Raw genomic sequence first — 56,056 nt, 5'->3', positions numbered from 1 at the left:
CATGAACCTTTGCCTCTGCCAAAGCAATTTTTTCAAAAATTTTGACCGACATTTCTTTTACGTCCTCTGGCAAAGAGCTTTCTATAAGCATCTTTTTTATATCTTTAAAAGTTCTGTGATGGTGAATACTATTGCCGTTATGTTCATGGTCATGGTCATGTGAATGAGTATTTACTATAAACCTTTTTGCTTTAATACCATTTACAAATTTCTCCTCGACCGAAAGATTAACGTTAAGCTTTAAAATTGAGATATTTGACTTTATATATTCAAAATCAACTCCGCAGTCAATCAGCGATGCAACAAGCATATCACCTGCAAGGCCTGAGATTGCATCAAAATAGAGAATCATAAAAAATTTCCTCCTCTTTTTCTTCCTTCTTTACAAGTTCTGATTTGCAAGCGAATTTATCATATGGGCAACAACGGCTGCACCAAATCCATTGTCAATGTTGACAACACAAACACCGTTTGCACAGGAGTTTAGCATGGTAAGTAGAGCTGAGAGGCCTTTAAAATTTGCACCATATCCAATAGATGTTGGAACAGCAATAACAGGTTTTGAAACAAGCCCAGCAACAACTGATGCAAGTGCACCTTCCATACCAGCAACTGCAACCACTGCATTGGCGGACTGAATTTCATCAAGATGCGCAAACAATCTGTGGATTCCTGCAACACCAACATCGTACATTCTCTTTACATTGTTTCCTAAAATCTCTAAAACTATAGCTGCTTCTTCCGCCACTTTCAAATCAGCAGTTCCAGCAGACACAACTGCAACGTGTCCTTTTGGATTTTTGATAATCTCAACCCTTTTTGCACAGATAATCCTACCTGTATCATAATATATCACATCATCTTTAAGATGTTCTCTTAAGTACTCATACTGTTCTCTGCTTGCCCTTGTGCCAATAATGTTTACTTCTCCTCTTTCAATCATCCTCTCAAAAATCTTTAAAACTTGATCCTTTGTTTTCCCCTCGCAAAAGATTACCTCAGACATGCCCTGTCTGAGCTTGCGGTGATGGTCAATCTTTGCAAAGTCAATGTCTTCAAACGGCATTTTTGCAAAAATCTTCATCGCTTCGTCAACCGAAATTTTGCCCTCTCTAACATCTTCAAGTATTTTTCTTACATCCATTTTCTACCTTCTTCCTTTCGTGTCAAATCAGTTCATGCTTCCTGTTCTGTAGCCGGAAAGGTCAAGCGTTACATACTTAAATCCCAAGGCTTTCAAAGCGTTTGAAACTTCATCATGCAGTTTAAGGTCGAAAAATTTTGGTAGATCCTCTTTTGCAACCTCAATTCGCGCAATAGCTCCGTGATGTCTTACTCTCACCTGTGAAAATCCTTTTTGAACCAAAAAATCCTCTGCCTTTTCTATCATTTGAAGTTTTTCCAATGTAATTTCGTCACCATATGGAATTCTTGTAACCAAACAGGCAGAAGAATGTTTTTGATACGTGGAAAGCTCAAATTCTTTCGACAAATACCTTATCTCCTCTTTAGCAAGTCCTACTTCAACCAGAGGACTTTTTATACCTTCTTCCTCAAGAGCTTTTCTGCCGGGTCTATAATCCTGAAGGTCGTCCATGTTTGAACCTTCAATTATTTCCTTCAGATTCAGCTCCTCTTTCAATACTTTTAACCTTTTTATCAAATCTTTTTTGCAATAATAGCATCTAAGTTTATCATTTTTCATAAAATCCTCATTAGAAAAAACGTCTCTTTCTATAACAATCAGCCTTGCCCCAATGTCTTTTGCAAGCTTTGCTGCATCTTCCTTTTCACTTTGCGGGCTCAAAACTGAACTTGAAAACACGGCGATGGCTTTTTCCCCCAGCACATCAAACGAAACCTTTAACAAAAATGTAGAGTCAACTCCACCTGAAAATGCTACAAGCACGCTCTTATAATCTTTTATAATTTCCCTTAGCCTTTCGAGTTTTTCATACGCCATTTTTTTATCTACCAATGTTTTATCCCTGCCTCTTTTAGTTTACTTGCATGAAAGTTTTATTGCAAACCAACCTTCAAAGATTGCTCCTGGCTCTAAGTAATAAAACTTATTATTTATATACCCTTCATGTTCGCCCATCCATGGCTCAACACATACAAAGTCAAAATCTTTTAAAGACCAAACCACTATGTTCTTGAAATTTTCATCTTTCAAAAGCACTATTTTTTTATCCCTGTCAAGAGTAATTTCAACCTCTCTACTTCCTACATCCAAAAAGTCAAGGTTAATCTCCGGTTTTGAAAAATCAATCTCTTTGAAATCCTGAAGATCAATAAACCTTTTCTCAACATCATCAAAACACTTTTCGCATTCAAGCTTGATAGTAAATTCATCTTTGTTGCATAGAAAATAAGGATGAAATCCTGCATAAAAAGGCATTATGCCACTATCCTCATTTTTTACAATCATCTTCACTTCAAACACTTCATCATTTAGTAGATACTCAAGCAAAAGTTCAAAATCGTATGGATATAATCTTTTTGTAAATTCGCTACTTGATAGCCTCAAAATTACACCATTTTTATCTGGCATATCAATGTACCCTGCTATGTTGAAACTGCTGTCTCTTGCAAATCCATGATTTTTCATTTCAAACTCTTGACCTTTGAAAAAAATCTTTCCATCCACAACTCTGCCACATATGGGGAACAAAACTGGTATTCCGCCTCTTATGTTTTTTGTTCTGTCAAAAAGCGTGGTCTTATTTAAGTAAAGAATATCTTTTCCTGAAAGATTAAGTAAAATAACAATTGCACCCCGTTCGGGTGCAACTGTAAAATATGAATTTTTTGTTTTTGAATATATCTTAACAAGCTCCAAACCATTTTCAAGATATTTTTCTACAAATTCCAAAACAACTTTCCTCCCCTATTCAAAACTTCTGACTACTCAACATGAACCGAATAGTTTGGTGCTTCTTTTGTGATGTAGATGTCATGCGGATGGCTTTCTCTGACACCAGCCTGGGTAACCTTGACAAACTTTGCCTTTTGTTGAAGCTCTTTTATGGTCCTTGCCCCACAATAACCCATACCAGACTTCAAACCACCAATAAGTTGGAAAACAGTGTCTTCAAGCGGACCTTTATAAGGAACTCTACCCTCAACCCCTTCAGGAACAAGCTTTGAAGCATCTTCTTGGAAATATCTATCCTTGCTTCCTGCTTTCATTGCAGAAAGCGAACCCATGCCTCTGTAAACCTTAAACCTTCGTCCCTGGTAAATCTCACACTCGCCAGGGCTCTCTTCACATCCTGCAAAAAGACTTCCTATCATGACAACATCAGCACCAGCTGCCAGTGCTTTTGTTATATCCCCAGAATATCTGATTCCACCATCGGCAATGACTGGAATGCCATATTCTTTCGCAACCTCAGCAACATCCATTATAGCAGTTATCTGAGGTACACCAATACCTGCAACAACTCTTGTTGTACAAATAGACCCAGGTCCAATTCCAACCTTTACACAGTCTGCTCCAGCCTCAATCAAATCACGGGCAGCCTCAGCAGTTGCAATATTGCCCGCAATAACCTGAATGTGTGGATACCTTGACTTTATCCTCTTTACCGTTTCAATTACACCTTTTGAATGTCCGTGAGCTGTGTCAACAACAATAACATCAACCTGGGCTTTAACAAGTGCGTCAACACGATCATCTGTGTCTTTTGATACACCTACAGCAGCAGCACACAGAAGCCTTCCTTTGCTGTCCTTTGCTGCATTTGGGTACTTTACTGCCTTTTCAATATCCTTTATGGTGATAAGACCTTTTAGATTTCCTTCATCATCAACAATGGGAAGTTTTTCTATTTTATGTTTTTTCATAATCTCCTTGGCTTCTTCTAAGGTGATGCCTTCTTTCGCAGTGATAAGATTACTTGAAGTCATGACCTCTTTTATTGGTTTTGAATAGTCTGTCTCAAATCGAATATCCCTGTTTGTTATGATACCAACAAGCTTGCCATTTACTGTTATTGGAACACCTGAAATTCGATACTTTGCCATAAGTTCCATCGCTTCATATATCTTGTTGTCAGGGGATAAATAAAATGGGTCAACTATAACACCATGCTCAGACCTTTTTACTTTGTCTACCTCGCTTGCCTGCTCTTCCACTGTCATATTTTTGTGAATAACACCAATTCCACCCTCACGGGCAATAGCAATTGCCATACGCGACTCTGTTACAGTATCCATCCCAGCTGACATAAGAGGAATGTTGAGTTTTATTGTCTTTGTAAGATAAGTCGAAACATCTACATCTTTTGGCAAAACCTCGCTGTATTGAGGTACAAGCAAAACATCATCAAATGTCAGTGCTTCTTTGATTATTTTGTCTTCAAATGCCATCTTAATCTCAAACTCCTTTAGAAAGATTTTTTATCTATAAATTTGATAAGATTTTTTCTGGAAAAACTTGTTTATTGCCTGAACTATCTCTTCGTTAGGCTCAAACAAGATTCTTGTTTTTTTACCTTCTACATTGGCAACAATTGCATATACATTCTCTTCGCCACTGTTTGACGTGCAGTCAAATGACTGGACAATACTTTTGTCATTCTTCTGAGCGTTAAACATACTTGAGTCTTTTGAAGAAATAAAATAATCAATTTTCCGGATATCTAAAGAAACAATCCTACTTCGTTTTCTTTGGGCAACTATCTTGTCTATATCAAGATAGTGGTTTGTTACTGCATATTCATATTCAATGTTGTAGTTTCTCGAAAGATAAATTGCACCCCATATAGCTAAGACTAACAGAACAGGCCCCAACGTGTTTATTATTGGTATAAAGAATGTAATAAATCCAACTAATACCCCGCCGATAATAATGAGTACTTGTTTTGCTTTTTCACTCGATGTCTTTCTTCTTACGATTAACTGTTCATGGAAAACATCATTCATAACTTAATATCAACCCTCCGAACAATTTTAATTTTTTAAACAACAAATTTATCAAAAAATAAACTTTTGTCACTATCCGAACTTTTTGTTTTTCATTATTTTACTATTCCTGCGCGGCTAAACGGATATACCCTGAAAACAACTTTACCCAAAATATCATCTCTTGGAACATATTTATGCTCCCAGAACCGGCTGTCGTGAGAATCGTTCCTGTTATCACCCATCATGAAATAGTGTCCTGGCGGAACTTTGTATGGCCCAAAACTTCCTATCATAGGTTCTTTTAAATAGTTTTCTTTATAGACTTTACCGTTGATGTACAAAACACCATCTTTTATCTCGATTGTGTCGCCAGGAAGACCTATAACCCTTTTGACATATAAAGTTTTTCTATCGTCTGGATACTTGAAAACCACAATGTCTCCTCTTTTGACATCTTCTATATGAAGGACATAACCAAGCTTATATACAAAGAGCCTATCGTTTAGCTGAATTGTGTTGAGCATTGAGCCGGTCGGGACAATTACAAGTGAAAAGACATAAGTGCGCAGGATAAGAGCAATAAGCACTGCACCGCCAATCCACAAAATCCACTCAACTGCTTCTTTCACTACTTTGTTTTGAAGTTTCAGTGTTTGATGCTGTTCCATCATAAGTTCGTCTCCTTTTTTTAAGTTAAAAAATAGAAGCTTAAATATAAGTTTAATTGAATTTATCTACCAAGTCAATATCAATAAATCATTAGTCTTTCAACTCAACCACTGTAACACCCTGTTCGCCCTCCCCATATGTTCCATCTCTGAATGATTTTACATGAGGGTGACGTCTCAAAAAATTCCTTATAGCTTGACGCAAAGCCCCCGTACCTTTTCCATGGATTATTGTTACTTGTTTTAGACCAGCTGTGTATGCATCATCTAAGTATTTGTCAACCTCTAAAATTGCATCATCGCTTGTTTTGCCCCTTACATCAATGAACATGTCAATGTTCTTTTCTTTGATTATTGCATTTTTAGATGCTATTTGAGATATTTTTCTATCTTGTCCGTCCACTTCTTCAATATCAGAAAGGTTGACATTTATCTTCATAATACCTATCTGGACAGTAAGATTTCCCTTTGAGTCTGGCAGGCTTTCGACAAACCCCTCAGCATCAAAGCTTCTGACATACACTTTTTGACCTAAGCGAAGATTCTGTATTTCTTTTTTGGTTTTGGCCTCAGCTTCTTGTTTTTCCTGCTGCGATATGCTTTTAATCAGCATTTCATATTCTCTTTTTTTCTCTTCTAACTCCTTTAAAATTTCTTTTTCCTTTAAGTTTTCAGCAAGTTTTCGAAGGTCTTTAAAAAGATTTTCTATTTCATACTGTGATCTTTCTACAATCTCCTTTGCCTCATTTATGGCCTTTTTGCGAATTCTCTCTCTTTCAGTCTCAAACCTTTTCTTCTCTTCTTCATACGCCGCCTTTAAAGCTTGTGCTTCATGCCTCAATTTTTGAGCAAGTTCAAGGTTTTCTTCAGCTTCTTTTCTCTTTTGTTCCATTTCGTTTATTATTCTGTCAAGATCAATTGTCTTTTGAGACAGATACCCTCTTGCCATCTTAACAATACCTTTGTCAAGCCCAAGATTGGATGAAATTACAAGCGCATTGCTCCTTCCTGGAATTCCTATCAAAAGCCTGTACGTAGGCTTTAGGGTTTTTACATCAAACTCACAAGAAGCGTTTTCAAATCGATCTTCTTGCTGAGCAAATATTTTTAGCTCACCATAGTGTGTTGTAGCTATTACCTTGCTGCCCTTCTCAGAAAGATATTTCAAGATTGCCTTCGCCAAAGCTGCACCTTCTTCAGGGTCTGTACCTGCTCCAATCTCATCTAATAGCACAAGAGTTTTATCATCTGCATTTTTTGTTATTTCAATGATGTTTTTCATATGTGCTGAAAATGTGGAAAGACTCTGAACTATACTTTGATCATCTCCAATATCAGCAAAAATCTTTTGAAATATGCAAAGCTCAGAACCCTCATCTGCTGGGATGAATATTCCGCTCTGGCAAAGAAGACAAAAAAGTCCAACCGTCTTTAGCGTTACAGTCTTTCCACCTGTGTTTGGGCCTGTTATTATAAGAACGTCGAAGTCTTTGCCTAAATGAATATCAATAGGAACAACCTTGTCTTTTTGTATTAATGGATGCCGAGCTTTTTTGAGATTTATAATGCCATCTGTAGTTATTATTGGTTTGCTTGCGTTCATTTCTTTTGCCCAAATAGCTTTCGTAAATACTATGTCAAGCTCAACAAGTGCATAAAAAGACGTTTCAATTTCCTCACAATAGCTTGCTATCAAAGAGGATATCTCTTGCAAAATTCTTTCTATTTCCTCTTTTTCTTGATTTTTCAAAATTCTGATTTGATTTGATATCTCAACACAAACAAAAGGCTCAACAAATAAAGTTGCACCTGTTGCTGACTGGTCATGGACAATTCCTTTTACTTCATTTCTAAACTCCGCTTTAACAGGAAGTAAGAGCTTTTCACCTCTGATTGTTATAATTGGTTCTTGCAAAAACCTTTGGATTTTTGGGTCGCGAATCATGCTATTTAACTCGTCTCTTATTTTATTTTCAAGTTTTCTAATTTTATCTCTTATCTCCTTGAGCTTTGACGATGCTGTATCTAAGATTTCATCTGGTGTTAAAAATGTCTGGTCAATTCTTGAGATTACCTCTTTTAAATTTACAAGTCTTTTTTTCTTACTTTCAAGAAAACTAAAGTCTTGTGTGTAAGAAAGATAAGTTCGCATCTCATAAGAAAGTTTCAACACTTTTCCAATTTGCAAAATCTCTTGTGGATTTAAAGTTGCCCCAAGCTTTGATTTCTTAAGGCTTGGCAGTATATTTTCAAACTCCAAAGTTGGTGGATTTCCATACTTTAGAACGTACCTGTAGCCTTCATCGACTTTATTAAGTTCATTTTCTATATCTGCAACATTGGTTGATGGAATAAGGTTTTCAAAATATTCCTTTGCTGGAGTTGACTTTGCCATGTTTTTTAAAATCTCAACTATCTTGTCATACTCCAACGCTTTGAGTGTCTTTTGGTTCAACTTTCAAAACCCCTTCTTATATGAAATTTAAGTTCTCAAGTTTTAATTATACCACAAAACAAAAGCGGGCTGTCTTCATATTTCATGAAAACAGCCCATTATTGAATATACTCATCCATACAATACAATCCCTTCGTTCTCTATATTTTTATAGTAAGGTAAGATTTCTTTATATTGCATATATCTCTGATAACTGATGTCTACTATAGAAATTAATTTAAAGCTTCTATATCCAATTTCACTTATTATTTCATCCAACTTATTTTCATAGTCTTTTAACACTTGCTCGTCCTCATCAACTAATACCGCTATATCAATATCAGAATTCTTCATTTTGAGTTCCTTTAGCATATGAACCATAGAGGACTATTTTCCTTAGTTTATCACCATATAATTCTTTTAACTCTTCAACCACTTTATTAATAACATCTTGGTAATTTTCCAGTTTGATATCACTCACAACAAATCAACTCCAATTTCTTCTATTCTCTTATCTGCCCGCTTCCATAGATAATGTATTTTATAGTTGTGAGCTCCTTTAATCCCATAGGACCTCTTGCGTGAAGTTTTTGAGTTGAGATCCCAATCTCTGCACCAAACCCAAATTCAAATCCGTCTGTGAACCTTGTTGAGGCGTTTACATAGCAAGCTGCTGCATCAACCAAGTCCAAAAACTTTTGTGCATTGAAATAATCTCTTGTAACAATTGCCTCTGAGTGTTTCGAACCGTACTTATTTATGTGTTCTATTGCCGCATCAACACCATCAACAACCTTCACACCTATTATCAAATCCAAATACTCTGTGTACCAGTCATCTTCAGTTGCCTCTTTTACTTCTATACCATTTTGCTTGCAGATTTCAACTGTCTTACTGCAACCTCTTATTTCAACACCTTTTGCCATCAGTTCTTTTACAATCATTGGCAAAAAGCTCTCTGCTATATTTTTGTGAACTAAAAGCTTTTCAGCAGCGTTGCAAACACCTGGTCTTTGAGTCTTTGCATTTATCACTATTTCTTTTGCCATCTCAAAATCAGCACTTTCATCAACAAAAACGTGACAGTTTCCAACACCAGTTTCTATCACAGGAACTGTTGCGTTCTGCACAACAGTTTTTATAAGGTTTGCACCACCACGTGGAATTAAAAGATCCAAATACTCATTTAATTTCATCATGGCAACAGCAGTCTCTCGTGATGTGTCCTCCACAATCTCTATGCTACCTTCCTCAATTCCAGCCTCAAGCAAACCCTCTTTCATTACCTTTACAAGAGCAACATTTGAGTTTATCGCTTCAGACCCGCCTCGCAAAAGGACACTGTTCCCTGCTTTTAAACACAAAACGGCTGCATCAACAGTAACATTTGGTCTTGCCTCATAGATTATTCCAATTGCGCCAATAGGCACTCTCTTTTGACCAATCACAAGCCCGTTGGGACGCTTCCACATAGAAATAACTTCACCAACCGGGTCAGGAAGTTTTATAACATCCTCAATCCCCTTGCAGATTTGCTTTATTCTATCCTCTGTTAGCTTTAACCTGTCTAAAAGTGCTCCTTTGATGCCTTTAGAGATAGCATTTTCCATATCTTTTTGGTTTTCCTGCAAAATAAAATCCATCTTCTCTAATATCTTTTGAGATATGCATAAAAGTGCCCTGTTCTTTTCATTTTCAGAAAGGTTCATGAGCTTTTTTGACGCTTCTTTCACCTTTTTCGCTTTTTCAATCAAATCGCTCATCTTTATTCTGCCCCCTTGCATTTATCTTGAAACAGTGTTTTTACTAACAAACAAAGTTCCTATCTCCTTACCCTCTAAAATCTCTTTTACAACTGACGGATTTTCACCGTTTGCAATTACCATAGGAATCCCATGTTGCATTGCAATCTTAGCAGCTTCGATTTTGGTCTGCATTCCACCCGTTGAGTTGACAGTACCTGCACCACCTGCAATACTTTCTACATATGAGTCAATCTCAAAAACTTCTTTTATGAGCTTTACATCCTTGCAAAGACGTGGATCACCTGAATATAGCCCATCTATGTCAGAAAGAATTATAAGCAAATCTGCATCAATTATTGTCGCAACATAAGCAGACAAAGTATCGTTGTCGCCAAACTCAAGCTCTTCAATTGCAACAACGTCGTTTTCGTTCACAATTGGAATTGCACCATATTTGAACAGGTACTCAAATGTGTTCTTAACATTTAGCATCTTCTTCTCTTCATCCACAACATCCTTTGTAAGAAGCACCTGAGCAACTACAACTCCGTATTCACCAAAAAGCTTTTCGTAAATCTGCATTAAAATTCCTTGGCCGATTGCCGCGAGCGCTTGTTTTTCCTGGGTTGTTTTGTGATTTTTGGTAAGCCCAAGCCGCCCCAAGCCTGAGGCAACAGCACCAGATGTTACAAGCACAACGTCTCTTCCCTCATTTTTTATGTCAGAAAGAACTCTTGCAAGTTTTTCTAAGCGCGAAAGATTTAGCTTACCGGTTGGATACGTCACAGTGCTTGTTCCAACCTTTACAACAACCTTTTTTACATTTCCAAAGTCTCGCATTCTCCACTTTCTACTCCTTTTCTATGGTAAAATCATTCAAGCTATTGTTAAAAATGATTTTATACTTTGAATTCTCTTCAACCACATAAAGCTGGGTTTGACTTACAATATCAATATTTATTCTTTTTAGAAGTTCTTCTTGTATAATGGAAGCAATATTAAGTATAAATCTTTTTGGGTCGTTTTCATCAAGGCTTTTGATGTATATTGGAAGTTTGCCTTGTTGGGGTTTATAAATTTCAACGTTTATAACACCTGGTGATACAGGAATGTCTGTTGGATATAAAAGTTTTACGTTATAAAGTACTTCCATAATGCACTTCCCCCTGATAAAATTTAAGATATGAGCTGCTTATATTTATTCTATCAAATTAATGTGTACCCTTCAAAGATTTTTCTAAAAATTACGTTATTGAAAGGAATGAAGATAGAATGCGAACATTCATTGGTATTGACTTCCCAAAAAGCTTAAAAGAGCAGATTGTTGAAGTGCAGAGCTTTTTAAAATCGATCAGCAAAAAAGGTAGATGGAAGTACATTGACAACTTTCATTTAACCCTCAAATTCTTGGGTGAGATTGAATATGAAAAGGTAGAAAAAATCAGACAAGCGCTTGAAAAAAATCTAAAAGATTTTTCCCGTTTTTCATTGAAAATCTCATCCTGTGGATATTTTAAAGGGCATGGAAACTTGAGAGTTGTGTATCTAAAGCCAGATGGCAATCTTGAAAAACTCAATAACCTTTTTTCTCTTGTTGAGGACGCAATGGCGGAGGTTGGCTTTGAAAGAGAAAAAAGAGAGTACACACCCCATATAACAATTGCCCAGGATGTTGTGTTAAATGAGCCTTTTGAGAATTTTCAAAAGTATGTTGAAAGCTTTTCTTTTGATGAAATTCCTGTTGAAAAGGTCATTCTTTTTTTGAGTGAGGAGATAGATAGGAAAAGAGTCTATACACCCCTATTTGAGATACAGCTACACTGATTGCAAAATTTATTTTAGAATTTTGCAAAAGAAAGGACTGAATAACTGTGTCAAAACATTTTGCCAAACAAAGTTTAAGCGCTGTTTTCTCAAGTATTATACTATTTATATTTGCCAACGCTTTTATGGGGATAGGCGGTGGGATAAATGATACAATATTTAACAACTACATCGCTGCAAACTACAATATCTCTCCAATGGCAAGAGGAATTTTAGAGTTTCCTCGTGAAACTCCTGGTTTTTTGATTATATTCTTAATAGGCTTTCTATATTTCCTCGGTGATTTGAGAGTAAGTATAATTGCAACCATTTTATGTTCATTTTCCCTAATTGGTCTTGGATTTTTTGCTCCAACTTTTCTGCTATTGATTTTATGGACGGCTATTTACAATACAGGAACACATCTAAACATGGTCTTGAGCTCAAGTATTGGAATGGAACTTGCTAAAGAAGAGGAATACGGAAAAACTTTAGGTCTTATTGGTTCTGTAGCAACAGCTGCATCTATAATAGGTTATTTTATAGTTATGGTAGGATTTAAATTTCTGAATTTTTCTTTCAAGACAGCATACGTTGTTGCTGCTCTGATGTATCTATTTGCAGCATTATTTTTACTGCCTGTTAAACTCCCAAGAAAACCTGAACACAAAGGGTTCAAGTTTGTCATCAAAAAAGATTACTGGCTTTATTACGTGCTTTCAATCTTCTTTGGAGCAAGAAAACAAATATTTATCACCTTTGCACCCTGGGTTTTGATTAAGATTTTCAAACAACCTGTTGCAAATTTTGCGCTTGTTGGAATCATTTGTTCATTTTTAGGAATTGGTTTTAGAAATATAATCGGTAGGCTCATTGACAGACTTGGCGAAAAGAAGATACTCACATTCGATGCGGTAGTAATCTTTCTTATATGTCTTGGATATGCAGCAACTGAGAACATAAAAATAAAATGGCTCGCACTTGCCATTGCATATGGGTGTTACATCGTTGACAACTTGATGTTTGCAACATCAATGGCAAGGTCAACATACATAAAGAAAATTATAAAGCATCCTGACGACCTAACTCCTACTCTTTCAACAGGCACAAGCATGGACCATGCAGTTTCAATGAGCCTTCCTATGCTATCTGGCTTTCTGTGGAATAAGTTCGGGTATGAATATGTGTTCTTACTTGCAGCTTTCTTTGCGCTTGGGAATTTGTATTTTGTAAGGAAGATAAAAGTTGAAAGTTAGTTACCCTTAAAATTTTAAGATATGATTTGCGAAATTTAGAGTATAATTTTATTAAGAACAAACCTATTGTGCAAACTGAAGTGAAAACAAAAATGCCAGAAATTTGTATTTTCTACGGCTGATGAGATTAATCCTTTAGTTTGAAATTTTTGAGGTGATTAATATATGATGGAATACTATCCTGAGGTTGTACAGGTTATTCCTACTGAGGATTACAAGGTGTATATATACTTTGATGATGGTAGCATAAAACTATTTGATGCCTCTACTCTGCTTGAAAAGGGTGAGTTTCAAAGACTCAAAGATAAAAAATTCTTTATGGAAAGATGCACTGTTTTAAATGGAACACTTGCATGGGATGTAAGTGGAAATTACGATGAAACAACCTGCCTTGACTTAGACCCACTTGTTCTGTATGAAACTTGCCCTGAGGTACAAGAGCCTACTTGGCTTTTTGAAAAGATTGAAAATGAATTCAGGCAAAAGAGTGACAAAGAAGGGGCTTTTTAAGCCCCCTATTCTTTCCTGTCAAAGCCGGATGGAAACTGGGTTTGTTTGTACTGGGAATAGTCTTTCAAAGCCTCTTTTTTGTACCTCATGCTTTTTATAGTCTTTTTTATCTCATCAAATTTTGCTCGAATTAAAATATTATTCTTTTCGTCTATATCCTTTATCACTTGAAGTTTTTGCAAAATAGATGATGTAAGGCTTTTGAGCAAAATGCCTGTTTCTTTGTCAATATCTGTTATCTCATCAAAACTTTTTATTCCCTTTTGAGTTTTAATGCTTTCAAACTCCTCTAAAAACTCACTGTCTATTCTATTTATTTTCTCAATCAAATCCCCTTTTTCATCAACAATCTTAGAAAGCTCATCAAAATGGTCATTTAAAATATACTCCTGCTGCAAACTTGTGAGAGTCAAAAACCTATCCACAAGCTTTTCCTTTTCCTCAAGAAGACTTACAAGCTTATTATACATAAACCCCAGCCCTTTTTATTTATTCTTTTGCTGTCTTGCAATCTTTATTGCCTCTGCCCAGGTGTTTCGCAAATCCTGCACAATTTCAACTGCCTCTTCAAGATATTTTTTGTCTTTTTTTAAATTTGCCTGAATAAGCCATCTATAGATAAAATCATATAGGCTCATCAAATTTTTTGATATCTCATATTGCATATCAAGGGTTGACATGAGTTCTGTTATGATATTCTCTGCCTTGATAATATTCTCATTTGCTTTGTCAAGCTTTTTTTCATCAATTGCCTGCATTGCAAGCTTGATAAATCTTATGCATCCATCATAAAGCATCAAAGTAAGTTCTTCAGGCGGCTTTGTCATTATAACTTCTTCTTGATATCTTGCTGCTGCGTCCATAAATTTTGCCTCCTCATTGTTTATTTCTTATAAATATCTATAAGTAGTATGCTTACCTGCCACTAAACTGTTGAGATAACCACGAGCTTTGAGTATTCATTTGGGCAATTAACTGCTCAAGCTGAGTAAACTGCCTGTAATATCTATCTTCCACCTTTTGCAGTCTCTCTTGCTCAGCATTCATTTGATCAATAATACCTCTTAGCTGCTTTCCTATAGAACTATTGGGGTCATATGTGTTTGTAAAATATGGTTTGCCAGCTTTGTCATATATCTTCTTTAGGGTATCATTTGCAAGGCTGTAAAATCGCTGGAGAATCCCATCATCATCAATAGATTTTGTGTCGTCACCACTGCTTGTAAACAGCTTAACAAATGCATCAAAATTATTTGCTATTGCATCTCTGAGCTTAGCTTCATCTTTGATATAAATTTTTCCTTCTTTGCTTTCAAAATAGCTGTATGTTTCTATTCCTGCTTCAGATATGGTATCTAAGTTAGAAGGAACACCTGGAACTTGTTTGTATAAGTAGTTTCGCATATTGTCCAAAAAACTTGAAAGTATAGAATCACCATATAAAAGTCCTTTTTTAGCAGCTTCTTCCCATTTTTGAATGTCAGTATCTTTCATTTGAGATTTCTGTTCTTCTGTCAGTGGCAAATAGTCTCTGTTTCGCTTCTCTGTAATTTTGTTGTATATCTTGCTAACAAGTTCATTATATTTGTTAATAAAGTCCTTGATATTGTTTACAATCGTATCAACATCTTTTGAAATAGAAAAAGATTTATACTGCGCACTGCCTTGAACATCCAATGTTGCTTTATTCAATGTGATGCTCATTCCATAGACATTTATGGTATTTGTGGTTGAGGTAATAAGTGATTCATTGTTGAAACTATCCTTTATATAAATCCTTGCATCTGTTCCTGTTCCACTTGCTATTTGAGCATAATTGTTGTTTACATCCTTCACAGTAAAACTTACATTGCTACCTGTCTTTTGAGAAGCTATTATTAATTTATTTAATGTTGAGTCGTAATAAGCCTTCAATCCACCATCACTACTAAATGCATCATTTATCGATTTTGCCAAATTAGCACCAAAAGTTGAAGTAGAATCTCCTGGATTCCATGTAAGCTCTATTGTTTTTGTGACAGTTGAACTGCCAATTGTCAGTTCAACTTTAAGTTTTACATTGTTCTGATCATCTTTTGTAATTACCGTAAGATCATTCACTACAGCATTCGCCTGGGTTGCAAGTTGTTCAATTTTTATTTGATAATTTCCCTCAAGAGCATTAGCTGTACCTGTAACAGAAACATAACCAGAGTCAACAGCCTCCCCACTTGTCTTATACTTTACAAAGTTACTTGAAAGCTTGAGATTAAAAACATAATCTTTAAAGCTTGATATGGCACTTGCCATATCCATATAATCCTGTCTTTGCCACTCTAAAAGCTGTTTTTGCTGATACAGCTTATTGTACTTTGTCTTTTCAACACTCATCAAACCCTGGATGATTGAGTCTGTATCAAGCCCGCTTGCAAGCCCACCTATTCTTGTGTAGTATTTATACATGTCATAAGGATTTGTATAGTTTGTCGAATTAGTAGAATTTACATTCATTTTTCATCACCACCTTATTTTCTCTCATCCACAAAAATGCCTGCAAGTTCCCAAAGCTTTGCAATGATATCTAAAATCTTTTCTGGTGGTATTTCTCTTATAAGTTCATTTGTTTCTTTGTCATATACTTTTACAACAATTTCATGTGTCTCTTTGTGAATAGAAAACTCAAGCCGTGTGTATTTTGCTTCAAATGCTTTGTTTGCCTGGTTTATCATCTTTAGGAGTGTATCTTCATCAATTTCCTTTCTGTCATTTTTGTCTATAAATTTGTCGTTAACCCCCTCTTTATTTATACCTTTTTCGTTCTGCAAACTAACTTCAATATTTTCAGGCTTTGTCCTGCTGTCTTGAATTCTTGATACTGCATTCGATATATCAATGGTTTTGACTCCAATGCCATCAACAACCATTATCGCTTCCCTCTCTTTATGGTGTTTCTTTTTATATTATCGGTTGTGGAAAGGGAAAAGTTTAATAAAAACTGTTACTGAGCAGGTAAAAGAGTTTTTATTATTAATTTTCTAACTGATGATTAATCATCTTCCCGTTCAACATTTGGTAGCAAGTTAATAAACCGAGCCAAGCAAATAATCGTCATAATTAAGCCAGTCATATTTTCCAAAAATACAAAGTTAGATAAAACTGAAGTAAATTCACCTGTTATATTTTGAATATCATCACTATTAAAAGTTGCAACATTCAAAACATTGGCTCGAATATAATCCCACCAACTTTTCTGTTTAGTAAAATTTCCATTTAGCAAAAGAATAGAAATCATTAATGCTGAATACCACATCATCACTTCAAAATAATTATGTAAAAGTAATATGACCATTCGTGTAGCAGACTTAATTTTATATGGCTCACCTTTCTTCTTGTTTCTATAATTATCAAAAAATAAAACATTAAACTGATAAACTATTATCTCAAACACTCTTAATATTGCATATGTGATTACTATCCAAATTATTACTCTGCATTTTGCACCAATATAATAAGTAATAAGAGTAGAAACAAATGCTAACACCAAATGTCCTAAAACCCACATATCAACAAGGAAATAAGATTTATTTTTTGTTATTTTTTTAATCCAATAGAATAAAGAAATTTTTTGAAAAAATAGAAATATCTTTTCCCAAAAATCAAGAATAAAGCTATCACCTTTTTTCAATTTTGAATAACCTCCTGCTAGCTTTTAAGATTTTATCTCTTAAGCTTATTAAATAGATATTTTTTCATGATAGTATAGACTTGTCCATACAGAATGTGAGAAAAATTTTAAGGTTAGAAGGCATGAGATACTATTGTCTCTTTAAAGCTTTCTGTTTCATGTAATATTTTTGCTGCTGTTTATTCTTGTTAGTATTAGAAATATTAAGTTTTAATTTGCCTTTCTTTTCTCATACTAATGCATTCTATATCATTTTTGGGTCCTTTTACTATCAATCGCCACTTACTTTGCAAACATCTATAAGTGCTTTTACTCTTATTTTACTAAATATTACCTCACCGAGGATGGCTTTTTATATATATATATATATCTATTTATTGTCTTTTCTGTTAATCTATTTTATTCAACAAGCTAATTATAATACTTGTTAAAATTCTTTCAACTTTTTTCTCAATATGAGCTAGAGATTAATTTTTTTACTTTCCCAAATTTTATATTGAATTAGATTAGAATTAAAAAAATTTCTATCAGAATACTTTTCACTGTATTTCTTTATCCTCTTAGTAATAAAGCTATCAATATTACTAAGCAAAATGTTTTCAAATTTCTCTCCTGTATGCCTACTCTGTGAAATAAGTATTTTAACAATTGTATAATTCTTATAATAATAGCTACTGTTGTTTAACAATTTATCATAAAATTTTCTGAACTCATCACTTCCATATCTAAAAAACCCAATCTCTGTAAACATCTCCTTACTTTAGATTCAATAAATAGATCTCTATCTAAATAACCACATTCTCCACTCTTTACCTCACAAATTACTCCTATAATATTTTCTTCAAACATAGGAATTATATTCTTTAAATCTTCATGCCAGTCATCTTCTCTTCCTCCAATTTCTTCATACACATATGGAAACCGAATAGCAATAATATCAGTTTCATACGTTATATTTCCCTTTTGTTGATTTCTATCCAGCACATAATTGTCTAAAACGAAAAAACCGTTAAGTCGAAAATACCAATACGCAAGTTCTTCAGCATAATTTCGCATACATTTCTCACCATCCCAGACTTTTATGTTAATTTTCCTTATCCCCTTATCAAAATCGCCATATATGCCAATGTATTAACATTATTTTTCTCAAGTATTTGGAGCAAGTTTGTAAGGTATGCGGTATTGTGTTCAATGGTTTTTGAAAATGATTGAATGAAGTCTGCTGCTATATCTTCTGTAAAATCAGATTTTATAATAGCTGCAAAGACCAACAAAAAGAAGCTTAATTGTTGCCAAATGTGTGAAAAGAACATGTAGTTCTCAAAAGGTGTATCAAAGGCAAGCGGAAAGAGGTTTTTAAATACATCATTCACTAAATATATACTGAGGCTCATTGGAAAACGGCATAAAATATTCATTATATGCTCCTTCATAGTTTTGGAGAATCTGGGTATTATCCGCATCCTGTTTTATTCGAAGAGTTTGCAAAAACTTTGCGAAGAAGTCTAAAAGTTTTTGGTTAATAAATTCAGTCAAAAATAGTAAAATTTAGACTAAAACTTACTTTACCGCTAATTCTTTACCATTTTTAAACCGCTTAATCAAAGGTTCTTCTTTAGCGTTGTCACCAATATAAAAGCCTAAAACCCCCATATTTGTAGCAAAAATTATTTTGTTATTTTTACTACTTATGGTTTGTTTAGTATACTGTTTTAACTTATGTATATCCTTTTCAATCTCTAGAACATGCGATGAATTCACTTTTTTAACTTCAATTATAAGCAAATTAAATTAATTTACTCTTCTCTTGTGAACAATTATATCTGGATATACACTAACTTTATTGCGGCAATTGTCACAATTAAATCTTTTGCAGTTGTGTTTACTGTATTCAAAACAAATATTTTCAATATATTTTACGTCCACTTTTATGTTCTTCGTTACCATCGTATTCACAATCTACATCAAACCTGAGCAAAAAAACTACTCAATGTAAATAGCAAGGCAATATGAGATTGCTCTTTCGTGTAATCCTTTTTTCAAAAAATACAAATCCCGTTTAAGAAGTATGTCAATTGCTTTACCTAAATATATTTTTAACAATTCAGGATGATTTATAAAAAGATTGAAAGTAGCTTCCAGTACTTTGTTGCTATTTTCCATACCTATTATTCACTTCCTTGTAACCTTTTCCGTCTATACTTATAACAATTCAATAAACTTTACTAAAGAACGCGACCTTCTCCTTTTATTTTTGTAACCATTGCATTAACTATCAAAAAAGGAAACTTATTATCTTCATAAAGTTCTCAAATTTCTACTTTACAATTACAGAGTCAAGATTTTTGCAAAGCTATGATATGGTGGAGATAATAAAAGCGCTTGTTTACTTTGATAATAACGCTCAAAAAGGTTGCATGTTAAATTTGCCATTGCGAAGTCTCGGTCCTTTTAAAGCCAAAGTCACTACCCTGGTAATTAAATTCACAGAAATAATAACTATTACGATAGTCTTGTCTTTCCTCTGTTCTCTCGTAAGGCTTTGTCTTAATTTGCTGAAGTAGCTTGTGCTGCTGAAATTGATTAAGTATTAATTCTAAAAACTTGGCTAATTTCTCGTCTTTTGTGCCTGTTGTAAAAAGGTAATGCGAAATTTCAGAATCTATGGTAATATTGTATTGAATCATTCCTCATCCCTCCTGTTAGTGTTGGTTTTTGGTTCTTCTTAATTTCTATTCTAACCAGAGGGTAAGGGATGACTCAATCCCTTTTTACACAATTATATAGATTCAACTCAGTTCACGTGCCTTTTATATGTTCTAAACCCTCTCAATCTCATGTTTTCTAAATTATATTCTCCAATCAATTTTTCAAATAATCTTTCAATCTTCACTCTTTTTAATACACCATTTTGCTTTCCTCACTTTCTGAAAACCGTGCGTTTTGAATTCTTAAAATACTTCCCACATTTTTACAATACTTTGTACTCTTCTTGTTCTCTGTCGCACAAATATTATAACAAGTTCCGCAAAAGAATCAGAAATTCCCTACCTATTTGATTTGTTCCTGGAAGGCTACATCTCTATTTGTCTTTTCCATTTACGTTTTGCAACCTAACCTTTAATTTGATAATAATTACTGTTATCTCTTAAAAGCAGAAATTACCATTTTAGCGAATATGTTTACTACTTATGTTATAAAAGGATTGTTTTTTGTTATCGTATTTTTGTAAATAACTGAAATACACATTGTAGCTTGCAGACGCTAGATTTTAAAATTTCCTAAAATTGTGGTATTAAATTGCTCCATAATTGTTCATATTGAGGTTCACTAATAATTATGTATTCATTATATTGAAAAGGAACATCTATACCGTACGTGTTATAGAATAAAATCTTAAGTTTGGCATATTTACAAAGTTCAACCATCATCTCCATAGAAATTGAATTATCTATTATTTGAAGTAACTCAGGTCTATAAGTTCTTATAAATTCATTATATTCAAAAGTAGGTATTGACATATATACGTAACCACTTTCTTTTAAATGTCTTTTTAAATTACAAAAAAGCTGAGGATATTTTTCCAAAGGAATATGCTCCAACACGTCAATCATCAAAATAACATCAAATTTTTTATTTAGATTGATTTCTACAATATCACCCTCCAAAAAAATCACATCTTTTATTGTTTCACACGCATAATTGATATTTTCATGTGAAATATCAATACCTATTATTTCTTTGACTCCCATATTCTTAATATATTCACTTATTATACCAATCCCGCACCCGCAATCTAAGACAGAATAATAAGGTTTTATTAATTCTTTTAACCTATTCTTTATATATAAGTGTCGAGGGTTTTCTCTTTCTCTATCTCTTTTGAGATATGAACTAAAATTGTTATAATATTTTTTTATCTCCTCATCTGTTGTTTTAATACTATTTTGAAGTTTATTTGCGATAAATGAAGGTACGCCAACAACATTCACTTCACTAATAACTTTTATTATCTCATTCAATTGTTTGTCATAACCATAATTATTTTCAACAAATCTTCTATATTCTATAGAATTATATTTTTCTTCTATGATCATGCTAACAGCTTCGTTTATACTATTCCATAGCCATTCCTTAGAATAAATATCCCTTGCTCCTACAAAATTATGAATTACTGGCTTTATTCCTTTTGCCATTCCCTCCATTATTCCTACCGGGTGACCTTCGAAGATACTACAACTTAAAATATAATCTTTATCTTCTAACCATGTATTTATATCTTTCTGCCATCCCTCAAAAATTACATAGTCGTTTAATCCCATCTCTTTTATCAAATATTCAAAATAGGTCATATTTTCTTCATCTTGAAATTCTCCAGCAATAAATAAACGATATCTTTTGTCAATTTGTGTTAATTTACCAATTATTTGCAGTAACATGTTAGGTGATTTTCTATAATTCAAATAACCAACATAAGCTATGTTGAAGCCCTTTTTTCTGTCTCTAAAATTGTATTTTTGTAAATTAATACCATTAGGAATAATAATGCTTTTCTCCCTTATTTTACCACCTAACTTTGAATTTACAATATTTAATATATGAGACGCCACAAATATCACCTTATCTACATTTTCCCATTCCACCTGAAATATATAATTTGTAAATGCTTCATACCTATGCAATCTACATATTATCTTTTTCTCTCTTGCTAATTCATGTCTACTCCCATATATTACAAGCTCATCGCACCACTCAAACCAACAAATATCAGCCCATTGCATGCCTTCGTCGATTTGTTTAAAATCAGTGACAGTAATCTTTCTTACAAAGTATTCATCCATCAAGCCTAATATTATATCGTTTAGAAAACTGTCCAACCCCGGTTTCACAAAGAAAGCTATTTTGATTTCATCGTTCAAAGGAGTAGAAATTTTACACAAAATATTATTCAACTTTTTGCCAATATCTATTGTTTCCTTGCCAGTAGCAAACTCTAAAGCTCGAGCAAAGAATTTCGCCGCTTTTTCATATTCTTCTTTTAATTCGTATACACAGCCCAAGTTATAATAAAAGTCTGCATATGTAAAATCAACAAGCAAACCTTTTTTGAAAATCTCTTCTGCTTTTTCAATCTCATTTTTAGCGTAGTATATTATCCCTTTCATTGAAATAATCTCTATATCATTTTTAATAACATTTTCGCATTTGTCAATCACTTCTAACGCATAATCTAATTCTCCTTTTTCAACAAGTTCATTAAGAAGCTTTTTTATTCTCTCAACTTTACTCTCAATGTTTTCATTCACTTAAATTCACTCCCTCAAATGTACGTAAAAATTACTAACTATCCCCTACAGTTTTACTTAATCTAACTTCTAAACATCCACTCCTAAGAGGTCCTTAGAGAATCTTTTAAGGTGTTTAACCAATTTTGGCATTGTTGATATTGCTTCTCGTAAGTATTTTATACTCTTGTCCATTCTCTTCTCTTGTAATGAAAGGTAAATCAAGTACATTAAAGCAAAATATTTCTCCTCCTCAGATAAAAAATATCTGTATTTTTCACTAATTTCTTCATTTTTATAAAGCTTGCTCATCAATAATATACCATTTTCTGTGTAGTTTAAGAATATCTCATATAATCTTTCATCACTTTGGCGAGGAAAATTTAACAATACCAACAATGCTAAAGCTATATAATGAGCTAAAATATCTATATCTGCTTTTTCCGGCTTTATTACTTCTAAAAGGCTAATAACATCTTCAAAATCAATAAACTTTGCTGCCAATGCCTCAGCTGTTTTTGTCCTCAGAACCATTACATCAATTTTCTTTAATGTCTCAAGCAAAAATTCTTTTTTTTCTGCAACCCTAAAAAGAACTTTTGTGTAAAAGGAAGGTAGTAATCCGAAAACATTTGAGTCAAATATATTTAAAATAGCAGACTCTACCTTTTCTTTTTTTGTTATTATACAGCAATATTTGCCATAGACATCATTTGATTCCGAAAATTTCTTATATATTTCTAACCTTTCATCCTCATCAAATTTGAAGTAAGTAATATATTTTTCAATAAATTCAGAAACTTTTTCTTTGTCTTCTTGGTTACAAGAAGAATAAAAATCAAACAATTCATTAAAATTTTTTTCTTTTATATGCAAAAGAGTCCTATACTGAAGTTTTAGCTTATTGTCTTTAAATTGCTCTATATGTACCTTGGCTTCTAAAAAATTATTTATATCTAATAAGTATTGCACAACCATAGCGTTAACATTATCAAAATAACTATTACTTATATTGTAAAATACAACTCTTGCATCGTATAGGAGTTTAATCTGATCTACCTTTTTAAAAAGGTCCATGTATTTTTTGAAATATACCAATGCTTCTTGTCTTCTTCCCATTGCATAAAGAGATAGCCCAGCAATGTAATACAAATCAATATACTCATCATTAAAATTAAGTCCCTCTTCCGCAACCTCTAAGGCTTTATCGAAAAGTCCAAGTAATAAAAGATTATTTGCATACAAACCATATACCACAACTAAGCCTTTTTTTATTTCACTATTTTCCATTTTCAAAAGGTTATAGACCTTCCTAAATTCTTCTATTGCTTCCTTAATTTTCCCATACATACTATAACTAACACCAAGTTGATATCTATAATAAATATTTAATGGGTCTTTCTCAAGTTCTTTTTTAAGAAGTGAAACTGTTCTCTTATATTTATATTCCATAAGCTTAGTATCATTCATAATATAGCCATAATGGTAAATAACAATTTTACTGTTGTATATAGGAGGTCTAAAAATAGGCTGATTGTGAACTGCTCCTTCGTATTTTATAAAACCATTTCTAAAGAGTCTTGGTGAAAAACCGAAAACAAAGTTTTGTTTATTATTTTCTTCAACTAAATTTTTTACGGCTATATTAATTGCATTTGCACCTTCCTTCTCAGCCATTTCTATTTCCTTTAATATTATCTTCGCGTCTTCAAGCTCTTCGTCAGCATCTAAAATAAAAATCCATTCACCTTTTGCAAGTGAAATCGTGTAATTTCTCATCTCAGAAAAATTATAATTCCAAGGTTTATAGAAGATGTTATTAGTATATTGTTTTGCAATTTCAACAGTTCTATCTTTCGAACCTGTATCAACCACAATCAATTCAACTTCGTCGCCTTTAAGAATCGGTTTTAAACTTTCCAAACATCTTTTTAAATTTTTTTCTTCATCTTTTACCATCATACAAATACTAAGCTTTCTCCAAGTCAAACCAATGACATCTCCCTTCCAAAAAACTTTAAAAAAGCCCTGGCTTAAAACCAGGGCCCTTTTATTTAGCTTTAAACCTCTTACCTCAACAACTGTAAAACAGCTTGTGGAAGCTGATTTGCCTGAGCGAGCATTGCTGTTGCTGCCTGCATCAAAATGTTGTTTTTTGTAAATGCCATCATTTCTTTTGCCATATCAACGTCTCTGATTCTGCTTTCTGCAGCAGTGAGATTTTCAGAAGCAACACCTAAGTTATTTATTGTATGTTCAAGTCTGTTCTGATATGCACCAAATTTTGCTCTTACTTCAGAAACATATTTTATCGCATTGTCAATTGTAGAAATTGCCTTATTTGCAGACGTTTGTGCAGCAACCGATAAAGAAGTAATTTGCAATGAGCTTGTGTTAACAGCACGAATCGTTAAAGTAATATTCTGGTTGATATTAGCTCCAATGTGGAATACTAATCCAGTACTTGCTACCAACCCTCCGTTTAATAAGGTCTTTGTGTTAAATTGTGTAGTACTTGCGATCCTGTCAATCTCAGCCTTCAGCTGATCAACTTCAGCCTGCAGAGCGTTCCTGTCATCATCTGTATTGGTGTCGTTTGCTGCCTGAACAGCAAGCTCTCTCATTCTTTGCAAGATCGAATGTGTCTCATTTAAAGCACCTTCAGCTGTTTGAATTAATGAAATAGCATCTTGAGCATTTCTAATAGCTTGGTTCAAACCTCTGATCTGTCCTCTCATCTTTTCTGAAATTGCCAAACCTGCTGCATCATCGCCCGCTCTGTTGATTCTCATACCAGATGAAAGTTTTTCCAGTGATTTTGAAAGCATGTCATTGTTAATTGTCAATCTGTTGTAAGTATTAAGCGCTTGAATGTTATTATTAATACGCATCCTTAACAACACCCTCCCTGAATTTAATTTTTTAGCTTCACGTCCCTGTGAAGCTTTATTTTGTTTTCATTTAAATTATCGGTAGGATTGTCTTATGAGTTTAGAGGGTAAAGAAAAATTTTTTTACCTTCTCCCAAACAAATACATAAACACAAACGCAGGAATCTTTATTATTGGTACCTTTGTATTAAGCTCAACTCTGCCACAGTCTTCTGCTCTCTTTGTAATAAGCACTGCTGAGATTATATCTTTTTCTTTTTGGCACATCTGTACAATTGCATCACTCTCAAGAAGTGTGCTATCTTCCCTAAACTTTACCTCAATAAGGCTCTTACCATTCGGATACTCAATAACTATATCAATCTCTTTTTGATTATCAGTTGATTTTCTAAAATAACCTATCTTTACGTTTGCTTCACTGTAGAAGTTATATACATGCTTAAAAACTGTTGTTTCAACTGTAATTCCAAGTTCTTTGCTGTCGGTAAAAAGATTGTCTATCATCAAAACTGCATTTCTAATAGCTGGATCAGATATATATATTTTCGGTTTTGCTTTCAAAATTTTTTTGCCCCCTAATTCGATTGGGAGGCTCCTATAAATCAAATTTGCATTTTCAAGCAAGTGAATATAATTTTCTATTGTAATTACTGATACATTTTCAATTTGTTTACTGATGGTCGAAATATTTATTACACTTGAAGAATTGAAACACAAATACAAGAAAACTTTCTCTAATACCGTTAAGTTTCTAACATTAAATAGAGAAGGAATATCTCTTTTGATGACTTTATCTACAACATCTTCTCTTAAAATTCGTTGAATTAAAAACCAGTCTTCTGAAAATGCAAATTCAGGAAATCCTCCAACCAGCAAGTACCTGTTGAAATATTTTTGCAAAGGCATAAGCAAAAAGACAAGTTCAGAAATCTGATGATCATTAAAATTTAAAAGCTCTCTTAAATCTAAATTTGGTAAATCCTTGGGTCTTTCTTCAACACCAAGTATTTCACAAAATTCATAAAAAGAAAGGGTTGGAACAGAAATCACTGTCCAGCGACCAACACCACTTTCCTTTACTCCTTCAATAAGTTTTGGTGAAGCAGAACCTGTTGCAACAACTTTCCATTTCGTTTTTGTATCGTAATATACTTTTAACCATCTGTCCCAATCGCTCGCGTATTGAATTTCATCTAAAAATACATAAGCTTCCTCTGATTGGTTGATGTTTAGTTCATAAAGATTCAAAATTTGATCGAATGAACAAAGTTTAAACAAAGGATGATCAAACGAAACATATAGTATCTTTTTTGGATGAACTTTATCCTTTAAAAGTGACTCTATTATTTGGTATAATATGGTTGTTTTGCCTACACGACGTGCGCCTGAAAGTATAAGATACCTTCTGATAGTTGGGTGATTTAGCAAATTAACCACCTTATAGTATGCCATTCTTTTTACAGGTTTAGATAAATCTTGTGGAAAATATCCTTCTCTCCACCAGGGATTATAAGAGTATAAAATTCTCAATACGTTCTCTGAGCTTGTAATAGTCAATTTTTTTACCTCCTTATTCAATATTATATCACATACTTTAAATTTTTAGTCTAAAAATTTAAAGTATACTTTATATTTTTAAGCTAATTTTTTAAAGTATATTTTGGATTTTTGAGCTTATTTCAAATAAAATAACCTTACAAAAATAAAAAAGGCAGACTTTTACCTGCCTTCAATTGACCTTCCAATTTTTGTATCTTGCCCCTTTATCTTTGCTCATCAGACAAAATTTCTTTTAAATCTTTAATCTTGCTAAGTCTATCTTTGCCTTGCAAAGCTTCGACATTTTCATTTTTAACCTCTTGAAGTAGCTCATATCGCAAAACCTTTATATTTTTTGGAGCATCTATTCCAAGCTTTACGCTATCTTTTTCTATGCTGATGACCTTTATTATTATATCATCTCCAATTAAAATCTGGTCACCAACTTTGCGCGAAAGAACAAGCATCTTTTATATACCTCATTTCTGCACGTTTGAATTTAAATTTTCGAAAAGGTAATACCTTAGAGGATATCTTTCATCATCTAAAAGATACTGCATTCCCTTTCTCTTGTTCACATTTATAATAATTGGAGCTTTGAGATTAACTCTTGTTTGCTTTACATCTTCTGGAATTACAACAATACAAAAAACTGCAACGTCTCTTTCTGATTCTATCTCAAGCTTTTTCAAAACTTCCTCGCCTATGTCAAATTCATAGTCAGGTTTTATGTCAAATGGATTAATGATGACAAATGCAACGTCTTTATCTTCGATTGACTGCAGCCACAAAAATGGACTGCCTTCTTCTTTGACAATTACAAATTTTTTTAAATTCTCAAACGCAGGAATCCCCTCTTCAAAGGTTATTATATTCTCTTCATTTACTTCAAGCTCTCCAAATACCCTTGACTGGACTACTGACTTTTGAACTACCATTTTTTATTCTCCCTTTTCATATTTTTAAATAATCCACAATTTCCTTTAGAACTTTCTTAATCTCATTTAAATCATTCTTCAAGATGTCATATACAACATTTAAATCTAATTGGGCATATTCATAAACAATTGCATTTCTCAAATCAATCATTTTCTTTATAAAGATGGAAGAAGCATCCGAAATAACCTTCTCGTTAGCTAAAATTTCAGGAATATCTTCAAAATTCTCAGGCACTTCAAATTGTTTCTCAGCAATTATGTGATTGCACAGGCTTATTAGATTTTGAGCTATCAAAAACAAATTGTAAGCAACTACATCTTGAATATTATTATTATCTTTAAAATCTTCAAAAGTAATACTTTTAAATCTCTCTATTCTTTTCATTCTAAACATTATTTTGCTTATCTTATCTATTATAACCTCTCTTCCGTTCATACCCTCACATCAACCTTGCCCATCTCAAAATCTATATACACCTTGCCACCTTCAAAGTAAATTTGCGGGCGGCTTTTTGGGATGACATCTACGTTATAGTCATACTCAGGAAATGCTTCTTCTATGCATATGTCAATTATAGGCTGACCACCATCTTCAATTCTGGCAAGTCTGTTGCCATTTTCTGCTGTCTTTTCTATATACCTTAAAACCTGCTCATAACCTCTTTGTGCAGAGCTTCGCACAAGATAATCTGTTGAACCAAGGTTTACCTCTTCCCAGCACCTGTCTTGATTTATTCTAACTTTTATATGCTCCTGAGAAAGTTTTACCTTTACAAACTCCTGGTGAATTTGAATCCTTGCTATTTGCATTTTTAGCACTTCCTCAAACTTTTTTACCAAATGCTATTTAAAATCTTAGAAAATCCAAAAGTGTTGGTGGCAAAACTTGAGCACCTGTTTGAAGTGCTGCCCTGTAAACATTTTCTGCGGTTTTCAGCTGCATTATAATCTCTGCCATGTCAACATCCTCGTTGTTTGATAGCAATGTAGTAAAGTTCACATTGTCGTCACTGAGCCTATTTTTAATAAGCTCAAGTCTGTTCTGAAGCGCCCCAACATCACCACGCTGTGCAACAACGTTGTCTATGTGTCTGTCAATATCGCTCAAAAGAGAGTTTACCGCAGTTGCATCCCCACTTTCAAGCGCATTTATAATATTATCCAAAACCTTGAAGAGATTACCTTTATTTTCATTAGTTTCGCCCTGAATGTAAAAAACCTGATTTGCTGATTTATTGACACCAATATAGTTTGTTTTCATAAGCTCAAACTGAATAATATTTTTACCAGTCGACAAATCAACAGGATACCCTCCTGTTGAATCAAAACCGTTTGTATCTGAAAAAGAACCGTCAGAATTTATCGGTGCTGTGTCTGTTTTAAAACCAGAGAAGATATACCTTCCTGCATAGTTTGTATTTCCAACCTGAATTATATGCTGTTTTATCTGAGCAACCTCTTTTGCAATCTGAGCCATATCCTCTTTTGTGTTTGTTCCGTTTGCACCGCGCACAGCAAGTTCTCTAACTCTCTGAAGGCTTTCATTGATATCCGCAAGAGCACTTTCTGTTGTGTCAACCCACGATGTTGCATCATCCACATTTTTTTGAAGCTGTTCTATTTCTGATACATCAGTTCGCAGTCTCAATGACCTTGCAGTAACTACAGGGTCATCTGATGGATAGCGAATTTTCTTGCCTGTTGCCATTTTATATTGTATGTCATCTAACTTGCTAAGATTCTTGTTTAGATTTATTAAAAAGTTGTTGACCATCATATTGTTTGTAATTCTCACGAAAGCTTCACCTCTCAAACTTCTCATTTTGTAAAAAGCCTGCTATCTTCCAACAAGACCAAGGCGATTTACTATTACATCCAACATCTCATCAAATGCATTTATCATCCTGGCAGATGCCTGAAATCCATGCTGGTACTTAATTAAATTTGTCATCTCTTCATCTATAGAAACACCTGAAACTGCCTGGCGTCTGTTGTCAAGCTGGGTAACCATAACTTTCTGGTTTTCTGCAAAGTTTTTTGCACCTTGAGAGTCAACTCCAAGGTTTGAAATTAAAGATTTTAGAAAATCTTCAAACTTTCCTTCTTTGAAAATTGAAGTGTCATTTCTTAGCTTCAACATATCAACAACAAGGTCATTTCCCCCTGGAAGATTATTTACATCATAGGTAGTTGCAATGTTATTAAGGTCATTCATAATAGCATCAGAGACTTTTATATACCTTGCATAGAAAAATGTCTGGCCAACAGGTGGTTCGAAAAAGTTTATACCTGTATTTTGTCCGTTTAGTGACCAGCCCTGTGTGTGAAGTTCATTGAATTTTTCAATAAGCTTTTGTGCAAATTCATTAAGTCTGTTCAAATAATAAGGAATACCTGTAAAAGAATTTTTATTTGGAACATCAACTGGTTGACCATTTACAACTATATCTTCATTCAGCCCACCGACGCCATCTCTCATATCCAAAAGTCCTTTTAACTCACCTGACTTTATATTCAAAACCTGCCCAGTGTCTTTCCACATAACAACAAAAAGCCCTGGAACATCGTAAAGATTTTGCTGTGATAGCGGGTCGTCAGAGTTAAATCCTGTTGGCAGACCATTTGAGTCAAACCCACTTTTTCTCATAATTTTTGATTTGTCTGTCTCAAGCTCATAGACTGTAAAGTGATTTACAAGGATCTCTCCTCCAGCTATCTGCACAATGAACCTGCCATCTTTATCTTCATAAGCAGTTGTATCAATAATCTTTGAAAGCTTGTCAACAAGAAGATTTCTCTGATCGCGAAGGTCATTTGCCTTTTCGCCTCGAAGCTCTAAAATGAATATCTGTTGGTTCAAATCTGCAATCTGTGATGCTATGCTGTTTATTTCTAAAATTTTATCATATACCTGGTCATTTAGCTCGCTTTGCAAATCTTCAAGCTGTTTGTACATCTTATGTATTGCATCAGTTAAAGCTTGAGCTCTCTGGCGAACAAGCGCACGAACTGTTAAACTCTCTGGATTTTTTGAAAGCTCTTGCAAACTTGAAAAAAATTGGTCTATGACAGAAGAAAGTCCAGTATCGCTGGGTTCATTGAAAATAGACTCTATAAAATTAAGATTATCAGCTTTTATTTCATACTCTCCCTGGCGTGAATATTCGTTTCTATATTGAACATCCAAAAACATATCTCGTATCTGTTCAAGGCTTTGCACATCAGCACCCATGCCAACTTGAAATTTTGGGCTGTAAAAACCAACCTTACTGGATGGCGGATTAGACTTTACATTTAAAACCTGCCTTGTATACCCTGGCGTTGAAGCATTAGCAACGTTGTGCGATGTCACCTCTAACCCTTTTCTGTTGACAAATATACCTGTTCTTGCAATCTCAAGCCCGTAAAACGACATTCCATTTCAACCCCTTTTTTTACAGCTTAACATCAAAAAGGTTTTTCTTTTGTGCCCCAGTCTGTCCATCCTTTTGATATGTAGTGTTGTCCGAAAAATGCGATGAAATTATGTTTGTCATAAAATCTATATACTCAAGCGCACTTGAAACTAATGAAGCGTTGAGGTCATTTGCTTTTTTAAGTTTAAAAATAATTTCACCAAGTTTTACTCTCAAATCATTTATCCTTTGCCATTCATCAGGTGTGGCAATACACACAAGATCATTTAGATTGGTAATAGCAATATTTTTTTCTTTTGACAAAGCATTCAAGATTTCTTGTCTTTCACTTTCAAGTTTGTCGATTATTTCTGACTCTTTTCTCTCTTGACTTGAAACGTTAATAAGTCCTGAGAGATTGTTTTCCACAATGTATTTTGTTTTTTCATTGCTGAGGTTCAAAATCCTCTCAAATACTTTATACTCTTCTTCTAAAAGCTTGATTATTCCCTCTATATAATTCATTTTATTGCTTCCTTTCTAAAACTTATTTATATTTATACTTTCAAAATAAACATTAAGGCTGCTATTAATCTAAAAGCAGCCAAAATTTACTCATTCTTTTCTTGAAGCTTTGTATTCTCTTATCAGCTTTTCAACAACATCCCTGCCAGATACATTGTATGTGCCAGAGTCAATCTTCTTTTTTATTTCATCTACCTTCTCTTCACGAACATCAGGTGTGAGCTTTATAGCATTCAAAACTGCCTGAAAATCTCTTGCCTCACTTGATATTTCAACCTTATCAGTAGAAGTAACTTCCTGTTTCTTTTCAACTCTTGTAACCTTTGCTGTTTGAGTATAGATTTGGAATATTCTTATCCTGTCTTCTATCCTCATTCTTACATCCCTACCTCAAGTTTAACTTTCGAAGCTTCTCCTACAGTTATTATCGTGAGAAAATTCAAAAAAGTTTAATTAATTTTTTACTTATTCTCGTCTTCCTTTAAATCCTTCGAAAGATACCTGTACCCCGCTTCCTTTCTTTTAGCAAACTCCTCATTTTTCTTTTTAGTCTCTTGAAGTTTTTTGTCGTCAAGATAACTCAAAAATCTTGTTCCAACCTCTTTTTTGCACTCATCACAAAGTCTTCCTGTTTTAATTGCCTTTCCACATCTTTCACACTCTAAAATGATATTGCTCTCACCAACAATTTCAAGCCTTTCTTCCTTTAAAAACCTCAAAATCTTTTCAGGTGACACACCTGTTGCGTTTGATACTTCTGGTAATGTCGCACCAGGATGGTCATAAAGATACTCTTTCACTTTTTTGAAATCCTCTTCTTCCTCTTTTCTACACTGAGGACAAATAGGACTTCCGTCATAAAGATAAATTTTCCCGCATCTTCGACAGTTTCTGACATCCATGTCTTTAAAACCCCCTTTTAAAATTTTAAATTGGAACTTTCCCGTGCAAGCTTTGTTATCGCAAGAACAGAGACAAAAACACATTTTGCCCCATTTTCAAGTATAACTTTTGAACACTCATTTGCCGTTGCACCTGTTGTGAAGATGTCGTCAACAAGAATGACCTTTTTGCCTTTTATAATATTTTCATACCCTTTTTTAAGCTTAATTTTACCCTTTATCTCTCTTTGCCTTTCTTGTCGTGAGAGATTATAAAAAGGTTTTGTAAAACCTACTCTTGCAAGAAGGTCAACCGTGGGAATTTTAAGTATCTTCCCAATATTTTTTGCAAGCAAAGAGGAATGGTTAAAACCCCTTAGCAAATACCTTTCATAGCTTGTTGGAACAAAGGTTATTATATTAGCATCTATATCTGCTTCAAGAATCTTTTTAGCCATAAGCCTTGAGAAGGTTATTGCATTTTGATAAAAACCTCTGTACTTGAAAAGATGAACGCCTCTTCGAACTACCCCTTCATAATAGAATACTGGAAAAACTTTTTCAAATGCAAAGTCTTCTCTCAAGCAAGAAGCACAATATGGCAAAGCAGTATCGCCAATAGGTATTCCGCATTTTTGACACGTATTGCCTGAAATAAACCTTATATTTTTCTTGCAATCATCGCACGGGCTTTCGCCAAGTCTGCCGCAAAACGCACATCTCGATGGAAAGAAAAATTCAATTAGTTTTTCCATTGGAATTTTTAAATATTAAACAGGTAATTTTACTTATATTAAATCATAAAAGGGAAAAAATTTCTATATAAAAATAAAAGACACGCTTCCCAAGTCACAGCGTGTCAAACAAACTCCCTCTTTATCCTCTCTAAAGCTCTTTTTTCAATCCTTGATACATGCACCTGGGAGATATTGAGCTGTTTTGCAATTTCAGATTGTGTTTTGTTTTTAAAGTAGCGCATAAATATTATGTAGCGTTCCCGTCCTTTTAATTTTTTAAGCCCTTCTTTTAGTGCCATCAAATCCAAAAGTTTTGTCGAATAATCTTCTTCATCAGATGCTATGTCCATCAGCGTGATAGGTTTTCCCTCTTCCTGATTTATAACTTCACTTAGCGATGCAACCTCAGATGAGGCATCCATACAAAGCAAAATCTCATCGTTTGAAAGTCCTGTGAGATTTGAAATTTCTGAAATTGTTGGTTCTCTACCATGGTCTGATATAAATTGGTTTCTTATTCTTTTTATCCTACTCTGATTTTCTTTTATCTTACGAGAAACCTTTATCTTGCCATCATCGCGCAGATATCTTTTTATCTCACCAATTATCATAGGAACAGCATATGTTGAAAACCTGACATTAAACGACGGGTCAAACCTATCAACAGCTTTAATAAGCCCTATTGTACCTATCTGAAATAAATCCTCAAGTTCTACTCCTTTTGTAGCAAACTTTTTTACAACACTCCACACAAGAGCAAGATTATTTTCTATCAGCTGCTGGCGTGCAAGTTTATCGCCGTTTTTAGCCTTACTTATCAATTCCTCTTGAGAAGCTTTGCTCAACTTTCTGCACCCTCGCTCTTTCGTTTTTTGATAGCTTTAAGCATCTTTACACATGTGCCTTTGCCAACCTCTGATAAAACCTCAAGCTTATCCATAAAAGTTTCCATCACTGTAAATCCCATACCAGAGCGCTCCTGGTCAGGCTTTGTGGTAAAGAGTGGTTGTCGTGCAAGCTCAACATCTTCAATGCCTTTACCAAAGTCAATTACTTCAATCTCTACAATATAATTTTCATAAATCTTTCCTTTTATTATTATTTCCCCAATTTTATCCTCGTATGCATGAATTATTGAATTTGTTACAGCTTCAGAGACAGCAGTTTTAATCTCCGTTATTTCGTCCATTGTTGGGTCAAGCTGAGCAACAAACGCAGCAACAGCAACTCTTGCAAATGCTTCGTTTTGGGCTTTTGATGGAATCTTAAGTTCCATATAATTTAAAACCTTCATTTTTGAAAATTCACATCCTTTCGATTCAATCAGAATTAACTTAATGCTTCTTCAATAGTTTTATATTTTTTTATTAGCTTTTCTATTCCACAAGTCGAAAGAAGTTTGTTTATATAATTAGAGTTGCAAACAAGAACCAAATCCTTCGCAAATGCCTTTGCTGTTTTGAACCTTCCTACCAGAAAGCCAACACCTGATGAGTCCATAAATGAAAGCTCTGATATATCTATGACAACCTTTTGGACTTCTGGACTTACAATTTTCATATCAAATCTGAGCCTGTATTTATCTGCGTTGTATTGGTCAAGCTCACCTTTTATCTTTAAAATTAGTATCCCCTCTATAACAATTGCTTCAAAATCCATTTTTTCTGGCACCTCAACTTGAAAGTTATATTATTTCTAATTCTATATTACCCTAAAAAACCCTTCAGTATTTTATGTAATATTTTGTCGAAATAGAATATTTTGTTTTTAAGTGACAAACAAAAACCCTCAACAGCATTTTTGCCGTTGAGGGTGTTATATTCATTTTGGAGCGGGTGATGGGAATCGAACCCACGCTGCCAGCTTGGAAGGCTGGTGTTCTACCATTGAACTACACCCGCTCGTTTTTCCTCTTTGCACATTGAATATTATAATACCTTATCTTGATGTTGTCAATAGGTATTTGGGCGGAAAAAATCAGAAAGATATAAGAGTTTTGAGAATCTCATACAACACAGCTACACTTTCGCGCACAAAACCATAGTATTCTTCATGCAAATATTGCTCTACGTATACACCCGAAAAAGAAGCATTTATTTTTAGTTTTCTGGCAACCAAACATGCTCTTTCTAAGTGAAACATGTTTGAAACAATTACAGCACTTTTAAAACCATTTTTATTCATAATTCTTTTTGCATGGAGAAGATTTTCATATGTGGAAAAAGATTTATCTTCCTTCAAAACAAAATCAGACAAAACTCCCCTTTCCACAAGATACCTCTTGCCTGCCTCAGCTTCAGAAATGTTTTCACCCGGCCCTTTTGCACCACAGACAATTATGTATCTTGCATAACCTTTTTTATAAAGCTCAAAAGCTCTGTCAAGCCTTTCTCGAAAAAACGGACTTGGAAAATCACCATAAACTGCACAGCCCAAAACAATTATACAGTCTGATTTTTTAGGCTTTGCAGAAATGCCAAAAAAAATTATTGATGCTTCAGTAACTGCAAATATCAAAATAACAGTAGCCAAAGTGTAAAGTGAAATTTTTAAAAACTTTCTCATTTAAAGTACTCCCCGTTACATTCTTTAAATTTTCCTTTATGTTCTATTAAAGTTTTCATTTGATATTTTCATTTTACAAAATATATGCTATAATACATTTTGCAAAAAGTAAATAGTCAATTGGTGGGGATATAGCTCAGTTGGTTAGAGCGCTTGCTTGACATGCAAGAGGTCATAGGTTCGAGTCCTATTATCCCCACCATTTATTTTTGTCAGTAAACAACATCCACAAGGTAAAGCCCCCAGGGTGGCAAGGTCTTTCCTGCCTTGGTTCTGTCTTTGCTCTCTATTATAAGCGGAATATCCATTGGTTTTAATTTTCCTGCTCCCACATCCAAGATTGTTCCTGCGATAATCCTTGCCATGTTGTAAAGAAAGCCATTGGCTGTTATATATATTGCAATGCACTCATTTTCAAAGGCCAAATATGCATTGTATACACGCCTTATGGTTGTCTTTGCTTCAGAATCAGCAGAACAAAAACTTTTAAAGTCATACTCCCCTATAAAGTATTCACATGATCTTTGCATGGCATCAACATCAAGCTGGTATGGATAATAATATGCATAGTTTCTCAAAAGCGCAGGACGGCTTTTTTTGTTATAAATAAGATACTTATAAGTCTTCTGCTTTGCACTGTATCGCGCAGAAAAATCTAAAGGCACCTCAACCGCGTCTTTTATAGATATATCGCCAGGCAGTACAGAATTTAAGGCAAACGGAAACTTGTCTGTTGGAATTTTGCAGCTTGTTTTGAAATTAGCTTTTTGATTTAAAGCATGAACGCCCCTGTCTGTTCTTCCAGAACCAATCAAGTTTACCTCTTCACCCGTCAAATTTTTTATAGCTTCTTCGATTGTTCCCTGAATGGTTTTTTTATTGGGCTGTTTTTGCCACCCAAAATATCCTGTGCCATCATATTCTATAGTCAAGAGAATGTTTCTCAAGTTTTTCACCTCACAACAATCGCAAGTATGATTAAAATCCCACATACAACAATCGAAATATAGTCAGGAATTCCAAACTCAAGTTTTTTAAGCTTTGTACGACCTTCTGAGCCTCTGTAGCAGCGCGCTTCCATCGCAATTGCAAGCTCATCTGCTCTTTTGAAAGCTGAAATAAAAAGTGGAATCAAAAGCGGCAAAAGTGATTTTGCTTTTTTTATTAATCCCCCTGTTTCAAAATCAGCACCCCTTGACATTTGAGCCTTCATAATCTTGTCTGCCTCTTCGTAGATGGTTGGTATAAACCTTAAGGCAATTGACATCATCATAGAGATTTCATGAACAGGAAATTTCACCTTTTTTAGAGGTTTTAATAACACTTCCAGAGCATCTGTTATTTCAATCGGCGATGTTGTGAGAGTAAGAAGGCTTGTTGCAAAAATGAGCAGCAAAAGTCGAATTACTAAAAAAATAGAAAGTACAATACCTCTGTCGGTTATAACAAGCCCTAATATCTTTATCACTAGTTTTCCTTGAGTCATAAAAAGATTAAAAACTACTGTTATAAGGATTAATATAAATACAGGTTTTGTTCCGCGCAAAAGTATAATCGGATTTACTTTTGAGAGCAAAATCCATAGAAGCATTAAGGCAAACAAAAATATATAACCATAAAAGCTGTTTACCACAAATATTGAAATACAAAAAAAGAACAGAGCTATTATCTTTGTCCTTGGGTCAAGCCTGTGCACAAATGAATCTTTTTTTATATACTGACCAATTACAAAGTCAACCATTATATCATTTCACCTTCTCTTTTGAATGCAATATTTTTTACAATCATATCAGCAACCTTTTCGATACTATATTCAAACCTGTCAATCTTAAAACCTTTAAGTTTTAACCTGTGCTGAAGATAAAGAATGTCAGGTGGCAACAGTCCGCTTTTTTCAAGAAGATTTACATTTTCAAAAGCCTGATGTTTGGATCCGTCAAAATGGATTTTGCCTTTGTTCAGGATTATGACCCTATCACAGAGCATTGCAACATCTTCTAAGCTGTGAGAGATTAAAATTATGGTCTTTTTGGCTTCTTTGTGAAGTCTTTCTATGATACTAAAAATCCTCTTTCGGCCACGCATATCAAGCCCGGCTGTTGGTTCATCAAGAATTATACATTCTGGGTCCATTGCCAGTATACCTGCTATTGCAACCCTTCGTTTCTGCCCACCAGAAAGCTCAAACGGCGATTTTTCTAAAAGTTGCTGAGGTATCTCTAAAAGCTCGCATACCTCTTTTACCCTTCTTTTTACTTCATCCTCAGAAAATCCAAGGTTTTGAGGACCAAACGCTATGTCTTTGTAAACTGTCTCTTCAAACAACTGATATTCAGGGTATTGAAACACAAGTCCTACTCTTTTTCGAATCTCCTTTGCCCTTTTTTTATCCTTTGTATTTATACCATCAACAACAACATCACCTATCTGCGGCACCAAAAGCCCGTTCATTAGCTGAACCAAAGTTGATTTGCCTGAACCAGTTTTGCCGATAATCCCAATAAACTCTCCATTTGTTATTGAAAGGTTTATATTTTCAAGCGCCTTTTTTTCAAATGGTGTTTTGTAGCCATATATGAACTCTACATTTTTCATTTCAATGAACATAAAAACCTCTCCATTTCATCAACCGACCAGATTTCCTTATCAATCTTTACACCTCTTTTTTTAAGCTCAATTGAGAGCTTTAAAATTTGTGGCATGTCAAAGCCCATCTCATAAAACCAGTCAAGCTTTAAAAGCTCAATCGAAGGTCCATCAAACTTTATATATCCTTTATCCAGCACAATGCTTCTTTGGCTCAAGAGCATCTCGTCGATATTGTGTGTAACCAAAACAATAGTCTTTTTCTCTTCTTTGTTCAATCTTTCTACAGTGGCTATAACCTCTTTCCTTCCTTTTGGGTCAAGCATAGAGGTTGGTTCATCCAATATGATACACTCTGGTTTCATCGCCAGAACACCAGCAATCGCAACCCTTTGTTTTTGTCCACCAGACAGTTTGTACGTAGCATGGTTTTTATATTCCATCATCTCAACAGCCAAAAGTGCGCTATCAACAGCTTTTCTTATCTTTTCTCTCGGCATTCCTAAGTTTTCAGGTCCAAACGCAACATCTTCTTCAACAATCGACGCAACAAGCTGGTTGTCAGGGTTTTGAAATATATATCCGCATTTTCTTCTGATATCCCAGACTTTTTCTGTATCTTTCGTATTCATACCATCTACAATCACATCGCCTTTTTCTGGAATTAAAAGACCGTTTATTAGTTTTGCAAGTGTTGATTTGCCAGAACCATTCAGCCCCAATATCGCAACAAATTCTCCTCTTTCTATGTTAAGATTTATATCAATCAAAGCTGGTGTTCTTGTCCCATCAGAGCTTACATATGAAAAACTCACATTTTTAAACTCTATAAAAGCGCTCATTTTACTTTTCTCCTTTTTGCCAAACTACATTCTATTATAGCAAAAATTTTTGGCCTTAAATATACATGTATTTTTGAAGTATCCCTGTATACATCGAACATATTAACGAAAAAGAGGGTATAATATATATTGGAAGGGGGGATTTGAAATGTTTTCTCCCAGGTGTGACATCTATTTTGATTACAACTTGATAAATTTAAAAGAATTCAACCTGCCAATTGATCTTGATAATCTTGAAGCAGAAGAGTTTTCAAAAATTGAGGAAACACCAAAGAAAATCAGTCGGCTTTTGAAAGAAAGTGAAAATACGGAGGTTTCTGTAAACTGAAGCGTAGCACGGTAGGAAGGTGAAAATATAAAAAGGGGATGTTTTTCGCATCCCCTTAAATTTATTTGTCTTTTAGACTTTCTGAGATTTCCTTCAAAAAATCCTCAAGTTTGTCTTTTCCTTCATCTATCTTTGTAATTATTGCGCTTCCAATGACAATACCATCTGCAAGGTCTTTAAATTTCTCAACATCTTCTTTACTCTTTATACCAAATCCAACTGCCAAAGGTGTTGAGGTAATAGTTTTTAGTTCTCTCAAGAAAGTAAAAATCCTATCATCAATCTGCCCTTTGAAACCTGTTACACCTTTTCTTGAAACACAGTACAAAAAACCTTTAGACTGCTTTGCTATCATCTTGGCTCTCTCAAGAGAAGATATTGATACAAGGTCAATATAGACAATACCAAACTTCTCAGCTACTTCTTTGAACTCAAAGCTCTCTTCAAACGAAACATCAGGAATTATAACGCCATCTATACCGCAAACTTTGCAACTTTCAAAAAATTTATCAATTCCCCTTTTGTAAACTGTGTTTGCATACAGCATTAGCACAACCGGCTTATCTTTTTTAAACTTTTCAATGCTTTCAAAAAGGTGGTTCAATTTAACACCTTCATTGAGAGCTTTCCTTGATGCTACTTGAATAATCTCTCCGTCTGCAATAGGGTCAGAAAAAGGAAAACCAATCTCTAAAATGTCTACATATGAATATACAAGCTCTATAAACCCAAGTGTTTCTTCAAAAGAGGGATATCCAAACGTAACATAGCCTATGAAGGCTTTTTTTCCCTCTTTTTTTAGCTTTTCAAATCTTTCATCTATTAAATTCATAGCTCATCATCCTTCCAAAGCTCAAGTACTGTATTTATATCCTTATCACCTCTTCCAGAAAGGTTCACAACCACAATGTCACTAGTTTTGAACAGTCCCATCTTTGCCCTTTTAATAACCTCTGCAAGGGCATGGCTCGACTCCAGCGCTGGAATTATCCCTTCAAGCCTTGTGAGCAGCAAAAATGCAGCCACAGCTTCTTTGTCAGTAGCCCCTACATACTCAACCCTTCCTGTTTCTTTCAAATATGCATGTTCAGGTCCAACCCCCGGGTAGTCAAGCCCTGCTGAAATTGAATGTGTGTTTTGAATTTGCCCTTCCTCATCCTGTAAAATATACGTCTTTGTACCATGCAATATTCCAACAGACCCGCTGCATAGCGTCGCAGCTGTTTTTCCTGTATGTATTCCCTCTCCTGCACCCTCAACGCCAATAAGCTTTACCTCATGATCTTCCAAAAACGCTGAGAAGATACCAATTGCGTTAGAACCACCACCCACACACGCAAAGATATAGTCTGGAAGTCTTCCTTCAAGCCTTTTTATCTGCTCTTTTGTCTCTTTCCCAATCACACTTTGAAAGTATTTTACAATTGTTGGGAACGGATGAGGTCCTGCAGCTGTACCAAAAAGATAAAAGGTATACTCAAACGTCTCGCTCCAGTCACGCATTGCCTCGTTTATTGCATCTTTCAAGGTCTTGCTTCCCTTGCTCACTACTCTTACCGTGCTGCCAAGCATTTTCATCCTCTGCACGTTATGAAACTGCCTTTTTGCATCTTCTTCACCCATAAATATCTCGCATTCCATTCCAAAAAGAGCAGCAACTGTAGCCGTTGCAACACCGTGCTGACCTGCTCCTGTCTCGGCAATAAGTCTTTTTTTGCCCATATGCTTTGCCAAAAGTGCCTGGCCAATGCAGTTGTTTATCTTATGTGCACCGGTATGGTTTAGGTCTTCTCTTTTGAGATATATTCTAACCCCAAGATGATTGCTCAAGTTTTTGGCAAAATAAAGTGGCGATGGTCTTCCAACATAGTTTTTGAGATAATACTCATATTCAGAGAGAAAATTTTCATCTTTCACAAGCTTGCAAAACTCTTCTTCTATCTCTAAAAGAGCTGGCATAAGAGTTTCTGGTGCATACATCCCACCAAATCTTCCAAAATATCTATCCATTTTCTATTTCACCAACCTTATATTTGTTTACCATATCAATAATCTTTTTCATCTTTGCAAAATCCTTATAACCTTCTGTCTCAATTCCTGAGCTGACATCTATACCAACTGGATTCAGATTTAGGTATTTATCTATATTTTCAGGTGTTATTCCACCTGCAATGATATAATCAAAGTCAGCAAGTTTTGCAACCTTTGTAATATCCAAACTACTGTCTTTAGGTCTGTCAAGAAGTACAAAGTCGGCTATTTCTACATAGCGTTTAGCTATTTTTATATCTTCCTGTCCTTTAACTTCAATAGCTTTTATAACCCTAAATCCAAGATTTTTCAAATGTTTTATATACTCACAATCTTCCCTGCCATGCAGCTGTACAAAGTCAAGTTGAAGCTGAGTTGCTATTTCTATAACCTCTGATATGTTCTGGTCTTTAAAAACTCCTACTGATTTTATTGAGGGACTTTTAGCCAAAATCATATCTTTTGCAATGTCTTTTTCAACTCTTCTCGGGCTTTGCGCAAATATTAAGCCTATCATATCAGGCTGAAGTTTATTGCACATCTCAACATCAACAAGCCTCTTTAGTCCACAAAACTTTACTATCATATCCTATCACCAATTATTTCAAGCGGATTTTGCGATTTCATAAAAGATGTCCCTATCAAACATCCATCAACACCGAGCGAAAAAATATAGTCAAAATCTTCTTTTGTCTTAATTCCACTTTCGCTTATCACAGCAACTTCTTTTGGAATATACTTCAAGAGTCTTTCTGTCTTTGTTATATCAATGGACAAATCATCCAGGTTTCTGTTATTGATTCCTATGAGTTTTGCACCACACTTCAGAGCTTTTTCAATTTCATATTCATTTTCAACCTCAACAAGCGGGACAATGTCAAGAATTTCTAATATTTTAATGAATATTGCAAGCTGTTTTTCTGACAAAGCTTTTGTGATAAGCAAAGCTGCGTCTGCGCCTATCATCTTTGTCTGATAAAGTTGCCAGATATCAATGATAAAGTCTTTTCTTAGCACGGGCAGAGATACCTCTTTTTTTACTTCCATCAAATCTTGTTCCGAACCCTTGAAAAAAAACCTTTCAGTCAAAACTGATATAGCAAAAAACCCTAAATCTTCATACATCTTTGCTATTGCTTTTACATTGGCATCCTCTGATATTACGCCTTCCGATGGTGATGCCCGTTTTATTTCTCCAATTATACAAAATTTTTCTTTTTTAAATATTCTTTTAAACTTATTCTCTAAATAGCCATCTTTAATCTTCTCAACTGCAAGTCTCTTCATCTTCTCAACAGGTATGAGATTTTTACATTTTTCAACCTCTTCCTTTTTATAACTTAAAATGCGCTCAAGCACACTCATTTTAATTACACTCCCGATTTATAAAACTGCTGCAAGTCTTTGAGCTTTAAATAAGCTTCTTTGCTCTCAATTGCTTTTGAGGAAAGCTTAATTCCTTCTTCCACATCTTTTGCAACTTCACAAATGTAAAGTGCAAATCCACAATTCAAAACAACAGCCCAAAAATAAGGTGACTTTTCTCCCTCAAGCACACTTATCAAAATCCTTGCGTTTTCTTCAGGCGAAAAGCCTCTGATTGAGTTTGTATCAAATTCAATTCCATAGTTTTTGGGGTCAATATAATATTCTTTGATATCTTTGTCCTGTATCTCAAGTACTCTTGTCTTTTTAGAAACAGAAATCTCGTCAAGTCCGTCAAGGCTATGTATGACAGCGGCTTTTTTTCTCTTGCCCCTTAGCACAGAAGCCACTTTCTCCTGCGCATCAAAGTTAAACGTCCCAACCACTTGATATTTCAGTGGTACAGGGTTCAAAAGAGGACCTAAGATGTTAAAAACTGTTCTGATACCAAGTGATCTTCTTAAATTTGCAACCTTCTTCATGGCTGGATGATATATCGGTGCAAATAAAAATGCAAAGTTCAGTTTCTCAAGTCCTTCCAAAACTTTTCCTTCCTCTGGCTGGATATCTATACCAAGTTTTTCTAAGATGTCGGCTGACCCGGAATTGCTTGTAATACTTCTGTTACCATGTTTTGCTACTTTTATGTCGAAACAGCTAAGAATAATAGCCGCGGCTGTTGAGATGTTAAAGGTGCCTTTCCCATCGCCACCTGTTCCACATGTATCAATTGTTCTTTGATGGTCAAAATTAAGTTTTTTTGCCCTGTCATAAAAAGCATCAACAAATGCTGAAATCTCTTTTACTGTTTCGCCCTTTGTTTTTAGCGCTGCCAAAAATGCACCAAACTTTATCTCATCAAGTTCGCCTTCCAAAATGTTATCAAGAAGATTTTTTACCTGGTTATATTCCAAATCCTTTTTGTTTGTCACAAGCTCAAGCACATCGATGAGCATCTTTTTCCACCCCATCATAGCATATTTCTAAAAAGTTTTGTATAATTGTCTCTCCATCAGGAGTCAGGATTGATTCAGGATGAAACTGAATCCCATAAACTCTCAAACTATCGTTTACCAGGGACATAACCTCATCATCTTCACTCACAGCAGCTATTTCAAGCTGCTTCAAAGACGCAGATTTCTCAACCACAAGTGAATGGTATCTACCTGCAAAAAATCTCTCTGGTACACCCTTAAAAAGTTTACTTCTTTTACCGCTTTCAAGCAGGTCAACTCTCGATCTCATTCCATGGTAAATTGTTTTTGCATGAGTAATTCGTGCTCCGAAACATTCTCCAATCACCTGATGACCAAGACAAACACCCAAGATTGGTATACTACCAGCAAATGTATTTACAACCTCTTTGCTCACACCCGCATCTTTTGGACTGCCAGGACCTGGAGAAATTATTATACCTGCAGGATTTAATTTTTTTATTGTATCAACTGTAACCTTGTCGTTTCTAAACACTAAAACTTTTGTTTTGCTTGCAATCATTTGGTAAAGATTGAATGTAAAAGAGTCGTAGTTATCTATTAACAATATCATTTTCATCCACCCCCATTATCCTCAAAAACGCTCTGAGCTTGGTCAAACACTCTTGATACTCATTCTCAGGTACTGACAAATTCACAATCCCCGCACCGCTTTGAAGCTTTATAATGCTTTCTTTTTTGTCCTTTACAGCCATTCTTATAGCTATGGCAAGGTCAAACTGGTCTTTGTAGATATACCCGATTGCTCCTCCGTAAAGGTCTCTTCTTTGCCTTTCATATTTTTCAATCAACTGCATAGCTCTTATCTTTGGTGCGCCGGTCAGCGTCCCAGCCGGAAAAACAGATAGTATTGCCTTTGTGAGGCTCTTTTCTTCAAGTTCACCTGTAACAACAGAATATATATGAATAAGGTTATAAAGTCTTTTTATTCTCAAGTACTCTTCTACTTTTACAGTTCCGGGTTTTGAAATCCTGCCAAGGTCATTTCGCGCAAGATCAACAAGCATGACATGCTCACTTATTTCTTTCTTGTCTTTTAGTATCTCTATCTTTTTCTGGGCAATATCATCCCCTTCGTTTATCCTGTATGTTCCAGCAATTGGAAATGTTTTTACTATGTTTCCTTTTTTCTTTATAAGAGTCTCTGGCGAAAAACAAATTATTTGGCTCTCTTCATTGTTTATCACAATGCTGTACTCTGAAGGATTTTTCTCTTTCATTGTGTAAAAAAGATGGCTGGTTAGGATATTGCTTTTGACCAATATTATCTGTGACAGAACAATCTGAAAAATCTCACCATTTCTGATATCCTCTTTTGCCTGCTTGACTGTGCTGATAAAATACTCTTTTGGAGTTGAAAAAACCACATTGCTTTTTACCTCACACAAATTATTTCTCTGGTACCTCTTAAAATCTACTTCTATATTTTTTTCAGATTCTTTGCTCACCAAAAGAATCTTCTTGCCTGTAAGTTTATCAATAAGTACATTTTTCCTATAAACATTTAGAACTATATAAGGACTATCAGTTAAATATATATCTTCTAACAGATTTACCGCATGATAGTTAAATTGACAGGTGATATAAGCATTCTTTTGAATTAGGACTTCCAATATGCTATCAAACATTGTACAAATATCGCCATAGAAAACTTTTTTATTTCCTTCAGAATCAACCTCAATTTTGTCACGATAGACTGTAACGCACAAAAGTCTATCAAGACAAAAAGCTATCATTTGGGAATTTTCGAAGAAAAAGTAATTCCCTTCGATTGAATCAAAATCTATATTTGATAGGTCAATAGAATCGTTTGAATATTCTTCAAAGAAAGGTAAATTGGTTCCAATATCATGATAACAAAAAAGCCCCGATGAGCTATCGGGGCGCACGTTCGCCACTTTTTCCATTTTACAGCTCATCTCCTCTCATCTCTTCTATTCTCTTCTCGTCTCATCTAAACTTATACAAGCTCACAAAATGACCTTTCTAAACTCTTTAAAACTATTCTTATTTAAAAGTATATCAGAAAACTTCTCATCTGACAATACCAAATTTCTAAATTACAATTAGATCCTTTGACGACTTTGTCAAAATCTCACATCCACCACTTTTCACAACAACTATATCTTCTATCCTCACACCTCCAAAATCCTCAATATAAATGCCCGGTTCAATTGTCACAACCATATTTTCTTCTAAAACCATCTCAGATTTTGGTGAAAGTCTTGGAAGTTCATGAATTTCAAGTCCAACACCATGTCCTAAAGAGTGTCCAAACTTTTCCATATAACCAAAAGAGCCTATATAGTCACGGGCAATTTTGTCAACTTCGTTTGCTTTTAAACCTTCTTTTATAAACTCTTCTGCCTTTTGCTGAGCTTCCTTTACTATATGGTATATATTTACCATCTGACTTTTCACATTTCCTACAAATACTGTCCTTGTCATATCAGACATGTAGCCGTCAAAGTTGCATCCAAAGTCAATTGTAACAGTATCGCCAGCTTCAATCTTTTTGTCTGTCGCAACGCCGTGGGGCAAAGAACTTCTTTTGCCAGAGGCAACTATAGGTTCAAATGAAAAGCCTTTTGCGCCGTTTTTCATTATAAAGTAGTTGAGCTCTGCAACCACGTCATTTTCTGAAATACCCGGCTTTATAAACTTTAAGATGTGCTCAAATGCTCTGTCAGTAATCTCAACAGCTTTTTTTATTTTCTCTATCTCTTCATCGTCTTTCACAGATCTAAGTATGTCCAAAGAAAATGAAAGTGCACATACCCTGTCTTCAAGCTTTTCTTTCATCTCACTCACAAACGAAAATGTAAGATGATACCCTTCAATAAAAAGCTTTGAAATGTTATGCGATACCATCAAGTCTTTTATAGTATCATAAAGTTTTCCCTTGTAGTCAACAACTTCAAATTCAGTTACTTCTTTTTTTGCCTGCTCGGTATACCTAAAGTCTGTTAAAAGATATTTTGATCCTTCTCTTGTAATAAATAGATAGCTTTCATCGCCTTTGAAATTGCTAAGGTATCTGATATTTTCTTTTTTGGACACAAAAACTGCTTCGATGCTCTCATCTCTTTTGAATATTTTTTCAATTCTTGTGCTTACCATTGCTAAAGCTTTGCTCCTTTCTACCCTAAAATCTCTTTCAAAGCATAAAGTGCTATTATATAGCTCTTGGTACCAAAACCGGAGATTTGACCTGTGCAGGCAGGAGCAATCACACTTTTGCGTCTGAACTCTTCTCTTGCATGAATGTTGGAAATATGCACTTCAATCGTGGGAATGTTTACAGCCTTTATTGCATCATGGATTGCATAGCTATAATGAGTATACGCACCTGGGTTTATTACAATAGCATCGACCTTTTCAAAATATGCTCTATGGATTTTATCTATTATTTCTCCTTCATGGTTTGATTGAAAAAACTCCACTTCAAACCCAAGTTCCTGAGCTTTTTGTGAAATAGATTTGAGGACATCTTCGTATACTACGCTGCCATATATATTTTTTTCTCTTATTCCAAGAAGATTAAGATTTGGGCCGTTTATTACCAAGACCTTTTTCATTACAAATCCTCACACCCTTTTTTCTAAAGTTTCTTGATAGATCTTTTTCAGAACAAGAGCATCCTCTGCCATATAGTCTTTTGATTCACAGATTATCACAGGTTCAAGCTTTAGCTTGTAAAGAGCCTCTGCCAATGGTTCAAAGTCAGGCTCAAACTGTTTGTCTTCGTAGTTCCAGTGTTTTTTTTCACCTTGTGATGTATATTCTATCCTGCTAAAATGGCTGTGAAAGTATTTCATCCTTTCATATCCAAGCTGGTCAATAAATTTCTTGAGTAGATTTTCAAAATCCTCTTCTGTCTTTAAGCTGCCACCTTCAAAGGCATTTATGTGCCCAAAATCAATGGTTGGAAGCAGCATCTCGTCCATTTTGCAAATCTCTATTATCTCATCGCTACTGCCAAGATTGTTTTTTTTACCCATTGTCTCTGGGCATAAAAATATTCCATCTGCCCGCATCTCTTTCACCACGTTTACAACTTCTAATATCGTTTTTTTGGCTGTCTCAAAAGCCAAACTTCTTTCTACCTTTGCACACGAACCGGGGTGAAACACAATCCTTTGTGCTTTCATCTCCTTTGCAACCTCTACGCATTCATAGATGTACTCTTTTGACTTTTGCAACTTTTCTTCTTCCTGGCTTCCAAAGTTTATATAGTAAGGTGCATGGATGGAGATAAGTATATCATACTTTTGCGCTTCCTGACCAATCTGTCTTGCCTTTTCTTTTGAAATGTTCACACCTTTGTTACACTGGTACTCATAAGCAGAAAGACCTATTGATTTTAGCCACTTTGGCGCATCAACACTTGATTTATAACCAGCATCGTAAAAACTCTGAGAGTTTCCTGCAGGACCAAATCTTATCATCTTTTACTCTCCTTTGCTAAGTGAATTGAAATTATCTTTTCTGCTGCAAGCTCTGGAGTGAGTATGTCTGTGTTTATCTCAAAATCGCAGTTTTTATAAAAAGGCATTCTCATGTTCAAAAGCCTTATGATGTTGCTGAGTTTATCACCATTTTTCAAAAGAGGTCTTGTATCATCGTCTTTTAGCCTTTTGAGAATATTTTCGGCAGAGGCATATAAAAAATATATTACTCCGTTCTCTCTCAAAAGTTTTACATTTTCGGGATTTAAAACAACTCCCCCGCCTGTTGAGATAACAACATTTTCAAGCTTTGAAACTCTCTCAATTACCCTTGTTTCAACCTCTCTGAATCTTTTCTCACCGTGTACTTCAAATATCTTGTCAATTGTCATACCAAACTCTTTTATTACCTCTGAGTCTGTGTCAATAAGCTCTATATCGAGTTTTTCAGCAATTAATTTACCTATGGTTGTCTTGCCACTTCCCATAAAACCTGTAAGCACAATATTTTTCATTTGATATCCTTTCCTTTATGGTATATGTTTTTTGTGTGAAATTTTGTATCTATTATATCATAAATTTTGGTCCTTGAAAAAAAATAAAAGACCATTCTCATGAATGGTCTTCTGGTTTATTAGCTTTATTTTATTGCCCCTGAGCTTTCACAATGTCAATGCAGTTTATAAAATCTTTTAACATTGCCCATCCAAGCAAACCTTTTTCAGTCTTTATCATATACCAATCATACATCTTGTTGTTCTTTTTTGATTGGTCTTTAAACCAGTTCGAAGGATCGCATTGTACTATCTCTATTTTTTCACCCTTTTTTGCTGTGGTGAGCTTAGTTTTCTGTTCTCTGTACGAATATAACACAAAAGGTCTTTTAACATATGCAAACACCCCAACATAGTAAAGCTCTTGCGGAGAAAGTTTTAAAGTTCGCACGCCAGATGCAGTCTGCTCCAAAACGTATCTTTCTTTTTTTACCCAGAAATCCATATTCCTTTCAACAATGACCTCTTTATTTCCATCAATGATTGGTTTTGAATCAGTATTCAGAAGCTCCCTTAAAGTTTTCCCATTGTATTCTAATATAACATATTTCTCAATTTTATTTGATTTGTAATGAAACAAGACTTCTTTGTATCCATCACTGCTGTCAATATCTACAATCTCAGTTCCAATCACCTGCAAAATGTTTTCTTTTGGTTGATAAAGCGCATTGTTTACACTCAGCAAATATTTTTTCTGGTTCTTATCAAGCCAAATGCTTACTATGTCTATCTGCGCATCTGAGTTCAAATCAATCTGCTGCTGGAAAACCAATTCTCTCTGGACATTTTGCTTTGCAGATTTCGAAGCTTTTTGAACTGAAGCCGGTAACTTGTTTAAATTTTTAGCGCTTGCTGCCATAAACAAGCTTTCGATAATAAGGGCTATTATTAATGAAATTATAAGTAATATCAGAGCTTTTGTTATTGTTCTCTTGATCATTCTTACTCATCCTTTACATAATGTCTGTCCTTCTAATTATAATCTTACTCCATCAAAAAAGGGGTATCAATACTGATAAGCAAATTTACAAGATTTTTTAATATTTTTGTAATCCAAATCACTTTGAACTTTTTTGAAATCAATAGCGTTAAATTTATAGTAGGAGTGATAAGTAGTGGATGAAAAAAGGTTAATAGAAGAAGCAAAAAAAGGAAACAAAGAAGCTCTCTACAGGCTCATTGAAAATAACTTAAATATTCTCTCAGGTTTTGTGACGAAGATGACTCAAGATTATCATTTTGCCCAGGATGTTGTGCAGGAAACACTTTTGCGTTCTATCATAAACATGGATAAGTTCTCACCAGATGCAAAGTTTTCGACATGGCTTATAAAAATTTCAATAAACGTGTACAAGGACCTTTTAAGAAAAAATAAAAGATATACCTACTTAGACGAGTCATACAAAGATTATATGCAGGATGTAGAACATGCAGCCATATCAAATAGTGAATACAAGGACATCTGCAAAGCTATTTTGTCGCTTGATTATAAATTCAGAGCTGTTTTTATTCTAAAACATTTTTATGGATATAAATACAAAGAAATTGCCAAAATTTTAAACTGTCCTGTCGGAACAGTAAGGTCAAGGCTCCATTTTGCCATAAAGTTTCTGATAAAAGAGCTCGAAAAGAAAGGAGTGCTGGAGAGTGAAAGCAAAAAAGAATGAGAAAATTCAAGATTTAATTATTGATAAATACTATGAAGAGTTAGAAAATGAAGCTTTAGAAAAATCAGATTGTAATATTGTTTTGCTTGAAAAAAAGCTAAAACTTTTAAAAAATAAATTCGACCTTATGAATAATTCCCCTCTGGTAAAGATAGATATCCAGAAAGTCATTGAAGATGCAATAGAAGCAAAAGCTAAAAAGCAGGAAAAGGTTAATCTTCTATTATTCATTTTATTGAGTTTCCTTGTCTTTTCCATTTATATTTTGCTAATTAACATCAATGGTTTTGGATTTTTTGTAAGGCTTCAGATACTCTTCGGAACGCTGATTCCATGGATTTTAATCCCTGTATCATTGATATTCTCAAAAGGAAAGGTGTGAGAACATGAAGATTAATAAAACATTTATATTTTTTTTCATCACTGCTATCGCTTGTTTGAGCTTTTTGCTTTTTTTGGTCCAGCAGTTTTCTGATGAGAAAATAACAGTGGGTCTTTTGTTAATTTTATTCTCCTTACTGATGGCTCAGGCTGTATATATATTCTTCGATGCTAAAAACAGGGGCGAAAAATACTATTTTCTCTGGGGGCTATTTGGACTTCTGAACTTCCCCAGCAGTCTTATAATATATCTTCTTATCACGAGGGTAATTTTAAAAGATAAAAATAGAAAAACTTACTGAAAAGGAGTGTTTTGGAATGCTCGGAAATATGGATATGGAAGAAATGTTAAAATTACTTGCGCCTGTAATTGTTCTGCAGTTTGCTCTTATGATTTTCTGTCTTGTTAAGTTGAAAAATGACAGAGTAAAACATCTTCCAAAATGGGCATGGGCGCTAATAATAATTATTTTCAACTTTGTAGGTCCTATAGTTTACCTACTACTCGGAAGAGAGCGTGATTAGTTTGCTGAAAGTGGTAAATCTTCACAAAAGCTTTGGAAAAGTAAAAGCTTTAAAAGGTATATCATTTGTAGTAAAACCAGCAACAATCCATGGTTTTCTTGGACCAAATGGAGCAGGTAAGACAACCACAATGAAAATTCTTTCTGGACTAATTAGTTTTGATGAAGGAACAATCTTATTTGAGAATCTTAATTATAAGACAAACAAAAATGCGATAGTGAAACAAATTGGATTCCTTCCTCAAAATCCTGCATTCTATGGTTATCTCACACCAGTTGAGTATTTAAACTTAATAGGACAAATTTGCAATTTTGAAAGTAGAACTATTAAAAAGAGGACTGAAGAAGTTCTTGAAATTGTAAAACTTTCAAACGTTTCTAAAAGAAAAATCTCAACTTTTTCTGGCGGAATGCTTCAAAGACTTGGAATAGCTGTCGCAATATTTAATAAGCCTAAACTATTGCTTCTTGATGAACCAACTGCATCTTTAGACCCAGAAGGAAGAGCTGAAGTGTTAGAACATATAAAATCTTTGAAAGAAGAAGGAATCACTGTTTTCTTCTCAACACATATATTGAGCGATGTAGAGAGAATATGCGACCATGTCACTATATTACATGAAGGTAAAGTAATTGTAAGTAGTAGTTTAGAAAACCTCCAAAAACAATACATTCAACCTATTTTTTGTATTGAGTTTGAAAGTATCCCTGATAAGCTGGAAGAAAAATTGTCTCAGTTTCCTTATATTAAAAAAATTGATATTGACGTCTATGGAAAAGTCTCAATTTATGTTAACAATGTTGAAACAGCAAAAAGAGAGTTAATAAAAGTATTGGCACAGATAGATAAGCCTATTTTATCCTTTTATTTAAAAAAAACCTCGCTGGAAGATATTTTCATAAGGGTGGTAGACAAAAATGATGACATTTAAAGCATATCTTAAAAAAGAATTCATTGAAGGGATAAGACAGTACAAATACATTGCTCTTGCAACCGGTATAATATTGTTCTCTATCTTAGATCCAGTAATGTTAAAGCTTCTTCCTTCCTTTATTAGCAACAAGATTCCTGCTAATATAATAAATCAGCTATTTGAGTTTAAGCCTAAAGACGCATTGGCAAATTATATCAAAGATCTTTTTCAGATTGGTACGCTATTTATAATATTCACTGCTGCTGGGAGTATAAATGAGGAAATATATTCCCAAAAAATTGTTTTCCCTTTTTCAAAAGGTGCTAATAAATCCCAAATTGTACTGGCAAAGTATTTACATTTTGAAATTGCAATTTGCTTGCTCTTGTTAGTTGGTTTGTTCTTCAACCAATATTACGCTAATCTTCTTTTTGAAGGACAGAAAATTACTGTATCTGACATAGTTCCTGTTTACTTTCTCTTGTGTATTTACTACCTGTTCGTGATCTCGCTTACATTACTTCTTAGCAGCTTTACAAAGAAAAATATCTCAGCTGGAATTTTGGCATGTACAGCCTCTTATTCGACTGCCTTGTTCTCTCAGTTTGAAAAACTTAAGAAGTTCAGCCCATATAATTTGATTTTGCTTACAAGTAATTTTGGCTCACAAGATGTAAAAACAACGTTGGTTACTACCATTCTGCTGACTCTTATATTTTTAGTGACAACCGTTTTTCGATTTAATAGCTTAGAAGTAAATTGAATTCTCATTCACAGGAATTTTTTATATGCTGCCATAAGTACAAAGATGCCAGGTGGAATATGGGTATTGTTAAATATTTAACATTTTAATACAAAAAATAAAAATCCGGCAGCCACCTACTTTCCCGTGCCGTCTCCAGCACAGTATCATCGGCGTTGCGAGGCTTAACTTCCGTGTTCGGAATGGGAACGGGTGTTTCCCTCGCTCTTTCGCCACCGGATTTGTTATCAATATTCATTTTTTCAAAAGCTTTTTAAGCAGCCTCGCAAGTGAATAGGAGGAAAGCTCTCTTGGTCAAGCTCCTCGGGCCATTAGTACCGCCTTGCTCAACGCCTTGCGGCGCTTACACATGCGGCCTATCTACCTGGTAGTCTTCCAGGACCCTTACCACCACTTACGGTGTGGGGTATCTCATCTTGGGGTGGGCTTCACGCTTAGATGCTTTCAGCGTTTATCCCATCCGGACTTGGCTTCCCAGCCGTGCCCCTGGCGGGACAACTGGTAAACCAGCGGTCCGTCCAACCCGGTCCTCTCGTACTAGGGTCAGCTCCCCTCAAATACCCTGCGCCCGCGGCGGATAAGGACCGAACTGTCTCACGACGTTCTGAACCCAGCTCACGTACCGCTTTAATGGGCGAACAGCCCAACCCTTGGGACCTACTTCAGCCCCAGGATGCGATGAGCCGACATCGAGGTGCCAAACCTCCCCGTCGATGTGGACTCTCGGGGGAGATCAGCCTGTTATCCCCGGGGTAACTTTTATCCGTTGAGCGACGGCTCTCCCACTTGAAACCGCCGGATCACTAAGCCCGACTTTCGTCCCTGCTCGAGGTGTCCCTCTCACAGTCAAGCCACCTTACCGCCTTTGCACTCTTACCGCACGATTTCCATCCGTGCTGAGGTGACCTTTGGGCGCCTCCGTTACCTTTTAGGAGGCGACCGCCCCAGTCAAACTGCCCACCTGACAGTGTCCCATCACTCGGTTCAGAGTGTCTGGTTAGTGCCCCAGTGCACCCAGAGTGGTATCCCACCGTCGGCTCCATGGATGCTGGCGCACCCACTTCTCTGCCTCCCACCTATCCTGTACAGGGCACACCAAAACACAGTGCCAGGCTGCAGTAAAGCTCCACGGGGTCTTTCTGTCCAACCGCGGGTAACCAGCGTCTTCACTGGTACCACAATTTCGCCGGGCACACCGCCAAGACAGCGCCCAAGTCGTTACGCCATTCGTGCGGGTCGGAACTTACCCGACAAGGAATTTCGCTACCTTAGGACCGTTATAGTTACGGCCGCCGTTCACTGGGGCTTCGGTTCGGAGCTTCGCTTTTTTAGCTAACCCCTCCCCTTAACCTTCCAGCACCGGGCAGGCGTCAGCCCCTATACCTCGCCTTTCGGCTTGGCAGAGACCTGTGTTTTTGATAAACAGTCGCTTGGGCCTATTCCCTGCGACCTAAAGGCTTTCTCCCTTTAGGCACCCCTTCTCCCGAAGTTACGGGGTCAGTTTGCCGAGTTCCTTAGCGGTGCTTCACCCGTCCGTCTGTGGATTCTCTCCTCGCCCACCTGTGTCGGTTTCCAGTACGGGCACCTGCCTTCGCCTACGCGACGCTTTTCTTGGCAGTGTGAAGCTCGGCACTTCGCCTACTTCTAACTTCGGCTCCCCATCACGGCTCATGGTTACCGCGTGCGCGGATTTGCCTACGCACGCCCACTCGCCGCTTGGCCGGGGTATACCAACTCCCCGGTTGCCTGCTCCTCCTGCGTCCCGCCTCGTAGGATACCCTCCGGCAGGTGGCTCAGGATTATCAACCTGATACCCATCAGCTACGCCTTCCGGCCTCGCCTTAGGCCCCGGCTAACTCTGGGCGGATTCGCCTTCCCCAGAAAACCTTGGGCTTCCGACGGGCAGGCTTCCCACCTGCCTCGCGCTACTTATTCCGGCATTCTCACTTCTGCCTCGTCCACCCCGGCTTTCGCCTTGGGCTTCACCCTACCGCAGAACGCTCCCCTACCGCTTAAAGCAGACCTTATAGCCTGCTTTAAACCCGATGCTTCGGTGTGTGGCTTGAAGCCCCGAGTATTTTCGGCGCCCAGCCGCTCGACCAGTGAGCTGTTACGCACTCTTTAAAGGAATGGCTGCTTCTAAGCCAACCTCCTGGTTGTCTTCGCGGCTGAACATCCTTTGCACACTTAGCCACACCTTTGGGACCTTAGCAGTCGGTCTGGGCTGTTCCCCTCTCGACCACGGACCTTATCGCTCGTGGTCTGACTCCCAAGCTTCTTGCCGCCAGCATTCGCAGTTTGATAGGGTTCGGTAACGTTTTTGCGCCCCTAGCCCAATCAGTGCTCTACCTCCAGCGGCCATCACTTGAGGCTAGCCCTAAAGCTATTTCGGGGAGAACCAGCTATCTCCGGGTTCGATTGGAATTTCTCCACTACCCTCAGCTCATCCGACGCCTTTTCAACGACGACCGGTTCGGGCCTCCATGTGGTCTCACCCACACTTCACCCTGGCCAAGGGTAGATCACCCGGTTTCGGGTCTACTTACGCATACTCTCGCCCTCTTCAGACTCGGTTTCCCTGCGGCTCCAGCGCTCTCTCGCGCCTTAGCCTCGCATGCGTAAGTAACTCGCCGGACCGTTCTTCAATAAGTACGACGTCAGGGACTCTCGCCCCCTCCGTCTGCTTGTAGGCACAGGGTTTCAGGCTCTATTTCACTCCCCTCCCGGGGTTCTTTTCACCTTTCCCTCACGGTACTTGTGCACTATCGGTCACCGGTAGTATTTAGCCTTGGAGGGTGGTCCCCCCTGCTTCACACCAGCTTCCACGACACTGGTGCTACTCAGGATCAGA

General features: G+C 35.5%; 66 protein-coding genes, 2 tRNA genes, 2 rRNA genes and 2 pseudogenes (2 of these 72 only partly in view). 11 read left to right on the top strand and 61 right to left on the bottom strand.

The genetic code is table 11. The annotated features are described in order from the left end of the window. From larC to CaldiYA01_RS04430, 13 genes are all read right to left on the bottom strand, one after another. Window positions 1-352: the start of a nickel pincer cofactor biosynthesis protein LarC gene (gene larC, locus CaldiYA01_RS04485; RefSeq protein WP_207181885.1), read on the bottom strand. The gene continues 776 nt to the left of window position 1, outside the view; only the first 352 of its 1,128 coding nucleotides appear in the window; it begins with the start codon at window positions 350-352; its stop codon lies off the left edge, out of view. Window positions 353-382: 30 nt separating this feature from the next. Continuing rightward, complete coding sequence (larB, locus tag CaldiYA01_RS04480) at window positions 383-1,144, bottom strand: nickel pincer cofactor biosynthesis protein LarB (RefSeq protein ID WP_207181881.1); 762 nt, start codon at window positions 1,142-1,144, stop codon at window positions 383-385. Between the two features lie 27 nt (window positions 1,145-1,171). Continuing rightward, entirely contained in the window at window positions 1,172-1,978 is an 807-nt protein-coding gene (larE, locus tag CaldiYA01_RS04475; RefSeq protein WP_207181872.1) for an ATP-dependent sacrificial sulfur transferase LarE, read from the bottom strand. A gap of 24 nt (window positions 1,979-2,002) precedes the next feature. Further along, entirely contained in the window at window positions 2,003-2,875 is an 873-nt protein-coding gene (locus tag CaldiYA01_RS04470; protein WP_207181863.1) for an aldose epimerase family protein, read from the bottom strand. A 32-nt stretch (window positions 2,876-2,907) separates the two neighbouring features. Then, entirely contained in the window at window positions 2,908-4,374 is a 1,467-nt protein-coding gene (guaB, locus tag CaldiYA01_RS04465) for an IMP dehydrogenase (RefSeq protein WP_207181861.1), read from the bottom strand. 30 nt (window positions 4,375-4,404) lie between these two features. Then, entirely contained in the window at window positions 4,405-4,929 is a 525-nt protein-coding gene (locus CaldiYA01_RS04460) for a DUF6106 family protein (protein ID WP_207181855.1), read from the bottom strand. Between the two features lie 95 nt (window positions 4,930-5,024). Continuing rightward, window positions 5,025-5,582, bottom strand: a complete 558-nt coding sequence (gene lepB / locus CaldiYA01_RS04455) for a signal peptidase I (RefSeq protein ID WP_207181853.1) — start codon at window positions 5,580-5,582, stop codon at window positions 5,025-5,027. 88 nt (window positions 5,583-5,670) lie between these two features. Then, window positions 5,671-8,034 carry an endonuclease MutS2 gene (locus tag CaldiYA01_RS04450; protein WP_207181851.1) on the bottom strand — a complete coding sequence of 788 codons (2,364 nt, stop codon included), beginning with the start codon at window positions 8,032-8,034 and terminating at the stop codon, window positions 5,671-5,673. 111 nt (window positions 8,035-8,145) lie between these two features. Next, on the bottom strand, window positions 8,146-8,394 hold the full coding sequence (locus CaldiYA01_RS04445; protein ID WP_238480592.1) for a hypothetical protein: 249 nt from the start codon (window positions 8,392-8,394) through the stop codon (window positions 8,146-8,148). Continuing rightward, window positions 8,354-8,494 carry a nucleotidyltransferase domain-containing protein gene (locus CaldiYA01_RS12275; RefSeq protein WP_238480591.1) on the bottom strand — a complete coding sequence of 47 codons (141 nt, stop codon included), beginning with the start codon at window positions 8,492-8,494 and terminating at the stop codon, window positions 8,354-8,356. The genes CaldiYA01_RS04445 and CaldiYA01_RS12275 overlap by 41 nt, the downstream gene beginning before the upstream one ends. Window positions 8,495-8,516: 22 nt before the next feature. Next, window positions 8,517-9,776, bottom strand: a complete 1,260-nt coding sequence (locus tag CaldiYA01_RS04440) for a glutamate-5-semialdehyde dehydrogenase (RefSeq protein WP_207181849.1) — start codon at window positions 9,774-9,776, stop codon at window positions 8,517-8,519. Between the two features lie 21 nt (window positions 9,777-9,797). Then, entirely contained in the window at window positions 9,798-10,598 is an 801-nt protein-coding gene (gene proB, locus CaldiYA01_RS04435) for a glutamate 5-kinase (protein WP_207181848.1), read from the bottom strand. A 10-nt stretch (window positions 10,599-10,608) separates the two neighbouring features. Continuing rightward, window positions 10,609-10,911, bottom strand: coding sequence for a hypothetical protein (locus tag CaldiYA01_RS04430; RefSeq protein WP_207181846.1), 303 nt, complete (start codon window positions 10,909-10,911; stop codon window positions 10,609-10,611). Between the two features lie 119 nt (window positions 10,912-11,030). Between CaldiYA01_RS04430 and thpR the strand changes: the two genes are divergently transcribed. The 3 genes from thpR to CaldiYA01_RS04415 all read left to right on the top strand — a co-directional run bounded on the left by thpR (window position 11,031) and on the right by CaldiYA01_RS04415 (window position 13,327). After that, window positions 11,031-11,582 (top strand): RNA 2',3'-cyclic phosphodiesterase, encoded by a 552-nt coding sequence (gene thpR / locus CaldiYA01_RS04425; RefSeq protein WP_207181844.1) that lies wholly within the window; start codon window positions 11,031-11,033, stop codon window positions 11,580-11,582. A 47-nt stretch (window positions 11,583-11,629) separates the two neighbouring features. Continuing rightward, on the top strand, window positions 11,630-12,817 hold the full coding sequence (locus CaldiYA01_RS04420; RefSeq protein ID WP_207181842.1) for an MFS transporter: 1,188 nt from the start codon (window positions 11,630-11,632) through the stop codon (window positions 12,815-12,817). Between the two features lie 168 nt (window positions 12,818-12,985). Then, on the top strand, window positions 12,986-13,327 hold the full coding sequence (locus CaldiYA01_RS04415; protein ID WP_041723122.1) for a DUF2442 domain-containing protein: 342 nt from the start codon (window positions 12,986-12,988) through the stop codon (window positions 13,325-13,327). Window positions 13,328-13,332: 5 nt separating this feature from the next. On the opposite strand, the gene CaldiYA01_RS04410 is transcribed toward CaldiYA01_RS04415, so the two are convergent. The 30 genes and pseudogenes from CaldiYA01_RS04410 to CaldiYA01_RS04270 all read right to left on the bottom strand — a co-directional run bounded on the left by CaldiYA01_RS04410 (window position 13,333) and on the right by CaldiYA01_RS04270 (window position 35,747). Next, window positions 13,333-13,797 (bottom strand): flagellar protein FlgN, encoded by a 465-nt coding sequence (locus CaldiYA01_RS04410; RefSeq protein WP_207181840.1) that lies wholly within the window; start codon window positions 13,795-13,797, stop codon window positions 13,333-13,335. 15 nt (window positions 13,798-13,812) lie between these two features. Beyond that, window positions 13,813-14,190, bottom strand: coding sequence for a flagellar export chaperone FliS (gene fliS / locus CaldiYA01_RS04405; RefSeq protein WP_207181838.1), 378 nt, complete (start codon window positions 14,188-14,190; stop codon window positions 13,813-13,815). A 52-nt stretch (window positions 14,191-14,242) separates the two neighbouring features. After that, the gene (gene fliD / locus CaldiYA01_RS04400; RefSeq protein WP_207181836.1) at window positions 14,243-15,817 is read right to left on the bottom strand and encodes a flagellar filament capping protein FliD; all 1,575 of its coding nucleotides are present in this window, start codon (window positions 15,815-15,817) and stop codon (window positions 14,243-14,245) included. 14 nt (window positions 15,818-15,831) lie between these two features. Then, window positions 15,832-16,230 carry a flagellar protein FlaG gene (locus tag CaldiYA01_RS04395; protein WP_207181830.1) on the bottom strand — a complete coding sequence of 133 codons (399 nt, stop codon included), beginning with the start codon at window positions 16,228-16,230 and terminating at the stop codon, window positions 15,832-15,834. Between the two features lie 122 nt (window positions 16,231-16,352). Beyond that, a complete protein-coding gene (locus CaldiYA01_RS04390; RefSeq protein ID WP_207181828.1) occupies window positions 16,353-16,991 on the bottom strand; it encodes a hypothetical protein in 639 nt (212 codons plus the stop codon). A gap of 681 nt (window positions 16,992-17,672) precedes the next feature. Then, on the bottom strand, window positions 17,673-18,047 hold the full coding sequence (locus tag CaldiYA01_RS12270; RefSeq protein ID WP_238480590.1) for a hypothetical protein: 375 nt from the start codon (window positions 18,045-18,047) through the stop codon (window positions 17,673-17,675). 38 nt (window positions 18,048-18,085) lie between these two features. After that, window positions 18,086-18,409 (bottom strand): hypothetical protein, encoded by a 324-nt coding sequence (locus CaldiYA01_RS04380; RefSeq protein ID WP_238480589.1) that lies wholly within the window; start codon window positions 18,407-18,409, stop codon window positions 18,086-18,088. A 142-nt stretch (window positions 18,410-18,551) separates the two neighbouring features. Continuing rightward, on the bottom strand, window positions 18,552-18,776 hold the full coding sequence (locus tag CaldiYA01_RS04375) for a hypothetical protein (protein ID WP_207181826.1): 225 nt from the start codon (window positions 18,774-18,776) through the stop codon (window positions 18,552-18,554). A gap of 198 nt (window positions 18,777-18,974) precedes the next feature. Continuing rightward, window positions 18,975-19,154 (bottom strand): hypothetical protein, encoded by a 180-nt coding sequence (locus tag CaldiYA01_RS04370; protein WP_207181825.1) that lies wholly within the window; start codon window positions 19,152-19,154, stop codon window positions 18,975-18,977. Between the two features lie 204 nt (window positions 19,155-19,358). Beyond that, window positions 19,359-19,678, bottom strand: a pseudogene (locus CaldiYA01_RS04365) (transposase); the annotation flags it as partial. Between the two features lie 110 nt (window positions 19,679-19,788). Continuing rightward, window positions 19,789-19,997: pseudogene (locus tag CaldiYA01_RS12265) on the bottom strand (ISNCY family transposase); the annotation flags it as partial. Between the two features lie 275 nt (window positions 19,998-20,272). Next, the gene (locus CaldiYA01_RS04360; RefSeq protein ID WP_207181822.1) at window positions 20,273-22,297 is read right to left on the bottom strand and encodes a methyltransferase domain-containing protein; all 2,025 of its coding nucleotides are present in this window, start codon (window positions 22,295-22,297) and stop codon (window positions 20,273-20,275) included. Window positions 22,298-22,366: 69 nt separating this feature from the next. Next, window positions 22,367-24,265 carry a glycosyltransferase gene (locus CaldiYA01_RS04355; protein WP_207181820.1) on the bottom strand — a complete coding sequence of 633 codons (1,899 nt, stop codon included), beginning with the start codon at window positions 24,263-24,265 and terminating at the stop codon, window positions 22,367-22,369. 80 nt (window positions 24,266-24,345) lie between these two features. Next, a complete protein-coding gene (locus tag CaldiYA01_RS04350) occupies window positions 24,346-25,167 on the bottom strand; it encodes a flagellin N-terminal helical domain-containing protein (protein ID WP_207181819.1) in 822 nt (273 codons plus the stop codon). A gap of 123 nt (window positions 25,168-25,290) precedes the next feature. Continuing rightward, window positions 25,291-26,724 carry an ATP-binding protein gene (locus tag CaldiYA01_RS04345; protein WP_207181817.1) on the bottom strand — a complete coding sequence of 478 codons (1,434 nt, stop codon included), beginning with the start codon at window positions 26,722-26,724 and terminating at the stop codon, window positions 25,291-25,293. Window positions 26,725-26,930: 206 nt separating this feature from the next. Beyond that, window positions 26,931-27,173, bottom strand: coding sequence for a carbon storage regulator CsrA (gene csrA, locus CaldiYA01_RS04340; RefSeq protein ID WP_207181815.1), 243 nt, complete (start codon window positions 27,171-27,173; stop codon window positions 26,931-26,933). 12 nt (window positions 27,174-27,185) lie between these two features. After that, window positions 27,186-27,644 carry a flagellar assembly protein FliW gene (fliW, locus tag CaldiYA01_RS04335; RefSeq protein ID WP_207181814.1) on the bottom strand — a complete coding sequence of 153 codons (459 nt, stop codon included), beginning with the start codon at window positions 27,642-27,644 and terminating at the stop codon, window positions 27,186-27,188. 16 nt (window positions 27,645-27,660) lie between these two features. Continuing rightward, window positions 27,661-28,080, bottom strand: a complete 420-nt coding sequence (gene hepT, locus CaldiYA01_RS04330; protein WP_207181812.1) for a type VII toxin-antitoxin system HepT family RNase toxin — start codon at window positions 28,078-28,080, stop codon at window positions 27,661-27,663. Next, complete coding sequence (locus tag CaldiYA01_RS04325) at window positions 28,077-28,454, bottom strand: DUF6470 family protein (protein WP_015908100.1); 378 nt, start codon at window positions 28,452-28,454, stop codon at window positions 28,077-28,079. The genes hepT and CaldiYA01_RS04325 overlap by 4 nt, the downstream gene beginning before the upstream one ends. Before the next feature lie 37 nt (window positions 28,455-28,491). Beyond that, window positions 28,492-29,439, bottom strand: coding sequence for a flagellar hook-associated protein FlgL (gene flgL / locus CaldiYA01_RS04320; RefSeq protein ID WP_207182724.1), 948 nt, complete (start codon window positions 29,437-29,439; stop codon window positions 28,492-28,494). Between the two features lie 42 nt (window positions 29,440-29,481). Beyond that, entirely contained in the window at window positions 29,482-31,059 is a 1,578-nt protein-coding gene (gene flgK / locus CaldiYA01_RS04315; protein ID WP_207181810.1) for a flagellar hook-associated protein FlgK, read from the bottom strand. A 19-nt stretch (window positions 31,060-31,078) separates the two neighbouring features. After that, window positions 31,079-31,564: a flagellar protein FlgN gene (locus CaldiYA01_RS04310; protein ID WP_207181808.1), complete on the bottom strand. Its 486-nt coding sequence runs from the start codon at window positions 31,562-31,564 to the stop codon at window positions 31,079-31,081. Window positions 31,565-31,654: 90 nt separating this feature from the next. Further along, window positions 31,655-31,939, bottom strand: a complete 285-nt coding sequence (gene flgM, locus CaldiYA01_RS04305; protein ID WP_207181806.1) for a flagellar biosynthesis anti-sigma factor FlgM — start codon at window positions 31,937-31,939, stop codon at window positions 31,655-31,657. 86 nt (window positions 31,940-32,025) lie between these two features. Further along, window positions 32,026-32,466 (bottom strand): TIGR03826 family flagellar region protein, encoded by a 441-nt coding sequence (locus CaldiYA01_RS04300; RefSeq protein ID WP_207181798.1) that lies wholly within the window; start codon window positions 32,464-32,466, stop codon window positions 32,026-32,028. Between the two features lie 17 nt (window positions 32,467-32,483). Next, window positions 32,484-33,200: a ComF family protein gene (locus CaldiYA01_RS04295; RefSeq protein WP_207181796.1), complete on the bottom strand. Its 717-nt coding sequence runs from the start codon at window positions 33,198-33,200 to the stop codon at window positions 32,484-32,486. A gap of 104 nt (window positions 33,201-33,304) precedes the next feature. After that, window positions 33,305-34,027: a SigF/SigG family RNA polymerase sporulation sigma factor gene (locus CaldiYA01_RS04290; RefSeq protein WP_207181794.1), complete on the bottom strand. Its 723-nt coding sequence runs from the start codon at window positions 34,025-34,027 to the stop codon at window positions 33,305-33,307. Then, on the bottom strand, window positions 34,024-34,476 hold the full coding sequence (gene spoIIAB / locus CaldiYA01_RS04285; protein ID WP_207181792.1) for an anti-sigma F factor: 453 nt from the start codon (window positions 34,474-34,476) through the stop codon (window positions 34,024-34,026). The genes CaldiYA01_RS04290 and spoIIAB overlap by 4 nt, the downstream gene beginning before the upstream one ends. 35 nt (window positions 34,477-34,511) lie before the next feature. Continuing rightward, window positions 34,512-34,841, bottom strand: a complete 330-nt coding sequence (locus CaldiYA01_RS04280; protein ID WP_207181790.1) for an anti-sigma factor antagonist — start codon at window positions 34,839-34,841, stop codon at window positions 34,512-34,514. Between the two features lie 168 nt (window positions 34,842-35,009). Next, window positions 35,010-35,083: transfer RNA gene (locus CaldiYA01_RS04275), tRNA-Gly, on the bottom strand. Window positions 35,084-35,159: 76 nt separating this feature from the next. Next, complete coding sequence (locus tag CaldiYA01_RS04270) at window positions 35,160-35,747, bottom strand: YdcF family protein (RefSeq protein ID WP_207181781.1); 588 nt, start codon at window positions 35,745-35,747, stop codon at window positions 35,160-35,162. 125 nt (window positions 35,748-35,872) lie between these two features. Here CaldiYA01_RS04270 and CaldiYA01_RS04265 point away from each other — a divergent pair. Then, window positions 35,873-35,949: transfer RNA gene (locus CaldiYA01_RS04265), tRNA-Val, on the top strand. Window positions 35,950-35,959: 10 nt separating this feature from the next. Here the strand turns inward: CaldiYA01_RS04265 and truA are convergent. Genes truA through CaldiYA01_RS04245 form a run of 4 tightly spaced genes read right to left on the bottom strand, consistent with a single transcriptional unit; the run spans window position 35,960 to window position 39,175 of the window. Continuing rightward, window positions 35,960-36,694, bottom strand: coding sequence for a tRNA pseudouridine(38-40) synthase TruA (gene truA, locus CaldiYA01_RS04260; protein WP_207181779.1), 735 nt, complete (start codon window positions 36,692-36,694; stop codon window positions 35,960-35,962). Window positions 36,695-36,699: 5 nt separating this feature from the next. Beyond that, on the bottom strand, window positions 36,700-37,488 hold the full coding sequence (locus CaldiYA01_RS04255; protein WP_207181777.1) for an energy-coupling factor transporter transmembrane component T family protein: 789 nt from the start codon (window positions 37,486-37,488) through the stop codon (window positions 36,700-36,702). Continuing rightward, on the bottom strand, window positions 37,488-38,354 hold the full coding sequence (locus tag CaldiYA01_RS04250; protein WP_207181776.1) for an energy-coupling factor transporter ATPase: 867 nt from the start codon (window positions 38,352-38,354) through the stop codon (window positions 37,488-37,490). The genes CaldiYA01_RS04255 and CaldiYA01_RS04250 overlap by 1 nt, the downstream gene beginning before the upstream one ends. Continuing rightward, on the bottom strand, window positions 38,339-39,175 hold the full coding sequence (locus tag CaldiYA01_RS04245; protein WP_207181768.1) for an energy-coupling factor transporter ATPase: 837 nt from the start codon (window positions 39,173-39,175) through the stop codon (window positions 38,339-38,341). The genes CaldiYA01_RS04250 and CaldiYA01_RS04245 overlap by 16 nt, the downstream gene beginning before the upstream one ends. A 148-nt stretch (window positions 39,176-39,323) precedes the next feature. Between CaldiYA01_RS04245 and CaldiYA01_RS04240 the strand changes: the two genes are divergently transcribed. Next, window positions 39,324-39,503 (top strand): hypothetical protein, encoded by a 180-nt coding sequence (locus tag CaldiYA01_RS04240; protein ID WP_207181759.1) that lies wholly within the window; start codon window positions 39,324-39,326, stop codon window positions 39,501-39,503. Between the two features lie 61 nt (window positions 39,504-39,564). Here CaldiYA01_RS04240 and trpA read toward each other — a convergent pair whose 3' ends face one another. From trpA to CaldiYA01_RS04180, 12 genes are all read right to left on the bottom strand, one after another. After that, window positions 39,565-40,335 carry a tryptophan synthase subunit alpha gene (trpA, locus tag CaldiYA01_RS04235; protein WP_207181757.1) on the bottom strand — a complete coding sequence of 257 codons (771 nt, stop codon included), beginning with the start codon at window positions 40,333-40,335 and terminating at the stop codon, window positions 39,565-39,567. Further along, window positions 40,332-41,513, bottom strand: a complete 1,182-nt coding sequence (gene trpB / locus CaldiYA01_RS04230; protein WP_207181755.1) for a tryptophan synthase subunit beta — start codon at window positions 41,511-41,513, stop codon at window positions 40,332-40,334. Before trpB ends, trpA begins: the two co-directional genes overlap by 4 nt. After that, complete coding sequence (locus CaldiYA01_RS04225) at window positions 41,506-42,120, bottom strand: phosphoribosylanthranilate isomerase (protein ID WP_207181753.1); 615 nt, start codon at window positions 42,118-42,120, stop codon at window positions 41,506-41,508. Before CaldiYA01_RS04225 ends, trpB begins: the two co-directional genes overlap by 8 nt. Next, on the bottom strand, window positions 42,117-42,899 hold the full coding sequence (trpC, locus tag CaldiYA01_RS04220) for an indole-3-glycerol phosphate synthase TrpC (protein WP_207181751.1): 783 nt from the start codon (window positions 42,897-42,899) through the stop codon (window positions 42,117-42,119). The genes CaldiYA01_RS04225 and trpC overlap by 4 nt, the downstream gene beginning before the upstream one ends. A gap of 5 nt (window positions 42,900-42,904) precedes the next feature. Further along, window positions 42,905-43,915: an anthranilate phosphoribosyltransferase gene (trpD, locus tag CaldiYA01_RS04215; protein WP_207181748.1), complete on the bottom strand. Its 1,011-nt coding sequence runs from the start codon at window positions 43,913-43,915 to the stop codon at window positions 42,905-42,907. Then, window positions 43,896-44,507 (bottom strand): anthranilate synthase component II, encoded by a 612-nt coding sequence (locus CaldiYA01_RS04210; RefSeq protein WP_207181746.1) that lies wholly within the window; start codon window positions 44,505-44,507, stop codon window positions 43,896-43,898. The genes trpD and CaldiYA01_RS04210 overlap by 20 nt, the downstream gene beginning before the upstream one ends. Further along, window positions 44,488-45,861 carry an anthranilate synthase component I family protein gene (locus CaldiYA01_RS04205; protein WP_207181744.1) on the bottom strand — a complete coding sequence of 458 codons (1,374 nt, stop codon included), beginning with the start codon at window positions 45,859-45,861 and terminating at the stop codon, window positions 44,488-44,490. Before CaldiYA01_RS04205 ends, CaldiYA01_RS04210 begins: the two co-directional genes overlap by 20 nt. Window positions 45,862-46,009: 148 nt before the next feature. Then, entirely contained in the window at window positions 46,010-47,074 is a 1,065-nt protein-coding gene (locus tag CaldiYA01_RS04200) for a M24 family metallopeptidase (protein ID WP_207181742.1), read from the bottom strand. 20 nt (window positions 47,075-47,094) lie between these two features. After that, on the bottom strand, window positions 47,095-47,532 hold the full coding sequence (gene aroQ, locus CaldiYA01_RS04195) for a type II 3-dehydroquinate dehydratase (protein WP_207181740.1): 438 nt from the start codon (window positions 47,530-47,532) through the stop codon (window positions 47,095-47,097). A gap of 9 nt (window positions 47,533-47,541) precedes the next feature. After that, window positions 47,542-48,402, bottom strand: coding sequence for a TIM barrel protein (locus CaldiYA01_RS04190; protein WP_207181738.1), 861 nt, complete (start codon window positions 48,400-48,402; stop codon window positions 47,542-47,544). Next, window positions 48,399-48,917 carry a shikimate kinase gene (locus CaldiYA01_RS04185; protein ID WP_207181736.1) on the bottom strand — a complete coding sequence of 173 codons (519 nt, stop codon included), beginning with the start codon at window positions 48,915-48,917 and terminating at the stop codon, window positions 48,399-48,401. Before CaldiYA01_RS04185 ends, CaldiYA01_RS04190 begins: the two co-directional genes overlap by 4 nt. 130 nt (window positions 48,918-49,047) lie before the next feature. Further along, the gene (locus CaldiYA01_RS04180) at window positions 49,048-49,896 is read right to left on the bottom strand and encodes a hypothetical protein (protein WP_207181735.1); all 849 of its coding nucleotides are present in this window, start codon (window positions 49,894-49,896) and stop codon (window positions 49,048-49,050) included. A gap of 175 nt (window positions 49,897-50,071) precedes the next feature. On the opposite strand from CaldiYA01_RS04180, the gene sigY reads away from it, so the two are divergent. Genes sigY through CaldiYA01_RS04150 form a run of 6 tightly spaced genes read left to right on the top strand, consistent with a single transcriptional unit; the run spans window position 50,072 to window position 53,205 of the window. Then, complete coding sequence (gene sigY, locus CaldiYA01_RS04175) at window positions 50,072-50,623, top strand: RNA polymerase sigma factor SigY (RefSeq protein WP_207181732.1); 552 nt, start codon at window positions 50,072-50,074, stop codon at window positions 50,621-50,623. Further along, window positions 50,604-51,005, top strand: coding sequence for a hypothetical protein (locus CaldiYA01_RS04170; RefSeq protein ID WP_207181723.1), 402 nt, complete (start codon window positions 50,604-50,606; stop codon window positions 51,003-51,005). Before sigY ends, CaldiYA01_RS04170 begins: the two co-directional genes overlap by 20 nt. Window positions 51,006-51,009: 4 nt before the next feature. Then, a complete protein-coding gene (locus tag CaldiYA01_RS04165; RefSeq protein WP_207181721.1) occupies window positions 51,010-51,306 on the top strand; it encodes a hypothetical protein in 297 nt (98 codons plus the stop codon). A gap of 16 nt (window positions 51,307-51,322) precedes the next feature. After that, window positions 51,323-51,529 carry a PLD nuclease N-terminal domain-containing protein gene (locus tag CaldiYA01_RS04160; RefSeq protein ID WP_207181718.1) on the top strand — a complete coding sequence of 69 codons (207 nt, stop codon included), beginning with the start codon at window positions 51,323-51,325 and terminating at the stop codon, window positions 51,527-51,529. Then, entirely contained in the window at window positions 51,522-52,460 is a 939-nt protein-coding gene (locus CaldiYA01_RS04155; protein WP_207181716.1) for an ABC transporter ATP-binding protein, read from the top strand. The genes CaldiYA01_RS04160 and CaldiYA01_RS04155 overlap by 8 nt, the downstream gene beginning before the upstream one ends. Beyond that, complete coding sequence (locus tag CaldiYA01_RS04150) at window positions 52,447-53,205, top strand: ABC transporter permease (protein ID WP_207181714.1); 759 nt, start codon at window positions 52,447-52,449, stop codon at window positions 53,203-53,205. Before CaldiYA01_RS04155 ends, CaldiYA01_RS04150 begins: the two co-directional genes overlap by 14 nt. A gap of 103 nt (window positions 53,206-53,308) precedes the next feature. Here CaldiYA01_RS04150 and rrf read toward each other — a convergent pair. Beyond that, a 5S ribosomal RNA gene (rrf, locus tag CaldiYA01_RS04145) occupies window positions 53,309-53,425 on the bottom strand. 70 nt (window positions 53,426-53,495) lie between these two features. Further along, window positions 53,496-56,056, bottom strand: a 23S ribosomal RNA gene (locus CaldiYA01_RS04140); it runs 411 nt beyond the window's last position.

Origin of the sequence: Caldicellulosiruptor diazotrophicus (genome assembly GCF_017347585.1) — a bacterium.
Classification (GTDB): Bacteria; Bacillota; Thermoanaerobacteria; order Caldicellulosiruptorales; family Caldicellulosiruptoraceae; genus Caldicellulosiruptor; species Caldicellulosiruptor diazotrophicus.
This window is presented reverse-complemented; position numbering and strand designations above follow the sequence as displayed.

What these genes read in the sequence shown, in the direction of transcription:
- CaldiYA01_RS04415 (WP_041723122.1), top strand. Translation starts at nt 12,986, where the DNA reads ATGGAATACTATCCTGAGGTTGTACAGGTTATTCCTACTGAGGATTAC.
- CaldiYA01_RS04150 (WP_207181714.1), top strand. Translation starts at nt 52,447, where the DNA reads ATGATGACATTTAAAGCATATCTTAAAAAAGAATTCATTGAAGGGATA.
- CaldiYA01_RS04370 (WP_207181825.1), bottom strand. Translation starts at nt 19,154, where the DNA reads ATGGAAAATAGCAACAAAGTACTGGAAGCTACTTTCAATCTTTTTATA.
- csrA (WP_207181815.1), bottom strand. Translation starts at nt 27,173, where the DNA reads ATGCTTGTTCTTTCGCGCAAAGTTGGTGACCAGATTTTAATTGGAGAT.
- thpR (WP_207181844.1), top strand. Translation starts at nt 11,031, where the DNA reads ATGCGAACATTCATTGGTATTGACTTCCCAAAAAGCTTAAAAGAGCAG.
- CaldiYA01_RS04245 (WP_207181768.1), bottom strand. Translation starts at nt 39,175, where the DNA reads ATGAGCGCTTTTATAGAGTTTAAAAATGTGAGTTTTTCATATGTAAGC.
- guaB (WP_207181861.1), bottom strand. Translation starts at nt 4,374, where the DNA reads ATGGCATTTGAAGACAAAATAATCAAAGAAGCACTGACATTTGATGAT.
- trpA (WP_207181757.1), bottom strand. Translation starts at nt 40,335, where the DNA reads ATGAATTTAATAGATGAAAGATTTGAAAAGCTAAAAAAAGAGGGAAAA.
- CaldiYA01_RS04300 (WP_207181798.1), bottom strand. Translation starts at nt 32,466, where the DNA reads ATGGATGTCAGAAACTGTCGAAGATGCGGGAAAATTTATCTTTATGAC.
- CaldiYA01_RS04165 (WP_207181721.1), top strand. Translation starts at nt 51,010, where the DNA reads ATGAAGATTAATAAAACATTTATATTTTTTTTCATCACTGCTATCGCT.
- CaldiYA01_RS04210 (WP_207181746.1), bottom strand. Translation starts at nt 44,507, where the DNA reads ATGATATTGTTAATAGATAACTACGACTCTTTTACATTCAATCTTTAC.
- fliS (WP_207181838.1), bottom strand. Translation starts at nt 14,190, where the DNA reads ATGGACGCAGCAGCAAGATATCAAGAAGAAGTTATAATGACAAAGCCG.
- CaldiYA01_RS04445 (WP_238480592.1), bottom strand. Translation starts at nt 8,394, where the DNA reads ATGGTTCATATGCTAAAGGAACTCAAAATGAAGAATTCTGATATTGAT.
- CaldiYA01_RS04240 (WP_207181759.1), top strand. Translation starts at nt 39,324, where the DNA reads ATGTTTTCTCCCAGGTGTGACATCTATTTTGATTACAACTTGATAAAT.
- CaldiYA01_RS04180 (WP_207181735.1), bottom strand. Translation starts at nt 49,896, where the DNA reads ATGATCAAGAGAACAATAACAAAAGCTCTGATATTACTTATAATTTCA.
- CaldiYA01_RS04270 (WP_207181781.1), bottom strand. Translation starts at nt 35,747, where the DNA reads ATGAGAAAGTTTTTAAAAATTTCACTTTACACTTTGGCTACTGTTATT.
- CaldiYA01_RS04310 (WP_207181808.1), bottom strand. Translation starts at nt 31,564, where the DNA reads ATGAATTATATAGAGGGAATAATCAAGCTTTTAGAAGAAGAGTATAAA.
- aroQ (WP_207181740.1), bottom strand. Translation starts at nt 47,532, where the DNA reads ATGAAAAAGGTCTTGGTAATAAACGGCCCAAATCTTAATCTTCTTGGA.
- proB (WP_207181848.1), bottom strand. Translation starts at nt 10,598, where the DNA reads ATGCGAGACTTTGGAAATGTAAAAAAGGTTGTTGTAAAGGTTGGAACA.
- CaldiYA01_RS04250 (WP_207181776.1), bottom strand. Translation starts at nt 38,354, where the DNA reads ATGTTCATTGAAATGAAAAATGTAGAGTTCATATATGGCTACAAAACA.
- spoIIAB (WP_207181792.1), bottom strand. Translation starts at nt 34,476, where the DNA reads ATGAAGGTTTTAAATTATATGGAACTTAAGATTCCATCAAAAGCCCAA.
- fliW (WP_207181814.1), bottom strand. Translation starts at nt 27,644, where the DNA reads ATGGTAGTTCAAAAGTCAGTAGTCCAGTCAAGGGTATTTGGAGAGCTT.
- CaldiYA01_RS04160 (WP_207181718.1), top strand. Translation starts at nt 51,323, where the DNA reads ATGCTCGGAAATATGGATATGGAAGAAATGTTAAAATTACTTGCGCCT.
- CaldiYA01_RS04350 (WP_207181819.1), bottom strand. Translation starts at nt 25,167, where the DNA reads ATGCGTATTAATAATAACATTCAAGCGCTTAATACTTACAACAGATTG.
- flgK (WP_207181810.1), bottom strand. Translation starts at nt 31,059, where the DNA reads ATGTCGTTTTACGGGCTTGAGATTGCAAGAACAGGTATATTTGTCAAC.
- lepB (WP_207181853.1), bottom strand. Translation starts at nt 5,582, where the DNA reads ATGATGGAACAGCATCAAACACTGAAACTTCAAAACAAAGTAGTGAAA.
- CaldiYA01_RS04185 (WP_207181736.1), bottom strand. Translation starts at nt 48,917, where the DNA reads ATGAAAAATATTGTGCTTACAGGTTTTATGGGAAGTGGCAAGACAACC.
- CaldiYA01_RS12270 (WP_238480590.1), bottom strand. Translation starts at nt 18,047, where the DNA reads ATGCGAAATTATGCTGAAGAACTTGCGTATTGGTATTTTCGACTTAAC.
- trpC (WP_207181751.1), bottom strand. Translation starts at nt 42,899, where the DNA reads ATGAGTGTGCTTGAGCGCATTTTAAGTTATAAAAAGGAAGAGGTTGAA.
- CaldiYA01_RS04255 (WP_207181777.1), bottom strand. Translation starts at nt 37,488, where the DNA reads ATGGTTGACTTTGTAATTGGTCAGTATATAAAAAAAGATTCATTTGTG.
- fliD (WP_207181836.1), bottom strand. Translation starts at nt 15,817, where the DNA reads ATGAATGTAAATTCTACTAATTCGACAAACTATACAAATCCTTATGAC.
- CaldiYA01_RS04205 (WP_207181744.1), bottom strand. Translation starts at nt 45,861, where the DNA reads ATGGAAAAAGTGGCGAACGTGCGCCCCGATAGCTCATCGGGGCTTTTT.
- CaldiYA01_RS04295 (WP_207181796.1), bottom strand. Translation starts at nt 33,200, where the DNA reads ATGGAAAAACTAATTGAATTTTTCTTTCCATCGAGATGTGCGTTTTGC.
- CaldiYA01_RS04395 (WP_207181830.1), bottom strand. Translation starts at nt 16,230, where the DNA reads ATGGTTGTTGATGGCATTGGAGTCAAAACCATTGATATATCGAATGCA.
- trpD (WP_207181748.1), bottom strand. Translation starts at nt 43,915, where the DNA reads ATGCTCATCGATGTGCTTGAGCTTGTGACAAACAAAAAGGATTTGGAA.
- CaldiYA01_RS04410 (WP_207181840.1), bottom strand. Translation starts at nt 13,797, where the DNA reads ATGTATAATAAGCTTGTAAGTCTTCTTGAGGAAAAGGAAAAGCTTGTG.
- hepT (WP_207181812.1), bottom strand. Translation starts at nt 28,080, where the DNA reads ATGAACGGAAGAGAGGTTATAATAGATAAGATAAGCAAAATAATGTTT.
- CaldiYA01_RS04380 (WP_238480589.1), bottom strand. Translation starts at nt 18,409, where the DNA reads ATGAATATTTTATGCCGTTTTCCAATGAGCCTCAGTATATATTTAGTG.
- CaldiYA01_RS04440 (WP_207181849.1), bottom strand. Translation starts at nt 9,776, where the DNA reads ATGAGCGATTTGATTGAAAAAGCGAAAAAGGTGAAAGAAGCGTCAAAA.
- trpB (WP_207181755.1), bottom strand. Translation starts at nt 41,513, where the DNA reads ATGGATAGATATTTTGGAAGATTTGGTGGGATGTATGCACCAGAAACT.
- CaldiYA01_RS04225 (WP_207181753.1), bottom strand. Translation starts at nt 42,120, where the DNA reads ATGATAGTAAAGTTTTGTGGACTAAAGAGGCTTGTTGATGTTGAGATG.
- CaldiYA01_RS04190 (WP_207181738.1), bottom strand. Translation starts at nt 48,402, where the DNA reads ATGATAAGATTTGGTCCTGCAGGAAACTCTCAGAGTTTTTACGATGCT.
- flgM (WP_207181806.1), bottom strand. Translation starts at nt 31,939, where the DNA reads ATGAGGATAGAAGACAGGATAAGAATATTCCAAATCTATACTCAAACA.
- CaldiYA01_RS04430 (WP_207181846.1), bottom strand. Translation starts at nt 10,911, where the DNA reads ATGGAAGTACTTTATAACGTAAAACTTTTATATCCAACAGACATTCCT.
- CaldiYA01_RS04200 (WP_207181742.1), bottom strand. Translation starts at nt 47,074, where the DNA reads ATGGTAAGCACAAGAATTGAAAAAATATTCAAAAGAGATGAGAGCATC.
- CaldiYA01_RS04280 (WP_207181790.1), bottom strand. Translation starts at nt 34,841, where the DNA reads ATGGATTTTGAAGCAATTGTTATAGAGGGGATACTAATTTTAAAGATA.
- larB (WP_207181881.1), bottom strand. Translation starts at nt 1,144, where the DNA reads ATGGATGTAAGAAAAATACTTGAAGATGTTAGAGAGGGCAAAATTTCG.
- CaldiYA01_RS04325 (WP_015908100.1), bottom strand. Translation starts at nt 28,454, where the DNA reads ATGCAAATAGCAAGGATTCAAATTCACCAGGAGTTTGTAAAGGTAAAA.
- CaldiYA01_RS04460 (WP_207181855.1), bottom strand. Translation starts at nt 4,929, where the DNA reads ATGAATGATGTTTTCCATGAACAGTTAATCGTAAGAAGAAAGACATCG.